At 58.2% G+C, this 56,969-nt stretch carries 51 protein-coding genes and 5 pseudogenes (2 of these 56 only partly in view); 39 read left to right on the forward strand and 17 right to left on the reverse strand.

Annotation, left to right across the window (positions count from 1 at the left end):
• The 9 genes from HZ99_RS27350 to HZ99_RS03100 form a co-directional block, all read left to right on the forward strand.
• Positions 1 to 598 carry the 3' portion of a TniB family NTP-binding protein gene (locus tag HZ99_RS27350; protein WP_024075431.1) on the forward strand. It extends 263 nt beyond the left edge of the window, so the window shows 598 of its 861 coding nt (coding positions 264-861); the start codon falls outside the window, past its left edge; its stop codon occupies positions 596 to 598.
• Between the two features lie 1,462 nt (positions 599 to 2,060).
• Entirely contained in the window at positions 2,061 to 2,219 is a 159-nt protein-coding gene (locus HZ99_RS27545) for a TonB-dependent receptor (protein ID WP_023628987.1), read from the forward strand.
• Positions 2,220 to 2,497: 278 nt separating this feature from the next.
• A complete protein-coding gene (locus HZ99_RS28305; protein ID WP_090515957.1) occupies positions 2,498 to 2,887 on the forward strand; it encodes a PepSY-associated TM helix domain-containing protein in 390 nt (129 codons plus the stop codon).
• Positions 2,874 to 3,014 (forward strand): PepSY domain-containing protein, encoded by a 141-nt coding sequence (locus tag HZ99_RS29365; RefSeq protein ID WP_196448528.1) that lies wholly within the window; start codon positions 2,874 to 2,876, stop codon positions 3,012 to 3,014. Before HZ99_RS28305 ends, HZ99_RS29365 begins: the two co-directional genes overlap by 14 nt.
• Positions 3,011 to 3,856 carry a PepSY-associated TM helix domain-containing protein gene (locus tag HZ99_RS28940; RefSeq protein WP_200876628.1) on the forward strand — a complete coding sequence of 282 codons (846 nt, stop codon included), beginning with the start codon at positions 3,011 to 3,013 and terminating at the stop codon, positions 3,854 to 3,856. Before HZ99_RS29365 ends, HZ99_RS28940 begins: the two co-directional genes overlap by 4 nt.
• 163 nt (positions 3,857 to 4,019) lie before the next feature.
• Entirely contained in the window at positions 4,020 to 4,340 is a 321-nt protein-coding gene (gene tnpA, locus HZ99_RS28945; RefSeq protein WP_071576116.1) for an IS66-like element accessory protein TnpA, read from the forward strand.
• Positions 4,337 to 4,672, forward strand: a complete 336-nt coding sequence (gene tnpB / locus HZ99_RS29115) for an IS66 family insertion sequence element accessory protein TnpB (RefSeq protein ID WP_033902865.1) — start codon at positions 4,337 to 4,339, stop codon at positions 4,670 to 4,672. Before tnpA ends, tnpB begins: the two co-directional genes overlap by 4 nt.
• A gap of 63 nt (positions 4,673 to 4,735) precedes the next feature.
• Positions 4,736 to 6,271 carry an IS66 family transposase gene (gene tnpC, locus HZ99_RS03095; protein ID WP_033902866.1) on the forward strand — a complete coding sequence of 512 codons (1,536 nt, stop codon included), beginning with the start codon at positions 4,736 to 4,738 and terminating at the stop codon, positions 6,269 to 6,271.
• Positions 6,272 to 6,343: 72 nt separating this feature from the next.
• Entirely contained in the window at positions 6,344 to 6,661 is a 318-nt protein-coding gene (locus HZ99_RS03100; protein WP_024075430.1) for a DUF3325 family protein, read from the forward strand.
• A gap of 897 nt (positions 6,662 to 7,558) precedes the next feature.
• Here the strand turns inward: HZ99_RS03100 and HZ99_RS03105 are convergent.
• Positions 7,559 to 7,849, reverse strand: a complete 291-nt coding sequence (locus HZ99_RS03105; protein WP_023628984.1) for a helix-turn-helix domain-containing protein — start codon at positions 7,847 to 7,849, stop codon at positions 7,559 to 7,561.
• An 82-nt stretch (positions 7,850 to 7,931) separates the two neighbouring features.
• Between HZ99_RS03105 and HZ99_RS28955 the strand changes: the two genes are divergently transcribed.
• The 4 genes from HZ99_RS28955 (at position 7,932) to HZ99_RS03125 (ending at position 10,922) form a co-directional block, all read left to right on the forward strand.
• Positions 7,932 to 8,369, forward strand: coding sequence for a hypothetical protein (locus tag HZ99_RS28955; RefSeq protein ID WP_023628983.1), 438 nt, complete (start codon positions 7,932 to 7,934; stop codon positions 8,367 to 8,369).
• A 401-nt stretch (positions 8,370 to 8,770) separates the two neighbouring features.
• Positions 8,771 to 8,971: a hypothetical protein gene (locus HZ99_RS03115; protein ID WP_370694611.1), complete on the forward strand. Its 201-nt coding sequence runs from the start codon at positions 8,771 to 8,773 to the stop codon at positions 8,969 to 8,971.
• A gap of 240 nt (positions 8,972 to 9,211) precedes the next feature.
• Positions 9,212 to 10,456 carry an ATP-binding protein gene (locus tag HZ99_RS03120; RefSeq protein ID WP_023628980.1) on the forward strand — a complete coding sequence of 415 codons (1,245 nt, stop codon included), beginning with the start codon at positions 9,212 to 9,214 and terminating at the stop codon, positions 10,454 to 10,456.
• Between the two features lie 232 nt (positions 10,457 to 10,688).
• The gene (locus HZ99_RS03125; RefSeq protein WP_023048074.1) at positions 10,689 to 10,922 is read left to right on the forward strand and encodes a hypothetical protein; all 234 of its coding nucleotides are present in this window, start codon (positions 10,689 to 10,691) and stop codon (positions 10,920 to 10,922) included.
• A gap of 329 nt (positions 10,923 to 11,251) precedes the next feature.
• Here HZ99_RS03125 and HZ99_RS03130 read toward each other — a convergent pair whose 3' ends face one another.
• Positions 11,252 to 12,370, reverse strand: a complete 1,119-nt coding sequence (locus tag HZ99_RS03130; protein WP_028688847.1) for a site-specific integrase — start codon at positions 12,368 to 12,370, stop codon at positions 11,252 to 11,254.
• Positions 12,371 to 12,487: 117 nt separating this feature from the next.
• Here HZ99_RS03130 and HZ99_RS03135 point away from each other — a divergent pair, with 117 nt between their 5' ends.
• Positions 12,488 to 13,477 (forward strand): site-specific integrase, encoded by a 990-nt coding sequence (locus tag HZ99_RS03135; protein ID WP_023628979.1) that lies wholly within the window; start codon positions 12,488 to 12,490, stop codon positions 13,475 to 13,477.
• A gap of 298 nt (positions 13,478 to 13,775) precedes the next feature.
• On the opposite strand, the gene HZ99_RS27555 is transcribed toward HZ99_RS03135, so the two are convergent.
• The 5 genes from HZ99_RS27555 to HZ99_RS03155 form a co-directional block, all read right to left on the reverse strand.
• Positions 13,776 to 14,060 carry a LysR family transcriptional regulator gene (locus HZ99_RS27555; protein ID WP_071576115.1) on the reverse strand — a complete coding sequence of 95 codons (285 nt, stop codon included), beginning with the start codon at positions 14,058 to 14,060 and terminating at the stop codon, positions 13,776 to 13,778.
• Positions 14,061 to 14,070: 10 nt separating this feature from the next.
• Positions 14,071 to 14,403 (reverse strand): ArsR/SmtB family transcription factor, encoded by a 333-nt coding sequence (locus HZ99_RS29475; protein ID WP_223194054.1) that lies wholly within the window; start codon positions 14,401 to 14,403, stop codon positions 14,071 to 14,073.
• Positions 14,404 to 14,412: 9 nt separating this feature from the next.
• Positions 14,413 to 15,084: an alpha/beta hydrolase gene (locus HZ99_RS03145; protein ID WP_023048077.1), complete on the reverse strand. Its 672-nt coding sequence runs from the start codon at positions 15,082 to 15,084 to the stop codon at positions 14,413 to 14,415.
• Entirely contained in the window at positions 15,081 to 15,896 is an 816-nt protein-coding gene (locus tag HZ99_RS03150) for a DODA-type extradiol aromatic ring-opening family dioxygenase (protein WP_023048078.1), read from the reverse strand. The genes HZ99_RS03145 and HZ99_RS03150 overlap by 4 nt, the downstream gene beginning before the upstream one ends.
• A gap of 462 nt (positions 15,897 to 16,358) precedes the next feature.
• A complete protein-coding gene (locus tag HZ99_RS03155) occupies positions 16,359 to 17,258 on the reverse strand; it encodes a LysR substrate-binding domain-containing protein (protein WP_023048079.1) in 900 nt (299 codons plus the stop codon).
• A gap of 162 nt (positions 17,259 to 17,420) precedes the next feature.
• Between HZ99_RS03155 and HZ99_RS03160 the strand changes: the two genes are divergently transcribed.
• Both HZ99_RS03160 and HZ99_RS03165 read left to right on the forward strand, forming a co-directional pair.
• Entirely contained in the window at positions 17,421 to 17,777 is a 357-nt protein-coding gene (locus HZ99_RS03160) for a putative quinol monooxygenase (protein ID WP_023048080.1), read from the forward strand.
• 94 nt (positions 17,778 to 17,871) lie between these two features.
• The gene (locus tag HZ99_RS03165; protein ID WP_023628975.1) at positions 17,872 to 18,666 is read left to right on the forward strand and encodes an SDR family NAD(P)-dependent oxidoreductase; all 795 of its coding nucleotides are present in this window, start codon (positions 17,872 to 17,874) and stop codon (positions 18,664 to 18,666) included.
• A gap of 308 nt (positions 18,667 to 18,974) precedes the next feature.
• Here the strand turns inward: HZ99_RS03165 and HZ99_RS03170 are convergent.
• The 3 genes and pseudogenes from HZ99_RS03170 to HZ99_RS03180 form a co-directional block, all read right to left on the reverse strand.
• Positions 18,975 to 19,149 (reverse strand): annotated as a pseudogene (locus HZ99_RS03170) (transposase); the annotation flags it as partial.
• Positions 19,150 to 19,440: 291 nt separating this feature from the next.
• Entirely contained in the window at positions 19,441 to 19,845 is a 405-nt protein-coding gene (locus tag HZ99_RS03175; RefSeq protein WP_023048084.1) for a DoxX family protein, read from the reverse strand.
• A gap of 83 nt (positions 19,846 to 19,928) precedes the next feature.
• A pseudogene (locus tag HZ99_RS03180) lies at positions 19,929 to 20,573 on the reverse strand (NADPH-dependent F420 reductase); the annotation flags it as partial.
• A gap of 88 nt (positions 20,574 to 20,661) precedes the next feature.
• Between HZ99_RS03180 and HZ99_RS03185 the strand changes: the two are divergent.
• The gene (locus tag HZ99_RS03185; protein WP_023048086.1) at positions 20,662 to 21,606 is read left to right on the forward strand and encodes a LysR family transcriptional regulator; all 945 of its coding nucleotides are present in this window, start codon (positions 20,662 to 20,664) and stop codon (positions 21,604 to 21,606) included.
• A gap of 39 nt (positions 21,607 to 21,645) precedes the next feature.
• Here the strand turns inward: HZ99_RS03185 and HZ99_RS03190 are convergent, their stop codons facing one another.
• From HZ99_RS03190 to HZ99_RS03205, 4 genes and pseudogenes are all read right to left on the reverse strand, one after another.
• Positions 21,646 to 21,843, reverse strand: a complete 198-nt coding sequence (locus tag HZ99_RS03190) for a tautomerase family protein (RefSeq protein ID WP_023048087.1) — start codon at positions 21,841 to 21,843, stop codon at positions 21,646 to 21,648.
• Between the two features lie 233 nt (positions 21,844 to 22,076).
• A pseudogene (locus tag HZ99_RS03195) lies at positions 22,077 to 22,532 on the reverse strand (IS5 family transposase); the annotation flags it as partial.
• A gap of 214 nt (positions 22,533 to 22,746) precedes the next feature.
• Positions 22,747 to 23,901 (reverse strand): acyl-CoA dehydrogenase family protein, encoded by a 1,155-nt coding sequence (locus HZ99_RS03200; protein ID WP_023048089.1) that lies wholly within the window; start codon positions 23,899 to 23,901, stop codon positions 22,747 to 22,749.
• Positions 23,902 to 23,962: 61 nt separating this feature from the next.
• Positions 23,963 to 24,829: an IclR family transcriptional regulator gene (locus HZ99_RS03205; protein ID WP_023048090.1), complete on the reverse strand. Its 867-nt coding sequence runs from the start codon at positions 24,827 to 24,829 to the stop codon at positions 23,963 to 23,965.
• 236 nt (positions 24,830 to 25,065) lie between these two features.
• On the opposite strand from HZ99_RS03205, the gene HZ99_RS03210 reads away from it, so the two are divergent.
• From HZ99_RS03210 to HZ99_RS03265, 12 genes are all read left to right on the forward strand, one after another.
• Entirely contained in the window at positions 25,066 to 25,851 is a 786-nt protein-coding gene (locus tag HZ99_RS03210) for an enoyl-CoA hydratase (RefSeq protein WP_023628973.1), read from the forward strand.
• A gap of 3 nt (positions 25,852 to 25,854) precedes the next feature.
• Positions 25,855 to 27,396 (forward strand): 3-hydroxyacyl-CoA dehydrogenase, encoded by a 1,542-nt coding sequence (locus tag HZ99_RS03215; protein ID WP_023048092.1) that lies wholly within the window; start codon positions 25,855 to 25,857, stop codon positions 27,394 to 27,396.
• A 9-nt stretch (positions 27,397 to 27,405) separates the two neighbouring features.
• Positions 27,406 to 28,608 (forward strand): 3-oxoadipyl-CoA thiolase, encoded by a 1,203-nt coding sequence (locus HZ99_RS03220; RefSeq protein ID WP_023048093.1) that lies wholly within the window; start codon positions 27,406 to 27,408, stop codon positions 28,606 to 28,608.
• 26 nt (positions 28,609 to 28,634) lie between these two features.
• A complete protein-coding gene (locus HZ99_RS03225) occupies positions 28,635 to 29,873 on the forward strand; it encodes a CaiB/BaiF CoA transferase family protein (RefSeq protein ID WP_023048094.1) in 1,239 nt (412 codons plus the stop codon).
• Between the two features lie 56 nt (positions 29,874 to 29,929).
• A complete protein-coding gene (locus tag HZ99_RS03230; protein WP_023048095.1) occupies positions 29,930 to 30,694 on the forward strand; it encodes an electron transfer flavoprotein subunit beta/FixA family protein in 765 nt (254 codons plus the stop codon).
• Complete coding sequence (locus HZ99_RS03235) at positions 30,695 to 31,639, forward strand: electron transfer flavoprotein subunit alpha/FixB family protein (RefSeq protein ID WP_023662939.1); 945 nt, start codon at positions 30,695 to 30,697, stop codon at positions 31,637 to 31,639.
• 646 nt (positions 31,640 to 32,285) lie between these two features.
• Positions 32,286 to 33,647, forward strand: coding sequence for a purine-cytosine permease family protein (locus HZ99_RS03240; RefSeq protein WP_033902867.1), 1,362 nt, complete (start codon positions 32,286 to 32,288; stop codon positions 33,645 to 33,647).
• A gap of 153 nt (positions 33,648 to 33,800) precedes the next feature.
• Positions 33,801 to 34,973 carry a porin gene (locus HZ99_RS03245; RefSeq protein ID WP_031637015.1) on the forward strand — a complete coding sequence of 391 codons (1,173 nt, stop codon included), beginning with the start codon at positions 33,801 to 33,803 and terminating at the stop codon, positions 34,971 to 34,973.
• A gap of 499 nt (positions 34,974 to 35,472) precedes the next feature.
• Positions 35,473 to 36,846, forward strand: a complete 1,374-nt coding sequence (gene ltrA, locus HZ99_RS03250) for a group II intron reverse transcriptase/maturase (RefSeq protein WP_049950174.1) — start codon at positions 35,473 to 35,475, stop codon at positions 36,844 to 36,846.
• A gap of 300 nt (positions 36,847 to 37,146) precedes the next feature.
• Positions 37,147 to 38,892, forward strand: coding sequence for a hydantoinase B/oxoprolinase family protein (locus HZ99_RS03255; RefSeq protein WP_033902868.1), 1,746 nt, complete (start codon positions 37,147 to 37,149; stop codon positions 38,890 to 38,892).
• 35 nt (positions 38,893 to 38,927) lie between these two features.
• Complete coding sequence (locus HZ99_RS03260; protein ID WP_033902869.1) at positions 38,928 to 41,018, forward strand: hydantoinase/oxoprolinase family protein; 2,091 nt, start codon at positions 38,928 to 38,930, stop codon at positions 41,016 to 41,018.
• 97 nt (positions 41,019 to 41,115) lie between these two features.
• Positions 41,116 to 42,075, forward strand: coding sequence for a helix-turn-helix domain-containing protein (locus tag HZ99_RS03265; RefSeq protein ID WP_033902870.1), 960 nt, complete (start codon positions 41,116 to 41,118; stop codon positions 42,073 to 42,075).
• 377 nt (positions 42,076 to 42,452) lie between these two features.
• On the opposite strand, the gene csiR is transcribed toward HZ99_RS03265, so the two are convergent.
• Entirely contained in the window at positions 42,453 to 43,172 is a 720-nt protein-coding gene (csiR, locus tag HZ99_RS03270) for a DNA-binding transcriptional regulator CsiR (RefSeq protein ID WP_023048102.1), read from the reverse strand.
• 192 nt (positions 43,173 to 43,364) lie between these two features.
• Between csiR and glaH the strand changes: the two genes are divergently transcribed.
• From glaH to HZ99_RS03315, 10 genes and pseudogenes are all read left to right on the forward strand, one after another.
• Complete coding sequence (gene glaH, locus HZ99_RS03275) at positions 43,365 to 44,342, forward strand: glutarate dioxygenase GlaH (protein WP_023628647.1); 978 nt, start codon at positions 43,365 to 43,367, stop codon at positions 44,340 to 44,342.
• 84 nt (positions 44,343 to 44,426) lie between these two features.
• Positions 44,427 to 45,656, forward strand: a complete 1,230-nt coding sequence (gene lhgO / locus HZ99_RS03280; RefSeq protein ID WP_023048104.1) for an L-2-hydroxyglutarate oxidase — start codon at positions 44,427 to 44,429, stop codon at positions 45,654 to 45,656.
• A 238-nt stretch (positions 45,657 to 45,894) separates the two neighbouring features.
• Complete coding sequence (locus HZ99_RS03285) at positions 45,895 to 47,262, forward strand: aspartate aminotransferase family protein (RefSeq protein ID WP_023048105.1); 1,368 nt, start codon at positions 45,895 to 45,897, stop codon at positions 47,260 to 47,262.
• A gap of 109 nt (positions 47,263 to 47,371) precedes the next feature.
• Positions 47,372 to 48,823 (forward strand): NADP-dependent succinate-semialdehyde dehydrogenase, encoded by a 1,452-nt coding sequence (gene gabD, locus HZ99_RS03290; protein ID WP_024075423.1) that lies wholly within the window; start codon positions 47,372 to 47,374, stop codon positions 48,821 to 48,823.
• Between the two features lie 786 nt (positions 48,824 to 49,609).
• Positions 49,610 to 49,921 (forward strand): annotated as a pseudogene (locus HZ99_RS29125) (endonuclease); the annotation flags it as partial.
• Positions 49,903 to 50,856 carry a branched-chain amino acid ABC transporter permease gene (locus tag HZ99_RS03295; protein ID WP_024075422.1) on the forward strand — a complete coding sequence of 318 codons (954 nt, stop codon included), beginning with the start codon at positions 49,903 to 49,905 and terminating at the stop codon, positions 50,854 to 50,856. The pseudogene HZ99_RS29125 and the gene HZ99_RS03295, both read left to right, overlap by 19 nt.
• The gene (locus tag HZ99_RS03300) at positions 50,853 to 51,611 is read left to right on the forward strand and encodes an ABC transporter ATP-binding protein (protein WP_023048108.1); all 759 of its coding nucleotides are present in this window, start codon (positions 50,853 to 50,855) and stop codon (positions 51,609 to 51,611) included. The genes HZ99_RS03295 and HZ99_RS03300 overlap by 4 nt, the downstream gene beginning before the upstream one ends.
• Positions 51,611 to 52,327, forward strand: coding sequence for an ABC transporter ATP-binding protein (locus HZ99_RS03305; protein WP_024075421.1), 717 nt, complete (start codon positions 51,611 to 51,613; stop codon positions 52,325 to 52,327). The genes HZ99_RS03300 and HZ99_RS03305 overlap by 1 nt, the downstream gene beginning before the upstream one ends.
• A gap of 539 nt (positions 52,328 to 52,866) precedes the next feature.
• A pseudogene (locus HZ99_RS29480) lies at positions 52,867 to 53,259 on the forward strand (methyl-accepting chemotaxis protein); the annotation flags it as partial.
• A 368-nt stretch (positions 53,260 to 53,627) separates the two neighbouring features.
• Positions 53,628 to 55,079, forward strand: a complete 1,452-nt coding sequence (locus HZ99_RS03315; protein ID WP_023630205.1) for an aldehyde dehydrogenase — start codon at positions 53,628 to 53,630, stop codon at positions 55,077 to 55,079.
• A 222-nt stretch (positions 55,080 to 55,301) separates the two neighbouring features.
• Here the strand turns inward: HZ99_RS03315 and HZ99_RS03320 are convergent, their stop codons facing one another.
• Positions 55,302 to 56,378, reverse strand: coding sequence for a DUF2955 domain-containing protein (locus tag HZ99_RS03320; RefSeq protein WP_078451698.1), 1,077 nt, complete (start codon positions 56,376 to 56,378; stop codon positions 55,302 to 55,304).
• Positions 56,368 to 56,969 carry the 3' portion of an HlyD family secretion protein gene (locus tag HZ99_RS03325; protein ID WP_023663266.1) on the reverse strand. 460 nt of this gene lie beyond the right edge of the window, so 602 of the gene's 1,062 nt are visible here — the last part of the coding sequence; its start codon lies beyond the right edge, outside the window — the gene reads right to left on this strand; its stop codon occupies positions 56,368 to 56,370. Before HZ99_RS03325 ends, HZ99_RS03320 begins: the two co-directional genes overlap by 11 nt.

The following is a 56,969-nucleotide window of genomic DNA, read 5'->3' on the forward strand; positions in this document are numbered from 1 at the left end:
CTCCTTGGCTGCATCCCCAGAAATAGATACCAAAAAAAGCCTTAAAGATGAGATAGCTTTAGCGCTCGGAATACCAGTTGGCTCTGGCTCAAGTCGCCGAAGTAGCTCTGACCTGCCAAGCGAGATTAGAGAGGTTATTAGGCTGAGGCAAATTTGGGGGCTGGTGATCGACGAGTTTCATGATGCACTGCTACGCTCGAAGCAAGAGCAGCGTTTTAACATGTCTATTCTTAAAAAGCTGCTCGGCCCTGAATATGGATTGAAACTATTTTGCTTTGGCACTGCTAGTGCGCGCAACGCACTTAAATCCAATTATGAATTTAAGAGACGTTTTCACGAAGTTGCTCTTGATGACTGGATAGAGAGTGAGGAGTTCAGGTCATTCCTCTTGGAGGTAGAGGAGTCCCTACCGCTAAAACAGCCATCACATTTGTACTCTGAGGAGATGGTAGGCACTATTTTATCTATGTCGAATGGGCGCATGGACAAAACACTCGAATTGATAAGGGCGGCTGCCTGTTATGCCATAAAAATGGGGGGGGAGAAGGTGGATGTTGATATGCTGCGGCGAGCAAACAAGAATCCTTGGGGCTATTAGTAGTGAGTTTCTCTGGCTTGCCAACACCAAGTTCTGAAGAAACACTTTCATCTTGGTTGTTTCGATGCAGCATTAATCCAAACGCCGCTGGCTTCCCTCGATTATCATCAACAGAACGCCCAGCGTATTGGTGGGAGGGTGTGGAGATCAAATATTCGGACCCAGACTCAGAATTCTTATCCGCCAGCCAGCGATTAAGTTGTGTAGCCGGGGACATTACCCCTGAACTATTACGAAATTTTTTTTGCCTTCGAGGCGATAAATTAGTCGAATGGAGGTATCGCCGTTTTTTTTGCCCTGATTGCTTACGCGATGATGTGGCGAATGGTCGTTTGCCTATATGGCGGAAGGACTGGTGTTACATTTATTCTTGTGTCTGCGCTGCCCATGATCGAGAGTTGGTGAGACTAGTTGATACACCGCGTTACTCAAGGGCATGGGATGCGTTTGTCCAAAGCTGCAATTCGATATCAAACAATGCCTCCATAGAGGAAACTCTATTCTTTCGTTTTTGCTCAAGTACCTTCACAAAGATTGAGCATGCTCTGATCAGTAGAGACAATCAACAACCTACATTGCACGATTTATTTTATAGGCTATTCAATATTTTCCTTCAATGTCCCTTTCGTGGTAGTAGAGGCGGAATCGCTAGAATCCACTTGCAAACGAGGAAAGATGCACGAGCACCCGACGCAAGCTCTTTTGAGCAGAGTATATTATTGGGGGCGTCCACGGCCGATCCATCAAGTAGATTTGGTAGTTTGGTCTTAACCGCATCACTACTGGAGATTATCCCCTACTCAAGGTTTTTGATATTTACTAAACTGTGTGAGAAAAGAAGGGGCGGGATGCTGATCCCAAGAGACCTGCATAAGGCAGCGATTTTTCCATATATCAACAGGGCAGGCTATGAAACCTTGTACCGTTTTTTAGGGGGTTTCCCTAGGAAAGATTTTCCGTTGCTAGATCGCCATCTTCAACTTCAAGAACATTCGTATGTTCAAGATGGTGTCCTTGGCAAGCGTCTATTCGGATACTCACAATGAGCTATTAAATGCGCATGCCTATCGTTGCCGGCTGGCTGCAAGGAGAAAAACTCCACATGCTAGATGCACGCAGGGCTTTTAACATTTAATTTCCTGCTAGTTAATGTAAGGATTATGCCGAGATTAAGGAAAATCAGGACATAAGACCTGTATATTATTGATATAAAGCAGTTTATATATTTGCGCCTTGCCCCTCCTGCGTCATACCTGCGAGCGTCTATGCTGATCTTTTTGCATGCTTGGGTGCTAAGCGATGGCTGCTTTGGAGAGAACGGCATACCCACGACTCCGCAGCTATTCGTTTCCTCAGAAGAGCTTGGCTGGATTTCCAGAACAGCGCAATCCTGCTCTTTCGCTTGGGCTGACGGTTCAGTTCAAGGTATTTCAATGACACCGGCGAGAGCGAGGCGACGACCTTGTTTGATGCAGCCTTCAATTACCAGATTGCCAAGGACACGGATCTGGCGGTCAATGTCAGTAATCTTTTGGATGAGCAGCATGTCGTGGGCTCCGGAACTGCGGATTACTACAATCCGGGCCGAGAACTCACCGCCAAGCTGAGCTACAGCTGGTGAGCCTGTCAGTAATGGCTCCTGTTGTGGTGGTATCTCGTGTTCTGGCCGCGATCTTCGGCTGCTATGCATTCGTCTAGGGCGTGGCGGCGCTGAATGGGGTTGGGGTCGATTACCATGCCGCCGAGCAGGCGATGATGATGCTGGCCTTCGTCCTGTATCTCGCGCTGTTTCCGCAGCCAGTCTGTGGCGGGTCTCGATGGTACTGGCGCTCGGCAGCGTCTTGATGCTGGCTGTTGCCTGGCAGCTGCAGCGCATGATCATCGGATAGGAGCAGAGCCATGCTGAACAACTTTCGCCAATCCATGGCCTGGGTACACACCTGGTTCGGTTTGGTGCTGGGCTTCGTGCTGATGGTCGTCTTCTTTTTCGGTGCACTGTCGGTGTTCGACCGCGAGATCGATCGTTGGGCGATCCCCGATACGCGCTTCGAGCCGCAGCCTATGCCGTCCTACAACAACCTGCTGAAACAGGTATTTGCCGATCTCAAACCGCATCCGGTGGATATGGCGGCAACCAAAGGGCGGGTAATCGGCGACCTGCCGGCGCCGGAAACCATGCCCATGGTCTCGCTCTATGCCTACACCACCCACCGAGATCCCGTGCTGAGCATTGGTGGCGAGTTTGGTATCCCCAACCAGCCAAAGGACCCAGCGGATGATCAATCGTAAGATCTTCAAGGAGTTTTTCACCTTCCGTCCGCGCAAGCGGACCCAGCGCAGCGCGCTGGACCTGCATAACATGACTGGCGTGGTGGCGTTGCCGTTCCACTTCTTTTTTGCCTTCACCGGTTGGTGATCTTCGCGTCGATGTACTACTTCCCGGTCTCCGGGACCTTGCTCAAACCGCTGCATAATCGGCATGAGGTGATCGAGGCGGCGCATACCGGCTTGCCCCATGATGAGGCCGGTGTGCCCGCGAAGATGGCCTCCGCCAATGCCATGGTGGCCGAGGCCAAGCGCATCTGGGCTACGCGCGATATGCCGGGAGAGGTCGGGCTGCTGACTATCGAGCATCTAAATGACGCCAACGGCTACGTCAGCATCTACCGCGCCGGCAGTGATCGTGTGGCGCTGGTCGGGGAGGGCATTCACTTCAAGGCCAGTACCGGCGAGCTACTGCGCAACGACCCGCCGAGTGACCCGGTTGGTTCCGTCAATCAATTTCTCACCGGCTTGCACCTGCAGCACTTCGAACACTGGGCGCTGCGCTGGCTGTACGTGGCGGGCGGTCTGCTCGGCTGTGTGTGCATCGCCAGCGGTTTTGTGTTCTTCGTCGAGATACGCAAGCAGGAGCACGCCCGACTCGGGCTGCAGGGCTGTCGGTTGGTTGACGCCATGGCAGTCACCACGGTTACCGGCATGCTGCTGGCAGCGGTCGCCATGCTGGCGGCCAACCGGCTGCTGCCTGAGCCCATGCCTGGCCGTGGCGAATGGGAAAAGTGGGTGTTCTGGGGTGCCTGGCTGCTGAGTTTGCTGCATGCGCTGTTGCGTAGTGCACCAGTGGCCCAGGCGCGGCACAATCCGGCCTGGCGCTGCTCTGCGTCGCTGCGGTGCTGCTCAACTGGATCACCACGGGGGACCACCTGGTCAAAAGGATGCTGCTTGAACCCTACTGGGCCGTGGCCGGCGTCGATCTGAGCCTGTTGGCCTGCGCGCTGATAGCGCTACTCACCGCGCGTCGTCTGGCAAGGCCGGTTGAGGGTAAGCGTCCGGCGAACTCACCTTCCGAACTCCAGCATTAAGGGCGATGGTGTCCGCGTATTTTTAAGCGGACGCGATCACCCTTATCGCCAGGATTTCCATGCGCCAACGAAGCTCTTATCCCAAACCATTCAAAGCCCAGGTCGTTCAGGAATGCCTGCAACCTGGCGCAACCGTGTCCAGTGTCGCCATCAGCCACGGCATCAATGCCAACGTCATCCGCAAATGGCTGCCGCTCTATCGAGATCAGCCCGCAGCGGCTTCACTACCGGCTTTCGTCCCGCTAAAAGCCCCACCTAAACGGTCAGTCGAAACGTCAGTGATCATCGAGTTGCCCGTGGCCGGGCAAGTGATTACGGTGAAATGGCCAGCCTCGGATCCCGAGGGTTGTGCGCAATTTATTCGGGCTGTCGCTCAATGATCCGCATCGATGCCATCTGGCTGGCCACCGAGCCGATGGACATGCGCGCTGGCACCGAGACGGCATTAGCCCGGGTGATTGCGGTGTTCGGTGCGGCGAAGCCGCACTGCGCTTATCTGTTCGCCAATCGCCGGGCTAATCGAATGAAAGTGCTGGTGCACGATGGCGTCGGCGTCTGGCTCGCAGCGAGACGACTGAACCAAGGCAAGTTCCATTGGCCCGGCATTCGCCACGGCGGCGAGGTCGAACTCGACAGCGAACAACTCCAGGCATTGGTGCTGGGCCTGCCGTGGCAGCGCGTCGGTGCAGGCGGTGTGATTAGCGTGCTGTAAACGCCGGCCATTTGGCCGGTCTGCTTGTCGTCGCCCCGTGCCTGCTCTGGCACAATTGGCGGCATGACTTTCTCGCCCAGCCTCGACCAGATGACCCCGGAACAGCTTCGTGCCTTGGCGGCACAGGCGTTGCAGTTGCAGTCCCAGGTCGAGGCGATGAGCAGGAAGATTCAGAACGATGAAATCCTCATCGAACAGTTCATGTTCGAAATCGCCCTGCTCAAACGGCACAAGTTCGCCAAGCGCAGCGAACAAATCAGCCCGGCGCAAAGCAGCTTGCTGGATGACCTGCTCGACACCGACCTTGAGGCTATCGAGGCCGAGCTGAAACAGCTTCTTCCCGCTGCGCCACAGGTCGAACCACGGCAATCGCCGAAACGTGCGCCATTGCCGCCACAGTTTCCACGCACGGTGATTCGTCACGAACCCGAAAACACCCAGTGCGCCTGTGGCTGTCAACTTCAACGCATCGGCGAAGACGTCAGCGAGAAGCTGGATTACACGCCGGGCGTGTTTACCGTCGAGCAACATGTGCGGGGCAAATGGGCCTGTCGCCAGTGCGAAACCCTGATCCAGGCGCCGGTGCCGGCGCAGGTTATCGACAAAGGTATACCGACCGCAGGCCTACTGGCCCACGTGATGGTGGCCAAGTTTGCCGATCACTTGCCGCTGTACCGGCAGGAGAAAATCTTTGGTCGCGCCGGACTGGCAATTGCGCGCTCGACCTTGGCGCAATGGGTCGGAGAAACTGGCGTGAGACTTCAACCGCTAGTTGATGCTCTGCGTGAGGCGGTGTTGAACCAGCGTGTGATTCACGCCGATGAAACACCGGTGCAAATGCTTGCGCCAGGCGAGAAGAAAACCCACCGGGCCTACGTCTGGGCCTACAGCACGACGCCGTTTTCGGCGCTCAACGCGGTGGTTTACGACTTCAGCCCAAGCCGTGCCGGACAACATGCACGCAACTTCCTGGGCGACTGGAACGGTAAGCTGGTTTGCGATGACTTCGCTGGCTACAAGGCCGGATTTGAGCAAGGCATCACTGAAATCGGCTGCATGGCTCACGCCCGTCGCAAGTTTTTCGATCTGCACGTGGCGAACAAAAGTCAGCTGGCCGAACAAGCGCTGCACTCGATCAGCGGCTTGTACGAAGTCGAACGCCAAGCGCGGGAAATGAGTGATGAAGATCGGTGGCGAATACGTCAGGAACTGGCGGTACCGATCCTCAAAAAACTGCATGACTGGATGTTGGCCCAGCGCGACCTGGTGCCCAACGGATCAGCCACGGCCAAAGCCCTCGACTACAGCCTGAAACGCTGGGTAGCGCTGACGCGCTACCTGGACGATGGAGCTGTGCCGATCGACAACAATCAAGTCGAGAACCAGATACGGCCCTGGGCACTCGGGCGCTCGAACTGGCTGTTTGCCGGGTCGCTACGCAGTGGTAAACGGGCTGCGGCAATCATGAGCCTGATCCAGTCGGCGCGTATGAATGGGCATGATCCGTATGCCTATCTCAAAGATGTGCTGACTCGGTTGCCAACACAGAGGGCCAGTGAGATCGGGCAGCTGCTGCCACATCAGTGGGTGCCTGCCTAACTTACGCAAGGTGAGTTGGGCGGACGCTTACGGTTGAGGTCGCGGACCGGACTCGCATCGGTGGGGTGGCCTATGAGTAATGCAGGTCTGTGGTTGCTGGGTGCCGCCGCCAGCATGGGCTTGGCGACCAGTTGGTTGGCGTTGTCCCTGCCGGCGCACTGGCGCCAGGTGTTCAGCGCCGACGAGGTTGCGCCGGACTATCTACGCAGCCTGGGCTGGCTGGCGCTGATGGTATCGGCTGTGTGCTGCTTCAAGGCTGACCATCCGTCGATGGCGGTGCTGGTCTGGCTCACCCTGTTGCCGGTCGCCGCCGTAGCAACGGCCATAACGCTGAGCTACCGGCTGGGGCTGCTGCGCCTGTTTTGCCCGTTATTTCTGCGCACTCGATAAGAGTGCGCGGCTTCTGTATCTGCAACATTGTGGTTGATCCGATCGTACTGCTCACCTCAAACCGGGCGAGCTTGTTCACACTGGATACGCCGACCATCCCATGTCACCTCGTTGTGGGATGCTTGCAGGATCGAGCGACGCGAACTCTTACCAACGTATTTGCGCTCTAGCGTCGGCAACAGTTGGCTGACCTCGGTTCGTTTCCGGCTAACACCCGCCCCCAACGTTTAAAGGCGCTAGACGCGATGCAGGTCGAGCCGAACGACATTCTGGCAGGAACTGTGTTGAAGTCGCAATCCGGGTTGTACCGTCCGCTTCTGGCCGTTTGCGGAAGCTAGAGGTATTTAGCCCGACAGTAGGATCACTGTTACGGTGAAAAGTGTTCGTAGGCGTCAGAGCGTCCCTTGGGCAGATCTGCCTGCTGGAGCACCCGCCGCAATCGGGAAAGAATGTTCCGTTCAATACCCTGTTCCCTGCGGCAAAATGGCCGACATCACACCTTACCATTCAGAACGGCGGTACCGAACACTTCCCATATCAAGAGCAGATGGTCGGCGTGTCGCTATCTCAGGCGCCCTCGAAGGGTTAGACATCGCATGTGCACAGGCCCTCCGGAACAGCATGGAACGCCTGCCGAAGGTCCCTTGGGGAGTAGCCTTGCCGGATCAGTGGAGGCGTGACTCTTCAAGGCTTGCGTCACGCTAAGCACGTGTCATCGATGTTTGTTGCGATGGGCGAGGTCTATCACTCGAATTCATGCAGTGGCTATTCGCGACTGAATTCATGCTCGCTGTTGATTGCGAGCAAGAAAGCCCGCGCGCCGGGCAGCAGAGCAACTGGCGACGTTGCGATCAAATGCTTTTTGGGATCGGTTGCCGATTCGATTCCATGTCGAACCTACTCAAGTCTCAGGCAACCCTTCAAGCTCGTGATTTCTCGATGGATTTTTTTCAGTAAGTCTTCGGGTTTTAGTTCGGGTGTTTGCCTTTGATAAGCCAGGAACAGAAGCGTTAGGGGATGAATGCCAATGATCTCAGCAATCTGCTCAACCTTTTCAATCGATGGTTTCCATTTGCCGCGCTCGATCGCACTGATATAGCTCTGACTAGGCCCAAGCCCTTCCTGAGGCATATCCTTCGAAATACGTAGATTCCTGATCACCAAACCAAGCGCTTCATTCAGTTCCATTTGCTGTCTCGCAAAAGGAACGATGAAGCCTTTTTAGTGCTTCTGGAGCTATGCTATATACAGCTTAAAAGAGGGTGTGCTGATGTTTATTACGTACAAGCGCGCTGAAATCATGTATCCAGCGCTGTTTGGAGACGACTCCCAGATGTGGCGATTCGTCGAGCTCGATGATCATCGCCCTTGGTTTTACGTGATGATTAACCGCCGCCAGAAGGCAGCCGCATGGAGGACGATGCTCTTGATTCCAACGGAGGATGAGTTCGAGCAGATGCTAGTGAAACGCGCTGAAGGAACACTGATTGAGGCAGTTCAGGTGGTGTTGCCATCGCGGCTGAATGGATCCGGTAATTGGACGATGGAGATGCTCATAGAGCTCGTTAGGGTCTATGATCAGGACGAGCGAGTCATGGGTTACGACTTTAAGACGGCCTCGGGCCATACCTACTCTCAAAGAGACTGCCGCCACACCTTGGCTGCAGCAAAGCAACAAATTTACTGCTCTTCGATGCGTCTTGTTTGAAGGAGGGGTCGCTGACTGGAGCAAGCCTTGAAGGAGTGCTAAAGACGCCCACGTCAGCGCCATGGCATCAGTGGCGCGCATCGCGCACATGCAATTTGCTAGTTCGTCCAGAACGGATAGCTTGGATCGTCTGTCGCCGATCAGCACTGCCCCAAGTGCGGTCTTATCTGCGCCGCAAATGCTGCACAAAATGGCGTCCGCCATTAACTCGATCTGCCGACCGTACAACAGGCCATGCCGAAAGGTACGCATGGCGAGATAGGGCGGGATCCGGGCTCATTGTGGTCCGCCTGTGCCAGGCGTTGGCGACGCCTGACCGTACAGGCGGTTACCGGAGTGATGCTGGCGGGTCGCAGGCTCGCTGCAGCAAGCTGATTCACTGGACCCAAAGGAGCCTCTCAATGAAAATCACAGCGGCGGAACAGTTCGAATGCGTCAGTGACGTCCTTTGTGATGTTTGCGGCGATAGTACGCGTGTTGAAGGATATGGGTTGCAATTTGGGACCCTTCAGGGCAGTTGGGGATTCGGCTCGGTTCATGATGGTGAGCGTTATGAGGTCCATCTCTGCGAACCCTTTTTTTCAGAACAATGGCCGACCTGAAGAGCGCGCGGATGGTGAATACCATGTTCATCGACGTCGACGAAGACTTAGGCAATTTCGGACGGGTCGCTCGCGATGATTTTTTTCAATGACGGAGGCAGCTTGGCTTGATAGGTAACTCCAGCTGGACCAACATTTGCCGAGTCTCGGGTATGCAGGTGATGGCGGGGTGAAAAGCTTGGATTTAGCTGTTTATCGGCCCATTCCCGCTGTTCGCTATTCCTATTAACGCGGGTGCATATGGACCCCGTCTGCAATCCGTACTCCCCTGGCGCTGGTACGCCTCCACCTGAGCTGGCAGGTCGCGATCAACTGCGCGAGCGGGTCCGTCAGTCGATCGGGGGAATTCGCGTGGGCCGACCTGCCAAAAGCGTAATCCTGGTTGGGGTGCGGGGTGTCGGCAAAACAGTACTGTTGAACCAGATGCTGCGAGATGCCGAAGCCTCGGGCAATCTCGCCGTCTACGTTGAGTCATCCGAGTATCGCTCTCTGCCAGCGATACTCGCGCCACAGCTCCGTCTCGCCTTGCTGCGGCTGAGCTGTATCGTACCTGCCAAGAACGCAGCGATAACTGGACTGCGAGCCTTAGCCGGTTTTGCCAAGGCTTTGGAGCCGAAGTTCAGCGATCTCAAGGTCGGTATTGACTACGAAGCCGAGGCAGCTCTGGCGGGCAAAGGTGATCTCGAGGAGGAATTTACAACCCTGCTGACTAAACTCGGTGAAGCCGCCAAAGCAGCTCACACCGTCCTTGTTATTTTCGTGGATGAGCTGCAAAACGTAGCAGAAGAACAGCTCGCCGCGCTTATCGCAGCGCTGCATCGCGTCTCGCGATTGATCTTGCCGGTTGCCCTCGTCGGTGCAGGCCTCCCACAACTCCGACACCCTGCTGGACATGTGAAAAACCACGCGAAGCGCCTCTTCGACTACCTAGAGGTCGGTTCGCTGGAGCCACACCAGACGCGTCTGGCCTTTGTAAAACCAGCGGAGGCCGAGGGCGTGACTGTAGACTCAGAAGCGGCCGACATGGTTGCTCACCTCACACGCGGCTACCCTTATTTCATTCAAGAGTGGGGCAGTCATGTCTGGGACGCAGGGCAGAATAACCACATCACGCTTGCAGACGTCCAGAAGGCGTCCGGGCACGTTATTGCTGCTCTGGACGAAGGTTTTTTTAGGGTAAGACTCGACCGAATGACCGTGGCAGAACACATTTATTTGCGCGCCATGGCTTCGCTTGGGGAGGGGCCTCATCGTTCGGGCGACATTGCGGCATCCCTGGGCCGTACAAGCCGATCTCTCACCTCAATTCGCAACTCCCTGATTAGCAAAGGGATGATCTGGTCGCCGCCCCACAACGGCGCCGCTTTTACCGCGCCGCTGTTCGATCTGTACATGTGCCGGATCATGCCCGGTGACAGCTGGCGGTCTAGCCTTCCAAGGGCTGACGGCATTTTTTGTCCACCTGAAGAGGGCTCAGATGCTTAGAAGCGAATGCACTCATCTTGCTACGGCTACGATGGTTTGTTCACATCAAGGCTGCTGTCACATCGACTCGAATTTGCACGTACGCTGTGGAGTGCTGAGCGGCTAAGTCGAGGCTTCACTGTGTGCGTCAAAAATGGGATCGACTTACCTGTGATCGGGGCGTAGGGTCGCTCATGGATATCTTTTCTACGGGCAGCATCGACATCAGGCTGGCAGGAGCAGAGAACAGAGCATGAGCGAACTCAGTGATGATGAAATAGACCGACTAGAGGCAATGATTCCTAAGCTGGCCGCCGTCGCCACTAATGCTGCGTATCTGCGTGCGGTTGCCGCAGGGCATTCACTGATAATGGCGAAGGATGGCGTGCTCGTACAAATTCATCCTGACGGTTCGGAAAAAAAGCTTCGCGACTTGTGCAGCAAGCACAGGGTCGAGTCTGGTAAGACTTTCAGTGTGGGTATTTGAAGCGCACCTGCCGACCAGGCGTATTCATAAGGCGAGCGCAGGCCACAGCGACTGGTAAGCACTTGACTATCTTGCCCCTGCGACGGAGCCTTCGCTGTCTAGCGCAGGGCCGCCAGCTGTTTGCTTAACTACCCGAGTAGACGAAGCATGCTGAGATGCTGGCTGCTTGGGCGTCGCCATGCGGTCATGTATTGGTTACACCCGGAGTTGCGAGTGCCCAGCTGGGGTTGCGCATCAATTCCGCTACCGTGCAATGGACTCATAACCAGGAGCTCCACCTCTCAATAGGACACGCGTGCGCGGCATTTTCCGACGCGGTGCGTCGACCGCTAGTCAGGCTGGTTGGTTGGGCCTGATGGGGCGGGCAGGGGTTGAAGCAACATCGAGGCGCGGCTGCTCAGCAGCACTCCGGCTTGGAAGTAGCCCATAACGGTTTCGACACTGCGATGTTCAGTCATGGCCATCACTTCACCCAATGGGGCCCCCTGGCGACCCGCTTCCGTTACAAAGCCCGAGCGTAAGCTGTGCGCGGCCCAGTCGCCGTCGAGGCCAGCCAATTTGGCGCGGCGCTGAACGATCCGTGCTACCTGATCAGACGATAGTCCGAACGGGCTGACTTTGCCGCCCTTGTAGAGGCGCCGAAAAAGCGGACCGGTATCGGCGGGCGCGGCGATGAGCCAAGCCGTCAACGCGTGTGCAGCGCGACCCAGCAGAGGTTTTTCGCGACGGGATCCCGTGGTGTCTGTTTTGGTGACGCCCAGCGTATAGAGCCAAGTGTCTTCATCCAGTTTGCGCACATCGTCGACCTGCAGGCCGGTCACCTCGGATCGACGACGCCCGCCGCCACTCCACGCCATCAGGAGGAGGGCGCTATCACGAGTACCGCGAATGCCATCCGTACAGGTCGCCAACATGGCCTCCAGAGCCTCCACCACAGCTGCCGTCTTTTTGCGGACAACTACCCCCTGGCGCGCCTGGGCTTTTCGCGCATCTCGCAGCAGCGTTTTCACTGCCAGTGCTTCAGTTGGGCTTTCCCAGTTGTTGAAGCGATGCCACCTGCCCAGTGCCGAAAGCCGATGACATACCGTGTTGTAGCTCAGAGGTCCCGGCTTTGCCTTCACACGTGCCGCGACTAACGCGGCATCGATGGTCGGCGGTAGCAGATAGGTCCATGCACCATTTGCCAGTGGGCGCGCCAGGTGATCCACCACGAACTGAATGACTACAGTCGACTGTACAGGCGCATCGCCCATCGCAACGCCGTAGCGCAGGTGCAGCCAAGCCGACCAGTAGGCGAGGGCGCTGCGATAGCTCCGTACCGTGTTTTCGGCGGTGCCGCTGGCAACAAAGCCTGCGGCCGCCTCCTGAGCCTTCAACGCCAATCTACTGGGGTCTAGGGTGGGCTCGTCGATCAACGGCATCTGATCAGTAATATATGATACGTCCAACGTATTATATTTCCACTATCCAATAAATAAGGTCGGATAATCTTTAATTATCCAAGGTGAGGCGATTTTTTCGTCGTTTGGCAGTCGCTCACCAGTACATCAAGGGGATGTGCGTCGATGAGCCACGAGATCGAGCGGTACCTGCAGGCCGGTACCCGCCCCAACACCCGGCGCAGCTACCGGCAAGCGCTCGAGCACTTCGAGGTCGCCTGGGGCGGCTTTCTGCCGGCGACCAGCGATGCCATCGTGCGTTACTTGGTCGATCACGCCGCCACGTTGTCCAGCAACACCCTCAAGCTGCGCCTGGCGGCCTTGGCGCAGTGGCATGTCAGCCAGGGCTTCCCGGATCCGACCAAGACCCCGCTGGTTCGTCAGATCCTCAAGGGCATTCGTACCTTGCACCCGAAGCCGGAGAAGCAGGCCGAACCGCTGCAGCTGCGCGAACTGGAGCAGTGCGTGGCGTGGCTGGAGCGGGCGGGCGAGAAAGCACTGGACGAGGGCGACCTGCCGCAGCTGTTGCGCTGCTGGCGTAATCGCGCATTGCTGCTGATCGGCTTCTGGCGCGCCTTTCGCAGCGACGAACTGTGCCGCCTGCAGGTCGAGCACATCCAGGTACGGCCGGGGGAGGGCATGCAGCTGTTCCTGCCGTGGAGCAAGGGCGACCGTGACAACCAGGGACAGACCTACAGTGCGCCGGCGCTGGCCCGCCTCTGCCCGGTGCAGGCCTACAACGACTGGATCTGTGTCGCCGGCATCGCCCGCGGTCCGGTGTTCCGCGGCATTGACCGCTGGGGTCACCTGCGCGAGCAGGGCCTGCACCCGCACAGCGTCATCCCGCTGCTGCGGGCGGTACTGAAAGCGGCCGGATTGCCCGCCGAGTTGTATAGCAGCCACTCCCTACGCCGTGGCTTTGCCACCTGGGCCACGCGCAGTGGCTGGGACCAGAAGGCGTTGATGGGCTATGTCGGTTGGCGCGATGCCAAGTCGGTACTGCTCTATGTGGACAGCACCGGCTTTTTCCCCGGGCAACTGCGGCCGATGGTGCCAGGCCTGGAGGCGGAGGCTTTGTCGAGTTTGCCTCGTCCAATTGCACTGCCGGGCAGTTGACCGCCTCAAGCCATTCAGCACTTCCGGTGATGGCTGCTTTGTTTCCGCGGAGCAATTACACCCAATGCTGGGCTTTGGCCTTGATGTGGCTGGTGTTATTGATACGTATCGAAAGGGCGACGGTAAACCATGAGAGTTCGCCATCAGATGATTGCTCAATTACAGACAGGAATGTTCAGCTTGCGTCGGCATAACATGATGCCACCAGCGACATAGACTCCAGTCATCTGTCAGTCCACCTGACACCGCCAGTCATGAGAGGTTAGAGCAGGCCAATAGTGCTCTGCTGCAAAGAGGATTATCTAAAGTTCGATGCTAGTGTGGCTGTAATCAGTCTCATCGCTGGACATAATTCAGAAGCAATTTTTTTCGCTTTCGGTGTTGCCACAATACCCCTGCCCGAACGAGTAAAGAGCGGATCATTAAATTTGTCACGTAGCTTGACCAGCGAATTGCTTACGGCTGGCTGTGTTACGCCAAGACTCTTGGCTGCTAACGTTATACTTTGTTCCTTGTAAATACACATAAAAACCACCAATAAATTGAGATCGATGGATGCAAATGTGTCCTCGCGAATAGTCATGGCAGAGCTCTCAAATCCCCTTTACAGCATCGCTTTCAATGTTTTCACCAGCATTTCGATGGTGTATTCGCAGCGTTTGAAAAAAATGGATCGGGCCGAGCTTTTGGCAAGTAATCAATCCTGTGCGATGCAGCGTGCGCAAGTGATCGGACACGGTCGATTGGGCCAACTTGCACTTGCGCTCAATCTGGCCGGCACACACACCGAGCAGGAATGCATGTTCCTGCTGCGGAAAGTGTTTCTCTGGGTCACGGAGCCACTCAAGGATCAACCGGCGCTGGGGGCTGGCTAACGCTTTAAGAAGTAGATCCACTTCCGTAAGTTTACTGCGGGAGTTCACCATCAAGGTCGCTCAGGCGATGTTCAATACAGGCTTCAGCCACTGAATGAAATCTTCCACTTCTTCATTGGTGATTTCGTGGCCCATGTCGTACAGGTATGTTTCATGATGCACGTTCAGTTGGTGCAACCAGGCATCCGCTTTTTGTGCCCAAGACACGGGGAGCTTGTTATCACCATAGCCATGAGCAATAAACGCCGATAGCGAACTCAATGCTTGAGCGCTGGCAATGTGTGGTGCCAGCTCAGGGAGAATTCTGCCGCTGAACAAGCCAAAGCCTAGCACGCAATGAGGGGCGCTAAGCCCGACGCTTGCACTGAGAATACCGCCCTGGCTAAAGCCAGCTATCACTGTAGGCATTTGTGGTAAGGCAGTTACAAGCTCCACTAGTTTCTGGCGGCTGGTTTCCGCTTGCTCTTCAACGATCACCGGGCCTTCGTTGGTGAAATTTACCTGAAACCAGGCAAAGCCCTCAGCTGCGATTTGCAGGCGGCTGCGTACCAGCAATATTTCAATTCCTTCTGGGATAAAGCCGGAAAGGCCTGCCAGATTGGTTTCATTACCGCCTACACCATGCAATAGCAGGAGACGTGCACGAGGGGCAGCAGCACGGATTACCCGACGATAGACAAGGCCGGATTGCGGTTCTTGCTGCAGTTCTGAAATGGCTAGTGGCAGGTTCATGCTTGAGTAATCTCCTGAGTGGCGGTTGGGCTTTTGAACAGGTAGCTGTCCATAGCCAGTACGCCGTCGGCGACACCGCCCTCTAGCACATCCACGGCGTAGTGCTCGCCTGCGGCACCGAGCGCCAGAAATAGCGGCAACAAATGTTCTTCACTGGGGTGCGCACGCTCGGCCTCCGGGGCATTGCGGCGGTAGGCGAGCAGCGCTGGCAGGTCACCGGCTTGCAGGGCGTCACGGATCCAGTCGGAAAAACGCGCTACGTACTCAGCCGGGTCGCCGTAGTTGCTACGGAACTCATAAAGGTTATGGGTCAGACTGCCGGAGCCAATGATCAGCACGCCCTGATCGCGCAGCGGCTTGAGTGCCTGGCCAAGCTGCCAGGCACCCAATGGATTGAGCGGGTGGGGCATGGACACTTGGACCACCGGGATATCCGCAGTGGGCAATAGGTGCAGCAACGGCACCCAGGCGCCGTGGTCCAGGCCTCGATTCGATTCGGTAGTTGCGGCAATCCCATTGCGGGAAAGCAGGTTGCAGATTTGCTCGGCCAATGCAGGATTGCCGGTTGCAGGGTATTGCAGGCGATACAGTGCTTGCGGAAAGCCTCCGAAGTCGTGAATGGTTTCCGGCGCCTTGCTGCTGCCTACACGCACGCTCCCACGGGTCATCCAGTGAGGAGAGACGATTACGATGGCGCTAGGCCGTGGCAGCGCTCGGCCTAGCTCAGCCAGGCGTGCCCCGGCCTGGCCGGGTTCGATGGCAAAGGTTGGTGCTCCGTGGGACACGAACAACACTGGATAGGCCAGACTCATGGTTGAAATCCTGCTTAGATATTGGGGCCGCAGCAGCAAGAGGTGGACTGATCGGCGTTGCAAAGCGTGTGCGCCGCTCACTGACCTGCCTACCCACAGCGCACTGATTGGCTGGGGATGGCTCAAAGTTTATAGATTCGATTTTGGAGATAAACTCAGATATTGGTGAATAACTATCTCGAAAACCGGGATAATTGGCGGTCACTTGTCGACTCTTCAGGCCGCTGCCAGCCGGAGCGCTGAGCTACACATCAAGGTGCCAATATTGCCCCCTGCGCCTGGCCAGAACGCAGGTTGGTGAGTAGATCCCTGGTCGGCGGGCTCTAGTATTTGGGGGCTCCCTGGCTTTGTTACAGATCAGTCCGCGCTCATCGCTATGGCTGCTGAGTGGCACCCTGAGTTAATGGGGCTGGCGTTGATCAACCCCGCGCCAAGGTCGCGCAGTAGCTGTCCGTTCTGCCGTTAGCTGTGGCCATACAGCTTCAATAACTCGTCGACCAGGTAACGAATTTTGGGCCGCAGATGATTGCTCTTCGACCATAGTGCGTGGACCTCGACAGGCGCCGGTTCAAAGGGCTCGAGTACCGTAACAACAACCTGCTGGGCGATGTCCTTTTCAAATAGACAGAGCGGCATCTGGCAAATACCGAGGCCGGCTCGCGTGGCTTCAATCATCGCTTCGGCATCGTCAAACTGATAGGTCGGTGGTGGCGAGAACTTCAAGGATTGCCCGGCCTGGGCCATTTTCCAGGGCATTAGGCTGCCGCGGCGATAGCCGACGATGCTGCGGTGCTGGCCCATGTCCTCGAGCGTCAACGGCGTACCATATTCTTCCAGATAACCCGGCGCTGCACAGGTTACCCAGCGGTGTGACGTCAGGCGTCTGGCCACCAGGCCGGGGACGTTGTCGACGCTGCCAAAACGAATGGCCAGGTCGATACCTTCTTCCGTCAGGTCCACCAGTTGGTCGCTAAAGGTCAAGGTCAGTTGCAACTGCGGGAAGCGTTTGCTCATCTCCAGTAGCACCGGCAGTACCACCTGTTTACCGAACGCGACCGGCATGTCCACCCGCAAGCGCCCTGTGGGCACGCCTAACTTGTTGCCGAGGTTGCTCTCGGTGGCCTTGATCTCCTCCAGCGCATTGGACCACACGGTGAAGTAGGCCTCGCCATCCGGAGACAGGGACAAGCGGCGGGTCGAGCGATAAAACAGGCTGGTACCCACCCGTGCCTCCAGCCGTGCAATCGCCTTACCTACGGCCGACTTGGACAGCCCCAGGCGCTCGGCTGCCTCTGTGAAGGTCGCAGAGCGGGCGGTGGCGAGAAAAATATGGATGCCGCTGAAGGAATCTTCGGAGGTCATTGCCGTTTTCCTAGGCGCAAGAGTTGGTAGCAAATTACGCTACCTATCTGTGATTTCAAGGTTGTTTATCAGCTTGCTGCTCTACCTTAGCATGGCTGCTGACTCAGCAACCCTCTGCATCTATCGCATGGGGTTGGTCATTTACTTCTGTGAGGACGCCCCATGAAAGACGAAGTCATCAGCATTTTTACCCTAAGCCTGGCTCCGGAAGACTTCCCTGAATTTAAAACGCTGGTTGCCAAGATTGTCGCCGCTACGAGCGAAGAGCCTGGCACCTTGATGTACGAATACAGCGTCAACGAGGCTCGCACTGAGGTGCACATTATCGAGCGTTACCGTGCCGATGCTGTCGTTAACCATATTGAAGAAACCTTCGCGCCGTTCGGCGAAAAGTTTCTCGAGCTGGTGAAAATCACCAGCCTGCTAGTTTATGGCAACCCAGACGCGCCGACGCGCAAGCACCTGGATGCCTTTGGCGCGGTGTACATGAATCCGTTTGATGGGTTTACCCGGACCTGACACCGCCAGTCAGTAGCCGGCGGACAAGACCGCTGACTATTCAGCAACCGATCTAACCTGCCGGGTACTACCTGGCGCTAGAGGGTCAATACGCATGCACATCAATCTTGCCGGCAAGACCGCTTTGGTTACTGCCTCCACAGGCGGCATCGGCTTCGCCATTGCCCATGGCCTGGCGCTCACCGGCGCTATCGTGATCATCAACGGGCGGAGTGACAGCTCGGTCGAAAAAGCCCTGGCACGTTTGAGCGAAGCGGTACCGCAGGCCACCTTCAGCGGAGTCGCGGCTGATCTGGGCAATGCCGACGGCGTTGGCGTTCTTACAGCTGCGCTTCCCACCATCGACATTCTGGTCAACAACGCCGGCATCTATGGTTTGGCCGATTTCTTCGAGGCCGATGACGACTGCTGGGAAGACTATTGGCAAACTAACGTAATGTCCGGTGTTCGCCTGAGCCGCGCGTTGGTTCCAGCCATGGTCCAACGAGGTTGGGGTAGGGTGGTGTTTATCTCCTCGGAGTCAGCCCGAAATATCCCGGCCGATATGGTTCATTACGGCGTAACCAAGACGGCGCAACTGGCGTTGTCGCGTGGCTTGGCCAAACGTGTGGCCGGCAGCGGCGTAACCGTTAACAGCGTGCTGCCAGGCCCGACACTGTCTGATGGCTTGGCTGAGCTGCTCAAAGGAGAGTCTGCCCGCTCCGGCAAATCCTTGGAGGCCGTCGCTGCCGAATTCGTCATGACCCACCGTCCCACCTCGTTGATTCAACGTGCGGCCACGGTCGATGAGGTCGCCAATATGGTCGTCTATATCTGCTCCACCCAGGCGTCAGCCACCAGCGGCGCTGCGCTGCGGGTCGATGGCGGCGTGGTGGACGATATCCTCTGAACCCTTGACTACCTGGCACGTGTGTTCCGCACGGGTGACCTGAAGGTCACCGGCGCGCACGCTGTCAGTGAGTGAGCAGATCTCCAATCGATTCCGCTGCCAGTTGATACGAACGGCAACGCGCCGTCGGGTCGTAGATGCGCGCATCAATCATCAGTTCGTCTACGCCGGTGGTAGCACTAAACAACCACCGACTGAAGTCGGTGGGTTAGTGAATTACGGATTGAAAGTCCGGATACGCGTCGGCTGAACGACGCGTCGCATTAGTCCGGCTCCATCTTGAAATTATCGTTCGGGCTCGGCTCTGGCATCAAGTGACCCTCCACGATCCGGCACTCACGCTGCCTCGCCAACTCATGTAGCACCTCCCCCCAGGTGCTTGCGGATCGCTCCGAAGATCGCCTTCTTACGCCTCTTCGGGATGAATACAACGTGGTACTTACAGTCCCACTTCGTGTGAGCAAGGCTTTGGTAATCTCTCATTGGGTACCCCTATCTCTTGGTCGAGATAGAAGGTTCCTGATGACCGCATCACACGGTCAACCTCAAGGAGTCCCTCGGCTAAGCCGGGGGATTACCTTGTTTATTTAAGACTTGAAAGCCAAGCGGATAGATCGTCCAACTGCCTCGATATCCCATGCCCACTCGACCCTTTCATGTGCTGCGTACGCCGGACCGGGGCATGACACCAAGGCTGAAAAGCTTTCTGGATTTTACCCTTGCCAAGTTTGGCGAGAACCCGGCAAAGGCAACCTGGCCGAAAGCAGCGAGCGGTTAGTTACGTGCTGAACGTTTCAAGGCGAAGGCTCCGTCATCCAGCAGCGCCAAGGCCAGTGCAGTGAATGCCAGAAAGACCGGGTATTCCCAGCCACCATTGGCGTTGGTGAAGCTCCAGCCATTACCGAAGTGCACGCTTGCTGCCACCAGCAGTTGCACGGTGGCTAGGGCCGCTACCCAGCGAGCGAGTACACCAAGGATCAGGAACAGGCCGCCGACCACTTCAAAGGCAATGACCGGATAGGCAAGAAAGCCGGAGAAGCCAACGGACTCAAAGAAACCTGCTGTGCCGGCCGGGGTGAACACCAGCAGCTTGGTCAGGCCATGAGCGAGAAACATCACGCCAAGGATTAGGCGTAGTACCAGGGCGGCATAGGGGAGGGTGCGGCTAGCGGCGGTCATGGGTGTTTTCCAATACGGGGAGTGTGGGTTGCCCGGGGCCACAGCTGTTTCGGCCGTGGCGCCAGGCATTGGGTAAGTGGGAATTAACGATTGAGCCAGACCGGCGCGATCTGCGTGCCGAGCCCTGCGCCATAGCCGAGGTAGATGTTCAACCCGGCCAACGCTTCCAGATAACGCGCGTTTACCAAACCGCCGGCATCCACGGTTTTCCAACCCAGGCTTTGCGCAAGAGCAACGGCGGTTTGTTTGGCTCGTGCGCTATCGCTGGCCAGGAACACGCTGCCTTGCTGCTCGTTGGCAAATGTGGGACCGCTGGCCAGCACTTGGGCGAACAGGGTGTTGAAGCCCTTGACCAGCTCCACACCTGGCAGCGCCTTGGCGATTTCCTCCGCTGCACTGGTGCTGTGGCCGATGGTCAGACCCATGTAGTCGGCTGTCAGCGGGTTGGTGATGTCGATGACCACTTTGCCTTCGAGACTGCCCAGACTTTTCAGCGCGGTTAAGGCGTCCTGGTAAGCAGTGGCGACGATCACCACTTCGTTCTGGCCAAGGGCCTGATCAGCGGCGAATGCTTCGACGTTTTGATGCTGCGCGGCGAGGGCGTGCGCCTTGTCCAGATCACGGCCGGTGATACGAACATGGTGTCCAAACTGGGACAACTGTTGAGCGAAAGCCGAGCCCATGTTGCCGGTACCGATAAGGGTAATGTTCATGTCTTTTGCCTCGTGCTGTGTGTGATGGGATCCAGTTTAAAGATTCGATTTACGAGATAAACATGATTTAATGTGACTTATAGTTCCGATAAGTGAGGCAATAATGGATCGCGCGTTGGAGATGCAGGTGTTTTGCGCCGTGGTCGACAAGGGCAGCTTTGTCGGTGCCGTCGATGCGCTGGAAATGTCCAAGGCCGCCGTTTCCAGGCATGTAAATGCGCTGGAGGAACGCCTGGGCGTACGCCTGCTGCAACGCACCACGCGACGCTTATCACTGACCGAAGAAGGACGGGTTTTCTACCAGCAAGCGCGGGAAGTGCTGGCGTTGATGGGGGAGGCGGAAAGCGCTGTTTCTTCGGGCAACCATGAGCCTGCCGGCGTGCTGCGGGTCAATGCGCCGGTGAGTTTTGGTGTGTTGCACCTGGCGCCGCTGTGGACTGCCTTTTTGGAGCAAAACCCGAAGATTGAGCTGGATATCAGCCTGAACGATCGCCAGGTCGATTTGGTGGAGGAGGGGTATGACGTCGCGGTGCGCATCGCCCGGTTGGAAAGCTCTTCACTGGTGGGGCGCCGGTTTGCCAGCACGCGGATGCGCCTGTGTGCAGCCCCGAGCTACATCAAAAGCCATGCACCAGTAGAAGTGCCGCAAGACCTGGCCGAGCACCGGGTGATTGCCTATAGCAACTTTTCCAGTGGGAACGAATGGAGTTTTACCGGGCCCGATGGCGAGCATAAGGTCAACACGCGTTCGGTCATTCGCTGCAATAACGGTGATACATGCCGATCTATTGCGTTGACTGCTGGCGGCATTTTGCTGCAGCCAAGCTTTATGGTAAGTGAGGATCTTCGGCGGGGTGATCTGGTGGAGTTGCTACCGGAGTATCGCTCGGTAGAACTGGGTATTTATGCCGTCTACCCAACCCGCAAACACCTGGCATCCAAGGTGCGGGCATTTATCAATTTTCTGGTCGAACAGTTTGAGCAGGTCGACTGGGAGTCCGGCTACCCAGCACAAAAGAGCCAAGCCCGGGCTGCAAAGAAGATGTAACACTCCTTGCAGCCCACTGGCCATTAACGCCGAATGACCTTAGGTCTTCTTCGGATCGTCGCCGAACAGCTTGCCTGCACCGGCCCAATCCGATGGCGCCACGTCTTCAAAAATGACGTAGATGTAATTGGCATCGGTACCGGTGTTTTTCACGATGCTCTGGGTGATTTCTGCAGCGACAGCTTCCTTCGCGGCGTGGTCTTTTCCTTCGAACCAGCTGACTCGTACAACGGGCATGGAGTGATCCTCTATTCAGGTTGGGTTTAGCGCGATTAGGGCTAACCATGCGGTCAGTCCGGGCTCAGCCAATCAATGCAGCAGAGCAGTCGAGAGAGAATAGGAGAGATACAGAAGGCGATAAACACGCTGTAAATCGCCTATATGTAGAAATTATTTCTCCAATCAGCCCGCCATTTACCGGCGCACCGGCGATCAACAGTTGCTAAGTACCGCTAGGGGCTGTTGCCATTTCACATGGGTAGCCATAGGAAGGCACAGGCCATGGCCACCACGCTCTCGTAATTTCTCTTGAGCTTGTCGAATCGAGATGCCACCGCCCGGTAATGCTTCAGCCGGGCAAAGGCGTTTTCCACCAGGTGCCGATTGCGGTAAAGACCTCTGTCCAGATCCGCGTTGCCTTTCACGGAGTTACGCTTTCTCGGGATCACGGCCTTGGCCCCTTGTAGCTCAACCTGCTCCCGGATTCTCTCGCTGTCATAGCCCTTATCCGCGACGATGGTTTCTGCCGCCGGGAGCTTGGAAATCAACGCGGGTGCCTGAGTGCAGTCATTGATTTGGCCACCTGTGATTTCAAACTCGATGGGCAAGCCGTGGGCGTCCACCGCCAGGTGAATCTTGCTGGTATTGCCAGCTCGACTTTTCCCTATAGCCTCATCGTTGCCGCTGGCAGCGCCTGCACTGTGCTGTGCGACCTACTGTGGCGTAGTTGGAATTCCAGTTTCGTGCAGCTACCCCGCAGTTCATCTGGGGGTAGGTTGACGGGAAGCTCGCAGGCTGAGGCTTTCGGGACCACACCAGTGGAACACGCACTCATGTCGAACAACTACCTTGAAGCCAGGATGTGGCGCTATTGAGTCTCGGCGCGACTGGAGCCCAACTGGTGTCAGAGCAGGTGCCGTGTCACCGCTGCGCTTCGCGGATCATGTTACGGGCGATAACCACCTGCTGAATCTGTGTGGTGCCTTCGTAGATACGGAACAGCCGCACGTCACGGTAGAAGCGCTCAATGGCGTACTCGCTGACGTAGCCGGCGCCACCGTGGATCTGCACGCAGCGGTCGGCGACACGACCGCACATCTCGGTGGAGAACATCTTCGCGCAGGAGGCTTCGGTACTGACGTTCTTGCCCTCGTCGCGCTTGCGCGCGGCATCCAGCACCATGCAGCGGGCCGCGTAGATTTCGGCTTTGCTATCAGCCAGCATCGCCTGGATCAGTTGGAACTCCGCGATGGGCTGGCCGAACTGTTTGCGGTCCAGCGCATAGTGCAGGGCATCGTCCAGCATGCGTTCGGCTGCGCCGACACTCAGTGCAGCGATATGCAGGCGGCCCTTATCCAGCACCTTCATCGCGGTCTTGAAACCAACGCCTTCGACGCCGCCTATCAACTGGCTGGCGGGCACTCGCGCATTTTCAAAGATCACGTCGCAGGTATGGGCGCCTTTGTGGCCCATCTTGTGGTCCGTCTTGCCCAGCGACACGCCGGGTGTGCCGCGCTCAACGATAAAGGCGCTGATACCGGAGGCGCCTTTGATTTCCGGGTTGGTACGGGCCATCACCGTGTAAATGCCCGCGTGTGGCGCGTTGGTGATGTAACGTTTGGTACCGTTGAGGATGTAGCTGTCAGCGTCACGCACAGCATTGGTTTTCAACGAGCCCGCATCGGAGCCGGCATCTGGCTCGGTCAGGCAGAACGAGCTGAGCAGCTCGCCGCTTGCCAGTTGCGGCAGGTACTGGTTGCGCTGCTCCTCTGTACCGTCAAGCAAAATGCCGATTGAGCCAATGCCGTTGTTGGTGCCGATGTAGGAACGGAAAGCCGGTGAGGTGCGACCCAACTCGAAGGCGATGTTTACCTCTTCCTCCATAGTCACGCCCAGGCCGCCATAGGCTTCCGGAATCGTTAACCCGAACAGGCCCATCTCGCGCATCTGATCGACGATGTCCTTAGGGATCGCATCCGTTTCAGCCACCTCGTTTTCCCGAGGAATCAGTACCTCACCGACGAACTGGCGAAGAGAATCCAGCAGAATCTGCAGGGTTTCGGTATCACGGATCATGTGCGCTCCTCTGGGCCCGGAAGTGGGCCGATGTAGTACGGTGCACCGTCACCCTGAAGGGTTACCGAGCGGCGGCGCCGATGTTGTTAACCATGTTGATCAGGCGAGGCCCGATATCGTCAGTGAGCTTGTCCCGTGGAAGCTGGAAGCTCGGTCCACCGCAGTTGAAGGTCAGTAACCCGAACTGCGGGTGTAACAGCGGCACGGCGACTGAGTTGACGTCGCGGTGCCACTCGCCGATCGATAGGCAAAAGCCGTAATCGGTGTAATCGCGAAACGCGCGATCCAGGCCCTTGCGGATCACCGGCCACTGTGCTGCTTCGCGTTGGCGCATGTGGTCGAGGAGAAACTCTCGCTCGCTCTCTGGCATCGCCGCCAGGCATGCGCGTCCCGCCGAGCTTTGCGCCAGTGGCAAGTAGCTGCCGATCTGCCGCCGCATCGTGGTATTGCCTTGGCCCTGAACGACGTCCAGGTAAACCATCTGCAGGCGATCCCGGGCCGCCATTGCCACTGCGGCTTGAGCGTGATTGGCCAGCTCTTCCATCAGCGGGTGCGCCACCGAGCGAATCGACAGATTCGACAGCATGGCGTAGCCGAACCCCAGCACACCGACATCCAGCTGGTACTTGCCCGAGTGCACCTCACGCTTGAGGCAGCCAAGGCGCATCAGGGTGTTGGTCAAGCGCGTCACGGTCGGCTTGGGTAGCCCGGTCATCCGCGCCAGTTCCTGATTGCCCAGCACGTTGTCGCGCGGGGTAAAGCACCGCATCAGCTCCAGCCCACGTGCCAGCGCAGTCACGAACTGGCCGCTGGTTTCGTCCTCACTCGACGCACTGGCCGGGTCGAGCATGCCCATCTTCAGTAAAGCGATTTCATCCGCTCCAGTGCTGCTCTCAGCCTTCTGCTGATCCGCTTTGTTGCGTGCCATGGTAGAACCTCATTTTTGGAAATTGCAAGCAAATAAAAGTACGTTTCGTCAGGCGAAATTATATTTGAGCCGAGATGAAATGCAAAACGCTCATTTTTAGATAGATAATATATTGATTAATAAAGAAATAATAAAATAGTTCAGATTTCTGATTTACATGAATTCGCGACCCTACCTATGATATCTCGTAAATACGAAATGCAATTTCGTATAGCGAAACGTGTTTAGAGGTGGGTATGAGTCACGAACCTGAATCTGTAGTGAACCTGGAAATTCGAGAAGACGGCGTTGCCGTCGTACGCATCGACCGGCCAGAAGCCAAGAACGCGCTCAATAGCGCGGTGCGTGAACAACTCGCCGAGCACTTTCGGGCACTGGCTCGCAATGGGCAGGTGCGGGCGATTGTACTTACCGGCGGTGACACCTGTTTTGTGGCCGGAGCCGATATCCGCGAGTTTGCCCAAGCGCGCCCGATTGAAATGTACCTGCGCCATACCGAGCTGCTGTGGGAAGCCATCTCCCGCTGCCCCAAGCCGGTCATCGCTGCAGTGAATGGTTTCGCCCTTGGCGGCGGCTGTGAGCTGGCCATGCACTGCGACATCATCGTCGCCGGCGAGTCGGCGCGCTTTGGCCAGCCAGAAGTCAAACTCGGCCTGATGCCGGGCGCCGGCGGTACTCAGCGTCTGATCCGCGCGGTCGGCAAGTTCCAGGCAATGCGCATTGCCCTTACCGGGTGCTTGGTCTCGGCCCAGCAAGCCTTGGCCATGGGCATGCTGAGTGAAGTGGTGGGCGACGAGCAGACCATTGTCCGTGCACTAGAGCTGGCCACTGAAATCGCCGCCTTGCCGCCGCTAGCCGTCGCGCAGATCAAAGAAGTGATGCTGGCCGGTGCTGACCTGCCGCTGGAGAGCGCGCTGGTGTTGGAGCGCAAGGCCTTCCAATTGCTATTCGATTCGAGCGACCAGAAAGAGGGCGCTCAAGCCTTCCTGGAAAAACGCAAAGCGATCTTCTCAGGAGAATGAGCGATGACACGTGAAATTAACCGGATGGCGGTTGTTGGCGCCGGAGTCATGGGTACAGGTATTGCTCAGATCGCCGCTCAGGCGGGCATTCGCGTCACGCTGTTTGATAGTCGCGAAGGCGCTGCGCAGGGCGCCCGCGAAAGCTTGAAAGGCACGTTGGACAAGCTGGTCGACAAAGGCAAGATTGCCAACGCCGATGCGCTGGCCACGCTCTCCCGCGTGCAAGTGGCGAGCGCCCTTACGGAACTGAGCGACGTCGACCTGGTAGTGGAAGCCATTATCGAGCGCCTCGACGCCAAGCAGGGCTTGCTCGCCGAGTTGGAAGCCGTGGTTGCCGATGACTGCATTCTGGCTACCAACACCTCATCGCTCTCCGTCACCAGCATTGCTCGCAATTGCCGACTTCCCCAACGCATCGCTGGCTTTCATTTTTTTAACCCTGTGCCGCTGATGAAAGTGGTGGAAGTCATCGATGGTCTGGCGACTGACCCGCAGGTAGGCGACAGCCTCCGAGCCCTGGCTGCCCGCATGGGGCATAGGGGTATTCGGGCGAAGGACACACCAGGGTTCATCATCAATCACGCCGGCCGTGCATATAGCACTGAGGCTTTGCAAATTCTCAAGGAAGGCGTAGCCGAACCCGCCGAGGTAGACCGTATCCTGCGCGAGGGTCTGGGTTTTCGCATGGGGCCCTTGGAGCTGTTTGATCTGACGGCTCTTGATGTTTCCCATCCAGTCATTGAGTCGATCTACAACCAGTTCTACCAGGAACCGCGGTATCGGCCTGCAGCGCTAACACGCCAGATGCTGGATGCCGGCTACGTCGGGCGCAAGGTCGGGCGTGGGTTTTACCGATACGCCGACGGCCAGATGATCGATCCACCCGCCGCACAGGCAGTACCTGCGCTGGAAGCATTTCCGCCGGTTTGGCTTGGCACTGAAAACCCCGAGGATCGTGCACGTTTCACCGAGCTTCTTCAGCAGGTGGGCGCGCGGGTCGAAGAGGGCACGGTCCCAAGCAGCGAGGCCCTGTGTTTGCTGGCACCTTACGGTCTGGATGCCACCGGCGCCGTCGGCCTGTTTGGCACCGATCCTGAGCGCACGGTGTGCATCGACCCGCTGCTGGATATCGCCCGCTACCGCACGCTGATGCTAAATCCCGCTACCCATGCCGACATGCGCGATGCCGCCCATGCGCTGTTGGGCCGCGATGGCGTGGGCGTCAGTGTGATCAATGACAGTGTCGGCTTTGTGGCCCAAAGGGTACTGGCCATGATCGTCAACCTGGCGGGCGATATCGTTCAGCAGCGTATCGCCAGTGTCGATGACCTGGATGAAGGCGTGCGCCGTGGTCTTGGTTATCCGCAAGGTCCGCTGGCCTGGGGCGATAGTGTCGGGCCCAAGCGTTTGCTCACCACTCTTGAACGCATGACCGAACTGACGGGCGATCCCCGTTATCGGCCGGGTCCCTGGCTGCGGCGACGGGCCGCCTTGGGCCTTTCATTGCGTCACAACGAACCACTCCCGACTGAACCTCAACGCTAGGATTTTCCCATGCTCGACGCCTACATCTTCGCGGGACTGCGCACGCCATTTGGCCGCCACGGCGGCGCACTCGCTTCGGTACGCCCAGACGACCTCGCCGCCCATGTGATCCACGAATTGCTCGCTCGCCACGCCATCCCTGGCGAAGCCATCGAGGACGTGATTCTGGGCAATACCAACCAGGCAGGGGAGGACAGCCGCAACATCGCGCGTCACGCCGCACTGCTTGCAGGCTTGCCCGTGACCGTACCTGGGCAGACAGTTAACCGCCTGTGCGCCAGTGGTCTGGCGGCGGTGATCGATGCCGCCCGCGCAGTGACCTGTAACGAAGGCGAACTGTTTGTCGCCGGCGGGGTGGAGAGTATGTCCCGTGCACCCTTTGTCATGGCTAAAGCAGAAGCGGCCTATAGCCGCGAACTGACGGTGTTCGACAGTACCATTGGCGCCCGTTTTCCCAACCCGAAGATCGTCGCCGAGTTTGGCAACGACAGCATGCCGCAAACGGGCGATAACGTGGCTCAGGAGTACGGCATCTCCCGTGCTGAGGCCGACGTCTTTGCTGCCGGCTCTCAGGCCCGTTATGAAGCCGCACGTAGCGCAGGTTTCTTTCAGGAAGAACTGCTCGCGGTCAGCGTGCCCACCGGGCGCAAGACGCCACCCAATGTGGTGGAGCAGGACGAGCACCCGCGCCCGCAATCGGACCTGATCGCTTTGGCTCGCCTGAATCCTCTCTCCGAAGGTGGTGTGGTTACCGCCGGCAACGCATCAGGCGTCAACGATGGCGCGGCGGCATTGCTGATTGGCTCGGCCGCGGCGGGCGAACGGCACGGCTTGGTTCCGATGGCGCGCATTCTGTCGGCCGCCGCCGTGGGTGTGGCCCCGCGCATTATGGGCGTCGGCCCGGTGGAGGCTATTCATAAGGCATTGGCTCGCGCGCAGCTCAGCCTGGCGGATATGGACATTATCGAGATCAACGAAGCGTTCGCCAGCCAGGTGCTGGGCTGCCTGAAAGGTCTGGGTGTTGCGTTCAACGACCCGCGGGTAAACCCACACGGTGGCGCCATCGCCGTCGGCCACCCATTAGGTGCATCCGGTGCGCGCCTGGCCCTGAGCACCGCTCGCGCGCTGCAACAGAGCGGCAAACGCTACGCTGTGGTGAGCCTATGCATCGGCGTGGGCCAAGGCCTCGCCATGGTGATGGAGCGTGTGTAAGTGCGCGCAAGCAAAGGTGAAATGAAATGGGTGCTTTGACTGGGTATCGCGTGCTCGACTTGAGCCGCATTCTGGCTGGTCCCTGGTGCGGCCAAACTCTGGCCGATCTGGGTGCCGAAGTGATCAAAATCGAACGGCCGGGCGCGGGTGATGACACCCGTGGCTGGGGGCCGCCATGGATGAAGGGGCAGAACGCCGAGTCCACCGGCGAGGCTTCTTATTACCAGTCCACCAATCGCGGCAAGTTGTCGGTGGCGCTAAACATCGCCAGCCCCGAGGGGCAGGAAATGGTGCGGGCCCTGGCTACCAGTTGCGACGTACTGATCGAGAACTACAAGGCCGGTTCCTTGGCCAAGTACGGGCTGGATTACGCTAGCCTCGCTGCGCTCAATCCACGCCTGGTGTATTGCTCGGTGACGGGTTTCGGCCAGACCGGGCCGCGCGCCGCAGAACCGGGTTACGACTTCATCATTCAGGGTATGGGTGGAATGATGAGCATCACCGGCGAGCGCGACGATCTGCCCGGTGGCGGCCCGCAAAAGGTAGGCGTTGCCTTCGCGGACCTGATGACCGGCCTGTACTCGACGGTGGCTATCCAAGCTGCGCTGCTCAGCCGAGAAAAGACCGGGCTTGGTCAACATATCGATATGGCGTTGCTGGATGTTCAGGTCGCCACACTGTGCAACCAGAGCCAGAACTATCTGGCTTCCGGCAAGCCGCCCGGGCGTTATGGCAACGCCCACGCCAACATTGTGCCGTACCAGGTGTTTCGCGCCAGTGATCGCGACTTCATCATTGCCTGCGGCAACGACTCACAGTTCGTCGCACTGTGCGACGCCATCGGCCTGCCAGAGCTGCCGAAAGATCCGCGTTTCGCGCGCAACGCCGACCGAGTCAGCAACCGCGAGGAGATCGTTGCCATCCTGTCGCGTCACTTTCTCGGAGGGCTCGCCGATGAGTGGGTAGGGCGCATTCACCCGCAGGGCGTACCGGTAGGGGCCATCAACAGCATTGCCCAGGCGCTGGACGAACCACAGATACTGGCGCGCAACATGCTGGTCAACATTCCCCATCCCTTGAAAGCCGACTTCGTCACGGTCGGCAGTCCGATCAAGTTGTCTCGCACACCGGTCGAGTACCTGCGCCCCGCGCCGATGCTGGGTGAGCATACCGATGAGGTGCTCAAGCGCCAGTTGGGTCTCGATGATGAGCGCCTGGCCGAGTTGAAGGCACAAGGCATCATCGAACAGCTTGGTGAACGCTGAACCTGCCATGCCCCGGCCAGCCAGCTTGCCGGGGCAATTTTTCCCATGGAGCCTTTATGAAAGTCCTCGTAGCGATCAAGCGTGTGGTCGATTACAACGTCAAGGTTCGCGTCAAGGCGGACAACAGCGGCGTCGATCTCGCCAACGTTAAGATGTCGATGAACCCCTTCTGCGAAATCGCCGTGGAAGAAGCCGTACGCCTGAAAGAGAAGGGCGTTGCCAGTGAAATCGTCGTGGTGTCGATCGGCCCGACGGCGGCGCAAGAGCAGCTGCGTACTGCTTTGGCCCTCGGTGCCGACCGCGCCATCCTGGTCGAGGCTGTCAAGGAAGAGGGTGCTGACGAGCTGAACTCCCTGGCCGTGGCCAAGCTGCTCAAGGCCGTGGTCGACAAGGAGCAGCCGCAGCTGGTGATCCTCGGCAAGCAGGCCATCGACAGCGACAACAACCAGACCGGCCAGATGCTCGGCGCGCTGACCGGCTTCGGCCAAGGCACCTTCGCCTCCAAGGTCGAAGTGGCGGGCGACAAGGTCAACGTGACCCGCGAGATCGACGGCGGCCTGCAGACCGTGGCGTTGAACCTGCCGGCGATCGTCACCACCGACCTGCGTCTGAACGAGCCGCGCTACGCCTCCTTGCCGAACATCATGAAGGCCAAGAAGAAGCCGCTGGAGGTGCTCACCCCGGACGCCCTGGGCGTTGCCACCGCGTCCACCGTGAAGACCCTGAAAGTCGAAGCGCCGGCTGCCCGCCAGGCCGGCATCAAGGTCAAGTCGGTGGCGGAACTGGTCGAGAAACTGAAGAACGAGGCGAAGGTAATCTAAATGACTATCCTGGTTATCGCTGAACACACCAATGCCGCCCTGGCGCCGGCCACTCTCAACACCGTGGCCGCTGCGCAGAAGATCGGTGGCGACATCCACCTCCTGGTTGCCGGTGCCGCCTGTGGCGCCGCCGCCGAAGCGGCTGCCAAGCTCGCCGGCGTGGCCAAGGTGCTGGTGGCCGACAACGCCGCCTTCGCCCATCAGCTGCCGGAAAACGTTGCGCCGCTGGTAGCTGCTCTTGTTCAAGAAGCAGGGGGCAAGGGTTACAGCCACATCCTCGCCGCCGCCACCAGCAACGGCAAGAACATCCTGCCGCGCGTCGCCGCCCAGCTGGACGTCGACCAGATCTCCGAAATCATCGCCGTGGAAAGCGCCGACACTTTCAAGCGGCCGATCTACGCCGGTAACGCCATCGCCACCGTGCAGTCTTCGGCGGCGGTGAAGGTGATCACCGTGCGTGCCACCGGTTTCGATCCGGTGGCCGGCGAAGGCGGCAGTGCTGTCGTGGAAGCCGTGGCCGTTGGCGGCGACGCCGGCATCTCGGCCTTCGTCTTTGAGGCGCTGGCCAAGTCCGATCGTCCGGAACTGACCGCGGCCAAGATCGTCGTCTCCGGCGGTCGCGGCATGCAGAACGGCGACAACTTCAAGCACCTGTATGCCCTGGCCGACAAGCTCGGCGCCGCCGTCGGTGCTTCGCGCGCTGCGGTCGACGCCGGTTTCGTGCCCAACGACATGCAGGTTGGCCAGACCGGCAAGATCGTCGCGCCGCAGCTGTACATCGCCGTCGGCATCAGCGGTGCCATCCAGCACCTGGCCGGGATGAAAGACTCCAAGGTCATCGTGGCAATCAACAAGGACGAAGAGGCGCCGATTTTTCAGGTGGCGGATTACGGTCTAGTGGGTGACTTGTTCGAGGTCGTGCCGCAGTTGCAGCAAGTGATCTGAAGCCCTAAAGGAATGTGTTGCAATACCTATAGAATTGTGCTATGCGTGCATACTCAAGTGGCGTGCGGGTTTCAGGGCTAATGCATTTGAAACATAGAGTTGACGTGCGGGAAAGACAATTTTTTGACTTACACGTTATGCGGTAAGTCTGATGCTTGAGCGTTTGAGCTTAGGCATTCTGGTTGTTTTCGTTATTCTTTGTACCCGGTTTTGTACCCGGTTTTGACTTCTTGTAGCATGTAGTGCTGGTTGCTGGCTTAGGGTGGTTGTGCCGAGATTGAATCGGCCTCGAGCCCGTCATTGAGTGCTTTGCTTGTAGTCCTACTGGCTTGAAACGTTTAAGCGCTATGTTGTCTGTCTGGCTATCACGCTGAGTGTAGGTGTTGTTAGGTGACTCGCTCGCTAATAACGCTCTCTCGGAAAGAGATGTAAGCCATAGCGTCATTGAGGTCTTTTATTCTGACTTGGACAGCCTGAGAGATTTTCTCATCGCTTTCCGCTGGAGGAGTTTCGTCTGGGTGGGCCATCTTCCAGAGAGCAAGAAGCTTCAGGTATGACAAAAGAGAGTGCGCTCAGCAGCAAGTGGTCGCCCGCCTGAAGTACTTATGATCATGACTCCACTCATTACAAAAACAAGAGAAGAGCCATGGCCGGAAACATCAAAAAACAGGTCGATAGTATCGACTACAGCACCGTCGCGGTTCCGGAAGAACACCGCATGAGCAAAGGCTCACTGACGATGGCTTGGTGGGCCATCTGCAGTGCTATGTTTTGGCTGGTGGTGTCCGCCACCCTGGCAATGAGCTTTGGTACGATGAATGCCATAATCGGCTTACTCTTGTCGGTCGTAACTTATGCGGCCATCAACGGGGTCATTGCCCGCTACGCCATTAAGACCGGATTATCGGTCGCACTCTTCTCCCGGGTGCTATTCGGACGCGCCGGCGCAGCACTGGCCACCCTGATTTTCTTCGCCACGGCGATCTACTACAGCGTGTTTGAAGGCTCGGTGATCGCCATTGCTATCCAACACTACGTGTCCGACATCACGCTCAATCAAGCCTACCTAATAGTGGTGCTATACAGCGTGCCACTGGTGTTCGGTAGCGTGCAGACCTGGCTGGATAAGTTCAATGGCGTGCTGCTGCCGCTCTACCTGATTGGTCTGATTGCCGTAGTAGCGATGGCCGTCGGTGAATACGGCTACAGTTCTGCCTGGTTGGAAATGGGGCCTGAGAGCGGGCCAGTAAGTAATGGCTGGTGGGACTGTTTCACCTATTTCATGGGAGTGTGGATTCTCATGATGTACACCTGGGACTACGCACGCTTCGGTCGTAAGCAGGACGCCAGCTACCACGCTAAATTTAACTTCGGCCTACCATTCTATATCTTCACCTTTCTTATTAACGGTCTGGTCGGCATCTTTCTCGCCGCCACCATTCCCGCAGAGGGCGGCCTGTCTGAGGTCTCGGTGGTGCTGGCCATTGTCGAGCTGATGGGTATCTGGGGGTTGTTGTTCGTTTGGGTCAGCCAGACCCGTATCAATACCGCAAATTTCTTCATGGCCGCTAGCAACATGCATGCGTTCTTCGGCCGTTTTGGCTTGGCGGCTGTGCCTTATATGGCATGGGCCGTAGTAGTTGGCATCGTGGTCTACACAATGATGTTGCTCAATGTGTTCAGCTACATTCTGCAAGCCCTGGCATACCAGAGCATCTTTGTAGTGGCTTGGGTAGCGATCGCTTTGGCGCATATTTTCTCGCCGAAATATACCCAGCTGTTCGAGGGCAATATTGAATTCGCTCTCGAACGAGTCAACGCCTTCAACCCGTGCGGCTTGATCGCCTGGTTCTTTGCCGCTGGCCTGGGGATAGTGCTGCTGAATTTCGGCGGAGCAACGCTGGCGACCTTCTCAGCGCCGGTGACCTTTGTCTGCGCGTTCGCCAGCTACTGGCTGCTACTCAACAGCGCCAAACGCAGCTGGTTTGTCCGCACCAGCTGCAGCTGAAACCAATATCGGCGCCCACCGGGCCGATGTATTCGGCTCCGGCAACTTGCTGCAGCTACCAAACCCGATCCAAAACTAAGCCGCAACACCGCAGCGGCTTAGTGCTGCGTAGCTGAAAAAAAGACTAACAATGCTAAGAGCCAATTCATGAAAATGATCAACCTGCACCCACAAGCAACTCTCATATTACTTCCATTGTTGGCATCGCTCGCGCTACCCGCAGGTGCGGTGGCTATCAATGACAACTTGGACATTGGCGGCGCCGTGCGTGCGCGTATCGACTACGACCCCGACCGGGATATCGAGAAGCTGAGTTTCGATACTGCCTTTCTCACCGCTACCTACAACTCCGATAGTTGGATCGGCGCGGCTAAATACCGTTTCTATGGCGACGCTTACCCTTTCGACTATACCGACAAGATCGGTGACATCGCCTTCGCCGAATATGCATGGATCGGCTACAAGTTCGATGAGTCGCGTCAGATTCAGGTGGGACTAAACAAGATTCCGTTCGGCCTGCTGCCCTATGCCGGCAGCACTTTCTTCTTGACCTTGGGCAGCGTGATCGGCCTGGAAGACATTGCGAACCTTGGTGTTAAATACATCCAGCAGCAGGATGACTGGAACTTCCAACTCGCTTACTACCTAAGCCCGGCTGATCAGGGTCAAGGTACAAGCCGCGGCGGGCGGACCTATGCAACCAGTGTTGCTACGGCAGATGACTACGTCGTCGACGGCAGCGATAACCACGAGCGCGACATCTTAGTCGGGCGTCTGGCCCGCAACCTAAAGCTTGGGAGCTGGCAGTCGGAGATCGGCGCCTCGGCATTGACCTCGACGCTGCAGAACCAGGACAGTCGTGATAGCGGCCGCCGAAATGCCCTAGCAGTCCACTACTCGGGCAAGAATGGCCCCTGGGGCGTGCAACTGCAAGCCACTCGCCAGGACATGAGCCCGGAGAATCCCGGCAGAGACAAGCTGGTTAGCTTCGGCAGCTTCGACGGCACCTTTAACGTTGCCGCCAAGGGTAACCTCTATGTAGCCGACCTCAGCTATGACATTCCTGGCTCACTCGGGTGGCTCTCTGGTGTCAAGGTTTACGGTAACTACAGCCTGTTCGACAAGGATGAGTCCAGCTTCGAGGATTCCCAGCGCTTCATCCTTGGCACATCTTTCTCGCTGAAAGACCTATGGATCGCCGTCGAGTGGTTGCACGGCAAGCACGATCCCTACATCGGTGGCGGTAGCTACACCCAGAGCCTGGGCGCCGGCGGTAGCGAACGCTGGGAAAACCAGTTGTATACCAATATCGGTTACTACTTCTGAGGCAATAAGCGCCCCTAGCAACCACTCACGCTCCTATTTTCGCCAGCCATGTGCTGGCGTTTTTTTATGGTGCGCCAGGCATGGCGCGTAGCGCCGTGACTGGCGCTGTCGGGTTCACTGTGGTGGTGAGCCTGGCGACTTGGAGGTGAAAGTCCTCTACACACCCGGCAAGGGGAAGTGTTAGCTGAAGGCAAGGGTGTCGCGGGCGACTGCGAATCTGAAGGAAGCCCGAGACAAAATGCTGGCCTGACGAACAGGAAGCGGATGAGGCGGCGCAGCGGGGTGAGGTGGCCATAATCGCCAAAGCCCGATACTTGCACGGAACGCTGCGACGTAGATCCGACAGGCATAAGCAGGAAGGTCGCGCGAATTACCCTGGGAGATCTGTACGCTTGCCATTGTGCTACCGATTGTCGAGAGGCGACGGGATGGGCGTGCAGAAGTCAGCCGAGGCCGTAGTAAGTGGCGGTCAACCACGCCATCAAGGGCCGAACAGGTCATGCCGCCAGTAGGCGTCAGCGTCTCGTCGATAACCGAAATGCAGAAATTTCTCCAAGAGAAGACTGTCACCCCGAGTCCCGGCCAGAGGCCGAGGATGACGCCTGACAGCGCAGAGGTATCGGCGGCGTCGGTGACGTGGATGAACGCGGAGCCGGACACGCTGATGGAGCGGGTGCTTGCGCCGCTCAATCTCAAGCGTGCGTATCAGCGCGTGGTCAGCAACAAGGGGGCGCCGGGTGCCGATGGCATGACGGTCGCCGACTTGGCAGGCTACGTGAAACAGTATTGGCCCATCCTGAAGGTCAGGCTGCTGGCAGGTGAATACCATCCCCAGGCAGTGCGGGCGGTCGAAATTCCCAAACCGCAGGGCGGTATGCGGCAACTGGGCATTCCCAGTGTCGTGGATCGCCTGATCCAGCAAGCCCTGCTGCAACAGCTCACGCCGATCTTCGATCCGCTGTTCTCGGACTATAGCTACGGCTTCCGTCCGGGCAGAAGCGCTCACCAGGCTGTCGAGATGGCCCGCACCCATGTGGCGGCGGGTCATAGGTGTTGCGTGGAACTCGATCTGGAGAAGTTCTTTGATCGGGTCAACCACGACATCCTGATGTTCTGTGTTGAGCGCCATGTCGAAGACAAACAGGTGCTCAGACTCATCCGCCGTTACCTCGAAGCGGGCGTCATGTCGGGCGGGGTTGTCAGCCATCGGCAGGAGGGGGCGCCGCAAGGCGGCCCGCTTTCGCCGCTGCTGTCGAACATCCTGCTCGATGAACTCGACCGTGAGTTGGAGCGGCGAGGCCATCGCTTCGTGCGCTATGCCGATGACGCGAACATTTATGTCCGTAGTCCGCGTGCTGGCGAACGAGTGCTGGCCAGTGTCGAGCGGTTCCTGAATCACCGTCTGAAACTGAGACTGAATCGGGACAAGAGTCGCGTGGCTGGGTCGTGGAAATGCGACTACCTGGGGTATGGGATGAGTTGGCACTCGCAGCCTAGACTGCGAGTGGCAACCATGAGCCTGCGCCGTGTGCGCGACCGTCTCAGGGAACTGCTGCGAGGGGTGCGGGGCCACAAGATGGCGAATGTCATCGAGCGGGTAAACCCGGTGCTGCGAGGCTGGGCAGGCTACTTCAAGCTCAGCCAGAGCAAGCGTCCACTGGAAGAGCTGGATGGCTGGGTCAGGCACAAACTTCGCTGTGTCATCTGGCGGCAATGGAAGCAGCCCTCTACGAGGGCGCGCAACCTGATGCGCCTGGGATTGAGCGAGGAGCGTGCCTGCAAGTCGGCCTTCAATGGCCGAGGCCCGTGGTGGAACTCAGGAGCGCCGCATATGAATCAGGCGCTGCCGAAGAAGCTATGGGACAGACTTTGACTGGTCTCGATACTGGATACGATCAATCGGCTTAACCGCATGGCCTGAACCGCCGTGTACGGAACCGTACGCACGGTGGTGTGGGAGGACGGCGGCCGTGAGGCCGCCTCCTACCCGATCGCAGCGTTCCGGCCTCCCGGCATTAGATCTTGAGTAGATGCACCAGTAGAAACAGTTCACTTCAGGCCAAAAAACGGTGCGCTTGAAGACAAGCCAGCCGCTAGGCCCGCGCGTAGCTTAGCGATGTGGGCAAGACATCCGTCACGCCTCCCCAGACAAAAACAAGATTTGTGGTGACCCATGAACATAGTAGACCCGATCACCCTGGCAGTCGTGCGCGGTGCGCTCGAAACAGCCCAGCGAGAAATGACCCTGACGCTGGAAAAGACCAGTCGCTCGAGCGTGTTCAACCTCGCCCACGACTATTCCAACGCACTCTTCGATCACCTCCCGGAAATGATCCTGCAAGGCCAGGACCTTCCTATTCATCTCGGTTCGCTTATCCCAGCGATGAAATGCGTTGCTGGCTTCTTCGGTGATGAGATTGCCGAGGGCGATGTTATTTATCATAACGATCCAGCCTACATGGGCAGTCATATCCTCGACTGCTGCATGTACAAACCGGTGTTCTATAAGGGCGAGCTGGTGTTCTGGACGGTCTGCAAGGGCCACCTGACCGATATTGGCGGCCCGGTACCGGCCGGCTACAACCCGGACGCAAAAGAAATCTACGCAGAGGGCCTGCGCATCCCGCCTGTCAAGTTGTGGGCCCAGGGCCAGCGCCGGGAAGACGTAATCAACCTGCTGCTGACCAACATGCGCGCCCGCGCCTATCAAGAAGGCGATCTGAATGCCCAGTACGGTGCTTGCAGCGTGGGCGAGCGTCACCTGATCGAGTTGCTCGATCGCTATGGCGTCGACCAGGTCCGAGCGTGCATTACCGAGCTGAAAGATATGGCAGACCGTCATATGCGCGCATTGTTGCGTGATGTGCCAGACGGTTTCTACAGCGGCACTGCCATTCTCGAAGACTCCGGTCATGGTCTGGGAGAATTGTCGATCACTGCCCAGGTGGAAATTCGCGGCGACGAGGCGCACGTTCTGATAGAGAGCCCGCCGCAGGTGCCTTACTTCATCAACTCCTACGCGGGCAATTCGATCTCCGGGGTTTACCTCGGACTGATGATGTTCGCCCAGGTGCCACCGCCCTACAATGAAGGCCTCTATCGCTGCGTGAGTGTAGACCTTGGCCCGTCCGGTACTCTGTGCAACGCCCAGGAGCCGGCACCGCACGTCAACTGCACCACTACTCCGATGGAAACCCTCGCCGATGCCGTGCGTCTGGCCCTTGAACAGGCGGCTCCGGAGCGTGTGACCGCCTCCTGGGGGCATGCCAGCGGGATCAATATCGCTGGGCACGACCCACGCAACAACAACGATGAATATGTGACCATGGTGCTGGCCTCGGTCATCTCCGGCGCTGGCGCTAACAAGGCTATGGATGGTTGGCCTGCTTGCGGCCCGCTGTGCTGCTTCGGCGCGCTGACGTCCGGCGATATCGAACTGCTTGAGTACTCCTATCCGGTACTGATACACCGCTACAGCCTGATGACCGACAGTGGTGGCGCCGGTGAATTCCGCGGTGGCTCTGGTACTCGCCTGGAGCTCGAGCCGCTGAAGCACGCCATGACCGTGGTCGGTTTCGGTGAGGGCCGGCAGCTGCCTACCGCCGGTGCGGCAGGGGCGAAGAATGTTCTGCTCGAGCCCAAGCTCGGCCGCTTGATCCATAGACATGTCGACGGTGAGGAAGACCATTACATCCAGAACACTCTGCTGACCGCACAACCAGGTGAGCGCGTAATCAACGTCAACCCGGGCGGTGGTGGCTATGGCGACCCACTACGTCGTCCGCTGGCCACGGTTCTAGCCGATGTGCGCAACGGCTTGGTCTCGATTGACGGCGCGCGCCTTGAATACGGCGTAGTGATTGACGGCAACGGCCAACTCGATGAAGCCGCAACCCACGCACACCGAGCCGCGCACTGAGCACAGCCCCTTTGAGCAATGCAGAGAATTCGAAAATGAGCAAACAACAATATCGCCTGGGCATCGATGCCGGCGGCACCTTCACTGATTTCATCCTCGCCGACCATCAGGGCAACGTGCAGTTGTTCAAGGCGCCGTCCACCCCACATGACGGCACCCTGGCCATACGCAACGGTCTGGCGCAAATCGCCGATGCCCTCGGCCGTACACCAGCCGAGATCATTGCCGACTGCGATCTGTGCATCAACGGGACGACTGTGGCGCTCAACGCACTGATCGAAAAGACCGGGGTCAAGGTGGGCCTGCTGTGTACCGATGGCCATGAAGACAGCCTGGAAATTCGCCTTGGCCACAAAGAAGATGGCCATCGCTATGACGCCACTTATCCACCGGCGCATATGTTAGTGCCGCGCCACCTGCGCCGTCCAATCGGCGGGCGTATTATCAGTGACGGCAGCGAGTTCAGCCCGCTAGACGAGGCGGCGATTCATGCCGCCATCGACTACTTCCGCGAACAACAGGTGCAGGCGGTGGCGATCTCCTTCGTCTGGTCGGTGCGCAACCCTAGTCACGAGCAGCGCGCTATGGCTATGGTGCGTGCGGCTTTACCTGACGTATTTGTCTGCAGCGGCCACGAGGTGTTCCCGCAGATTCGCGAATACACACGCACCTCGACAACCGTGGTCAACGCCTACCTTAGCCCAGTGATGGGTCGTTATATCGAACGCATCGACGCGCTGTTCGAGGAGCTGGGCGCGCAGCAGCCTACCCGCTATTTCCAGTCCAACGGAGGTCTGGCTCCTGGCGTGGTAATGCGTGAGCGGGCGGTCAACGCGATCAACTCCGGTCCGGCATCTGCCCCGCAAGCCGGCTTGTGCGTGGCCCAGCCATTCGGTATCGACAACGTAATCACCGTCGATATGGGTGGTACCTCGTTCGACATCACTCTTAGCAAAGGCGGTCGCACCAACTTCAGCAAAGACAGCGACTTCCTCCGTTACCGTATCGGCGTGCCAATGATTCAGGTGGAATCCCTTGGCGCCGGCGGTGGCTCGATCGCCCACCTTGACGACTTCGGCATGCTCCAGGTCGGTCCACGCAGTGCCGGGGCTAACCCCGGGCCTGTGTGTTATGGAAAGGGTGGGGTCGAGCCGACTGTAACCGATGCTAACCTGGCGCTCGGTTATCTGGCTGATGGTGCACTGCTCGGTGGCAGCATCCGTCTAAATCGACAAGCCGCGATCGATGCGATCCGCAGTAAAATTGCCGAACCGCTGGGTATCAGTGTCGAGCGCGCGGCCGTCGGTATCATTACCCTGGTTAACCTGAGCATGGTTAGTGGTATCCGCCGCGTGTCCATTGAGCGTGGTTATGATCCCCGTGACTTCGCCCTGATCGGTGCCGGTGGTGCAGCGGGCATGCACGTGATGCGACTAGCTGAGGAAATCGGCAGCAAGGTTGTGCTGATTCCCAAGGTGGCTTCGGGGCTGTGCGCCTTCGGCCAGATTCTCTCTGACATCCGCTATGATCAGCTGACTACTTTGCCGATGCGTTTGGATGACGAGTTCGTCGATTTGGAGCAACTAAACCAGGCCCTGCAGCAGTTACGCGAGCGTGGTATGACGAACCTGCGAGACGATGGTTTCGGTGGTGACAATCGTATTGAATGCCAGTACAGCCTGGAGATTCGTTACCTCGGACAGATCCACGAGTGCAGCGTCGAACTGAGCTGCGACCGGCTCGACCGTAGCAGCCTGGCGGCCCTGCGCGAATCCTTCCACCAGCGGCACAAGGCGCTGTTTTCCTTCAGTGAGCCTAACAGCCCGGTCGAACTAGTTAATCTAGAGTGCTCGGTGATCGCGCGGTTACAGCGTCCACCAATGCCTGAACTTGCAACCCCGCTCAAGGCAACGGCCGCGATTCCGGCTGGTCATCGTCCGATGCTGTTCAATGCGCAAGACGATTGGCAGGACACGCCTGTGTACAACGGCGACCGCATAGAAGTAGGGCAGATTATTCAAGGTCCCTGTGTGATTGAGGAAGCGACCACAAACATCGTTGTTCCACCGGGCTGGCGGGTCAGTCTGGATCCCTCGGCCACATATGAACTGACTCCCGGTCATTGACCGTCAGGGATTTTTAACAAAGGATTGTGTAACAACGGCACCGACGGCATTCACCGTTGGTGCCGCCCTCATAATAACTACAAATTGAGGACCTTTCATGACAGATCAATTGTCTACGCGGTATTGGCCTGAGGGAGAAAGGCAATCGCGTTGGGCCGAAGCCATCGGCAATACATATTTTCCATTGTCGTTGGAGTTCAATTCCAGCGCCATTTTCCAAGGCAGCCTGAAAATTTGGAAAACGGGCAGTACGCCGTTGGCGTTATCGCGCCTGCGCTCCAGTCAGCTAGGCTATTCGCGCAGCGAGAGCCAGGTTAGCGAAGATACTGAACCCTGTTACCTTGTAACAGTGCCGCGCCTTACCGAAGTACACTTCGAGCAAGACGGTCGTGAGCTCCATTGTAAGCCAGGTGGGTTCATCTTCGAGCGAGGCGATGCGCCTTATCGTTTTCACTACTCCTGCGACAACGACCTTTGGGTATTCAAGCTGCCTGAGCGCGCGCTACATGGACAGATACGTGGAGCCGAGCGCTACACCCGTTTCTGTTTCGAGGCTCGGCGTGGATTGGGACGAATTTTTGTTGATCAACTGGCGATGTGTGCCGCGCGCTTCGACGAATGCGATGCGGATGCCCGTCATATGCTGCTGGAACAGGTGCTTTCGACGTTGTTAATGGCTCTGCGCCAAGATGAGCGCGTCCTTAATAGTGAGAGTTCGAGTCTAGCTGCCCTGCATTTGCAGCGTATCGAGCACTACATCGACCGAAACTTGTGTTCAGCTGAACTAAACCCGCAGCATATTGCTCAGGCCTGCGGCTTATCGGTTCGCTATTTGCATAAATTATTTTTCAGTACGCCCTACAGTCTCGGTGAATGGATTCGCCTGAAACGATTGGAGGCTGTATATCAACGCCTACGTGATCCCCACTGCCACCTATCAATCGGTGAGCTGGCATATCGTTGGGGGTTCAGTGATCAGGCACAATTTTCCCGGCATTTTCGCCAGCACTTTAGTTGTACTGCCAGTGAAGCCCGAGCCGTTTCGTTAAAGCCGTAGCCGGTTACTTTATTGTCAATGTGCTCTGGGGGATTAGAAGTCACTCGGCGTAGCTCCCCATAAAGGCTCCACGCCTTTTCACCGTTGCGGGAGTACCAGTTATATATCGGCGTCTGATATTCCATACGGGCGCTAACTTGGGTAAGCCTTTGTCGTCTGCATTGGCAAACTCATGCGTAGCTGGTGTTGCTGATCAAGCCAAGCTTATTGTTTTAGGTTCACGCGAGCGGGCTGAGAGCGGCGCAGGCTTCACAAGCGTAAGACGGAACCATGCTAGGTGCAAAGCTATGGTGTTGGGTAGTAATTGCTTCAGGTCTGTCCTGCAAAAAACATGCTGAAATTCCGCAGGCACCCCCTCTAAGGGCGAGACACGGTAACTATCCCATGATTTCAGGGGCGGACTGGGATGCTCTCAGGTTGCTGTTGCGCATGATCCCTTCGATGATCGGTACTGGTGTCATCAGATGAGCCTGCATCATGGCGCTTGCTCGCGTTGCGTCACGGGCAAGGATAGCTTCTACCAGTTCGCTGTGCTCTTGACGTTTCAGGGACAAGGCCTCCTCGGATAGCACCGTGCGCCGCAGCCACAGCTGGCGATAGCGCTCGGCCTGATCGAACAGATAGGCGCGCGCCTGCAGCAGGTGTCTAGACCCACAGCCGGAGGCTATAGCTGTATGGAAGGCCTTGTGTCGGGCATCCCATATTTCCAGCATCTGCTCCTGGGTCTTGACCTCCATTACCTTGGCCAATGTATGCGAATAGGCCAACACCTGGGCCTCCCAGGCGTCATCGCCGCGTTCGATGGCGAGCTTAAGTACCAGCGCTTCGAGATTGGCCCGTGCGTCATAGATGTCCTGCATTTCGCTCAGCGACATAGGAGCGACGCGGTAGCCACGCTGACTGATAGCTACTACCAGATTTTCCGCAATCAGATGCGATAGCGCTTCACGCAGAGGGCCTACGCCTAGGTCGTAGCGCTCCTTAAGCGCAGTCATTCGCAGTTTTTCTCCGGGCTTGAACATGCCCTGAATTATGTCCCGCTTGAGCCACTCATAGCCGCTGACTGCTGAGTTTTGGCGGGGGGCGAGCGTATCCATAAACCATGCTCCTCAACGGGTTTTATCCATCATACGCAACTGCAGAAATATTTACTAAGTGGAGATGCAGTTGCCGAGTGTCGCTATTTTATAAAAGCGTAGACATTTTTATAAAATAGCTATATTTTTAGTCCGGCTGTTCTGGTAAATCTCGGGGCGGCGTACAGACAATTTTTTCGTCAGGACTCTGCCATGAATGCCTTTACCCAGCTCAAAGATCTTGTGATGCCGCTACCGACCGCCGTTAAGGGGTTTTCTCTTTCACCCTCCGCTCAGTCGCCCCGTTTGTTCGAGCTGACCTTCACTAAGGCGACGATAGAGGCTTTCTGTGTAGCAGTGGCCGAGTGGCCGGTGCAGGCGCTGGAATACAAGTCCTTCTTGCGATTTCGCTTCGCCAAAATTCTTGACGATCTCTGCGGTAACAGCCTGCGCCCGGTGCTACTCAACGCCCTAATGGATCGTGCCACCGGAGGGCTGTTAATCAAGCAGGAGGCCCTGAATGATGTGGCACAAGCTGATGATATGGTCAAATTCTCGACTGCTGTGGCCCACCTGCTGGGGCGGTCGAACTTTGATGCGATGAGCGGCCAGTTCTACGCACGCTTCGTGGTCGAGAACGTCGATAATTCGGACAGCTACCTGCGCCAACCTCACCGGGTAATGGAGTTGCACAACGATGGTACTTTCGTCGATCAGATCACCGACTACGTGCTGATGATGAAGATCGATGAGCAGAATATCGAAGGTGGCAACTCGCTGATCCTGCATCTGGACGACTGGGAGGATCGCCATGCTTTCTTCCATCATCCGCTAGCACGGCGCGTCATGCGCTGGACCGCGCCGCCGAGTAAAAGGGTCGATACGGACGTGTTCCATTCGATCTTTGATGTCGACGCCGAAGGGCGGCCGACTATTCGCTATATCGATCAATTTGTTCAGCCCAAAGACTTCGACGAGGGCAACTGGCTGACCGACCTGTCTATCTCCCTGGAGGGCAGTAAACAGAAGCTTTCCGTGCCGGTGCCAGTTGGCTGCTTCCTGCTGATTAATAACCTGTATTGGCTGCATGGCCGCGATCGTTTCACCCCTCACCCTGGGCTGCGCCGTGAACTGATGCGCCAGCGCGGTTACTTCAGTTACCCCAAACTCGGCCATCAGCAAGGCCAATAATTGCCATTAATTGAACAGGGGCTGCGCGGTTTAGCCCTTGTCGTTTGTCCACGGGGCAAAACAGATCGAGTAGAGGTGATAGCGGTGTACGATTTTGTGATCATCGGGGGCGGCATTATCGGCATGTCGACTGCCATGCAATTAATCAAGGCCTACCCAGAGTCGAAAATCTTGTTGCTCGAGAAAGAGTCCGGGCCAGCTAAGCATCAGACGGGGCACAATAGCGGGGTCATCCACGCCGGCGTCTACTACACGCCGGGTAGCTTGAAGGCGAAGTTCTGCCTGGAAGGCAACCGTGCTACCAAATCGTTCTGTAACGAGCACGGCATTATCTACGATGAGTGCGGTAAGTTGCTGGTCGCCACCAATGAGGTGGAAATGCAGCGCATGCGCGCGCTTTGGGAGCGCACTGCAGCCAATGGTCTGGAGCGCGAGTGGCTGTCTGCGGAGCAACTGAAGGAACGCGAACCGAACATCACCGGAATCGGCGGGATCTTCGTGCCCTCCAGTGGTATCGTTAACTATGCCGAGGTCACCGCTGCCATGGCTCGCGAGTTCCAGAGGCACGGTGGCGAGATTCGCTACGACAGCGAAGTCATCGGCCTGGAAGAGCGCGCCACGGAGATGCGGGTTAAAACCCAGCATGAAGAAGTCATTGCACGCTTTTTGGTGACCTGCTCGGGTCTGATGGCCGACCGCATTGTATGTCTACTGGGCTTAGATCCTGGCTTTAGCATTTGCCCGTTCCGTGGCGAATACTATTTGCTGCCTGAGCAGCACAACCGGATCGTCAATCACCTGATCTACCCGATTCCCGATCCCTCCATGCCGTTCCTCGGCGTGCACCTGACGCGAATGATCGACGGCAGTGTGACAGTCGGTCCCAATGCTGTGCTGGCACTCAAGCGTGAGGGCTATCGCAAGCGTGACATATCTTTGTCCGACACGTTCGCAATGCTCACCAATCCGGGCATTCTTAAAGTGCTCAAGGACAATCTGCGGCCCGGCCTGATCGAGATGAAAAACTCGCTGTTCAAGCGTGGTTATCTACAGCAAGTACGCAAGTACTGCCCCAGCTTAACGCTGCAGGATCTCAAGCCTTACCCGGCCGGCGTCCGCGCCCAAGCGGTTTCAGCGGACGGCAAGTTGATCGAGGACTTCCTGTTCCGCAATACCCGCCGTAGCGTCAACGTCTGCAATGCACCATCGCCGGCGGCTACCTCTGCAATTCCCATAGGCGCCTACATCATCAAGCAGATTGATGCACAGCTGCAGGGGCTACCCAGGTTTGTAAAAAACCAACATCCCGCATGAGGCAGTGCGGGGCGAATTCGGCAGTGCACTGGAACGAACAAGACTGTGCGCAAGACGACAAGCCCCGCACCGGCTCAGTCTAATAGGCTATCGGCTAGTGCACTTAACGTCCCCGAGCCAAGTCATCGTTACTGAACTCGTTACCGAATTGAAGTGTGTGATTGTGATCAAAAGCCGGATGCCTACTTATAAGGCTACTCCCAGAAACCATGCTTGTTAGTCATATTGAGAGCGCCCCATGAACCAGTCAGTATCCTCGCTGCCAGAAAAAGACATTCAGTATCAACTGCACCCCTACACCAATGCTCGCCTTCATCAGGAGCTTGGCCCGCTGATCATCGAGCGCGGGGAGGGTATCTATGTTTATGACGATCAGGGCAAGGGTTATATCGAGGCGATGGCTGGGTTGTGGAGCGCCGCGCTTGGCTTTAGCAATCAACGTCTGATCAAGGCAGCTGAGCAGCAATTCAACACCCTGCCGTTTTATCACCTGTTCAGTCACAAATCGCATCGCCCGAGTATCGAGTTAGCCGAAAAGCTGATCGAGATGGCGCCGGTGCCTATGAGTAAGGTGTTCTTCACCAACTCCGGTTCCGAGGCTAACGATACTGTAGTGAAGATGGTCTGGTACCTCAATAACGCTCTAGGCAAACCAGCCAAGAAGAAGTTCATCAGTCGGGTCAACGGCTACCACGGCATCACCGTCGCCAGCGCAAGCTTGACTGGCCTTCCAGGCAACCAGCGCGGTTTCGACCTGCCGCTTCCAGGCTTCCTGCATGTCGGCTGCCCGCACCATTATCGTTTCGCCCTTGCCGGTGAAAGTGAAGAGCATTTCGCTGACCGCCTTGCCGTCGAGCTCGAGCAGAAGATTCTCGCCGAAGGCCCGGAGACTATCGCAGCGTTCATTGGCGAGCCATTGATGGGCGCTGGCGGTGTCATAGTGCCGCCTCGTACCTACTGGGAGAAGATCCAGAAAGTTTGCCGTAAGTACGACATCCTGGTTATCGCCGATGAGGTAATCTGTGGATTTGGGCGTACCGGGCAGATGTTTGGCAGCCAGACCTTTGGTATCCAGCCGGACATCATGGTGTTATCCAAGCAACTGTCATCTTCTTATCAGCCGATAGCGGCGATTCTGATCAATGCCCCAGTATTTGAGGGCATCGCTGATCAGAGCCAAGCGCTTGGCGCGCTTGGGCATGGGTTCACCGGCAGCGGTCATCCGGTAGCTACTGCCGTGGCCTTGGAGAACCTGAAGATTATTGAAGAGGAGAGCCTGGTCGAGCATGCGGCGCAAATGGGCCAGTTGTTGCGCAGCGGCCTACAGCATTTCATCGATCATCCCTTGGTGGGCGAAATTCGCGGTTGTGGACTGATCGCTGCGGTAGAACTAGTTGGCGATCGCGTGAGCAAGGCGCCGTATCAGGCGCTAGGCACCCTCGGACGCTACATGGCCGGCAGAGCCCAGGAACACGGCATGATTACTCGCGCCATGGGTGATGCCGTGGCCTTCTGCCCGCCGTTAATCGTCAACGAACAGGAAGTCGGAATGATTGTAGAGCGCTTTGCCAGGGCGCTGGACGACACCACTCAGTGGGTTGGTTAGATCAATCCGGGGGAGGAGAGAATTGCTTTTATGTGGCTCTCCTCGGCTTAAATTCATAGCTTGGAAAATAGCTGAGCAGCACTGAATGCAGTCTGCGAAGGAGCACGCCATGCAACTCAAAGATACCCAATTGTTCCGCCAACAGGCTTATATCGACGGAACCTGGTTGGACGCGGACAGCGGCCAGACCATTCAGGTCACCAATCCGGCCACCAACGAAGTTATGGGTAGTGTGCCGAAGATGGGGGCAGCGGAAACCCGTCGAGCCATCGAAGCAGCAGATCATGCCCTGCCAGCCTGGCGTGCACTGACAGCTAAAGACCGCGCCAACAAACTGCGCCGCTGGTTTGAACTGATGATTGAAAACCAGGACGACCTGGGTCGTCTCATGACCATGGAGCAAGGTAAGCCACTTGCCGAAGCCAAGGGCGAAATTGCTTTCGCGGCGTCCTTCCTTGAGTGGTTCGCCGAAGAAGCCAAGCGCGTGTATGGCGACGTAATTCCCGGCCACCAACCGGACAAACGCCTGATCGTGATCAAACAGCCCATCGGCGTAACGGCAGCGATTACACCCTGGAACTTCCCGGCAGCCATGATCACCCGTAAAGCCGGCCCGGCCCTGGCCGCCGGTTGTACCATGGTGCTCAAGCCAGCGTCGCAAACGCCTTATTCGGCGCTGGCGTTGGCAGTGCTGGCCGAGCGTGCCGGGATCCCCAAAGGCGTGTTCAGTGTAATCACTGGCAGTGCTGGCGAAGTCGGCAGCGAACTGACTAGCAACCCGATCGTGCGCAAGTTGAGCTTTACTGGCTCCACCGAAATTGGTCGCCAGCTAATGGCCGAATGTGCCAAGGACATTAAAAAGGTGTCGCTAGAACTGGGCGGAAACGCGCCGTTCATCGTATTCGATGATGCCGACCTTGATAAGGCAGTGGAAGGCGCACTGATCTCCAAATACCGCAACAATGGCCAGACCTGCGTGTGCGCCAACCGCCTGTATATCCAAGACGGCGTATACGATGCCTTCGCCGAGAAGCTGAAAATCGCGGTAGCTAAGTTGCAGATTGGTAACGGTTTGGACGAAGGTATCACCACCGGCCCTCTGATCGATGCCAAGGCGGTGGCCAAGGTCCAGGAGCACATTGCCGACGCCATTAGCAAGGGTGCCAAGCTACTCGCTGGTGGTAAGCCGCACGCCCTCGGTGGCACTTTCTTCGAGCCGAGCATCCTCATTGACGTACCGAATAACGCCGCCGTAGCCAAGGAAGAAACCTTCGGTCCGCTGGCGCCGCTGTTCCGTTTTAAGGACGAGGCCGACGTGATCGCGATGTCCAATGACACCGAGTTCGGCCTGGCCTCGTACTTCTATGCCCGCGATATGGGGCGCGTGTTCCGTGTGGCCGAAGCCCTAGAATACGGTATGGTCGGCGTCAATACTGGGCTGATCTCCAATGAAGTTGCGCCTTTCGGTGGTATCAAGGCATCCGGCCTGGGTCGCGAAGGATCCAAGTACGGCATTGAGGATTACCTGGAGATCAAGTACCTCTGCCTGGGTGGTATCTAAGAGCCCGGCGAATAGGCACGTGATTCTCGCTCAGGCCCCACTTGGCGAGCATCATTAATCTTGGCCCGGTCTATAAAACCCGGGCATGCTACATCGGTTGTGGCGCAGACAAAGATTGACGCGGGCTATTTCTACGTCACCGTCTACTTCTCACGGCTGTTGCCGCGCAACCAGAGTCTGGAGGCCTGTATCCGCGTCGACAGCGCCCCCTGTTCGAGCTAGGTGCCTAACATTTCTAACGATTGAGCGTTGCGCGGAGTCCTACACCTAGGCTCTGCGCCTTTTTAATCCCGCCGCGCTAGATTAGGCGAAGTAATGCTGCCTTCACAGCCAGTCCTGCTGGTATGGATAAAGGTGATATCCATCACCTATGCCATGTTAGGGGCGACGGTGAACTCTCTCTAAGATGGTTTGGTGCGATGATTTAAGGCGCCCCAGCGACCGTTGATTGCATCCAATGTGCTCATTAGCTTTTCTGTTCGAGCTGGCTGTTCCTGTGCGAATAGATCCTGTGTGTACTCATCACGCTTACACAGGTCTAGCAGCAACACTTGGGCTTTGGCATAGCTGAAACCCTCTCGTTACAGCCTTTTGATTCCCTCCTGTGCCGCTGCAATGATCAAACGCGTGTCATCGGTCGGGTAGGGCAGTTGGCAAAGCAGGCCGTTGGCGTACTTACCATCATTGAATTCGCTCGGTCGCAATCAGGCGAGCATTCGGGGCTTGGATCACGATCCCTCCAGTCGTAATAGCCACTGGCAGAAATCTTCAAGCAGAGGCACATAAGGTCGTAAGAACTGCGTAGCTGGTGACCCCGTCTTCCGTGCCATGAAAGTTGACCTGACCAACCGCTATCCGTCAGTCGGTGAGGCGAAGCAACTTCCTTTATGGCATGGTGCCACAGTCCCTTATTACGGAACGTGTAGTACCCGCATTGATTTCGTAGGGCGAGCAGCAGTGCCGCGTGATGAAGTGAAAGGCTTGGTCGCTTGCCCGACCTTCTACACGTAGGATCGCTATGGCATGTCCATGTCCTGTCAGCAACAGCAACAGCAACAGCAACAGCAATTGCTTATGGCTTGGGATCGACAGTATCCTTCCACCTGCAGCAACTGACCCACATCATGATTCTCGCCCTGGTCGCTCTCAGCCTCGACCTGTTGGTGGGCGTGACCGGCATGGTCAGCCTGGCCCAGGCGGCCTTCTTCGGCATCGCCGGCTACAGCCTGGTGTTGTTCGCCCCGGAGTTCGAGGCGGTGAACTTCTGGCTGGCGCTGCTGCTGTGCCTGGGCGTCAGCGCCGCAGCTGCGCTGCTGATGGGCCTGCTGATCATCCGCACCTCGGGCATCTTCTTCATCATGGCGACCATCGCCTTCTCGCAGATGCTCTATTACCTGTTCCACGACTCGGCCTTCGCCGGCGGCTCGGACGGCATCTACCTGTTCCTCAAGCCCGAGGTGGCCATCGCCGGGGTGCATCTGCTCGACCTGGAGAACCCGCGCAGCCTGTTCTACCTGGTGCTCGGCTCCCTGGTGCTGGTCTATCTGCTGCTGCGCACCTTCCTGCGCGCGCCGTTCGGCCGGGTGCTGCTGGGCATCAAGCACAACGAGGAACGGGTCCGTTCCATGGGCTACAACCCGCTGTTCTACAAGCTGGCGGCCTTCGTCATTGCCGGCACCATCGCCGGCTACGCCGGCATGCTCTCGGCCACCCAATACGGTTTCGTCAGCCCCGACCAGGTCGGCTGGCAGCTCTCGGCCCACGCCCTGGTGATGGTCATCCTCGGTGGCATGGGCAGCCTGTTCGGCGCCATCTTCGGCGCCTTCGCCTTCGAGGGCCTGCACCATCTGTTCGCCGGCCTGACCCCGCACTGGGAGCTGCCCATGGGGCTGGTGGTCATCGCCATGGTTCTGTTGCTGCCGCGCGGTCTCGCCGGGTTGCTGCTGCAGCTCTGCGACCGGCGCACAGCCACGGCCTGCGACGCAAGTACGGTATCCACCCCCGACGCGATGAAGAAGGAGGCCGGCGTATGACCGCCCATGTTCTAGAAACCCGCGGACTGAGCAAGGCCTTCGGCGGCCTGCGTGCGGTCAACGACATTTCCCTGAGCGTGGCGCCCTGCGAGGTACACGCGATCATCGGCCCCAACGGCGCCGGCAAGAGCACCATGGTCAATCTGCTGTCCGGCCATCTTCAGCCCAGCGCCGGGCAGATCCTCTTTCACGGCCGCGACATCACCGGCTTGGCGCCCAACCGGGTGTCGCACCTGGGCATCGGCCGCAGCTTCCAGCGCACCAACATCTTTCCCAGCTTCACCTGCCTGGAAAACTGCTGGCTGGCGGCGCAGTCGCGGCTGAAGAACTCCTTTCGTTTCTTCCGCCGCTGCGAGGCCTATGTCGAGGTACGCGAGCGCGCCGAACGGGCGCTGGAGCTTTGCGGCCTGGCCGCCCACCGCGACACCCTGGCCGATGCCCTGAGTTATGGCGAGCAACGCCAACTGGAGATCGGCATGGTACTGGCCACCGAGCCGAGCTTCCTGCTGCTCGACGAACCCATGGCCGGCATGGGCAAGGACGAATCGGCGCGGGTGGTCGAACTGCTCGCCAGACTGTCGCAGCAGTACGCCATGGTCCTGGTCGAGCACGACATGGATGCGGTGTTCAGCATCGCCCACCGTCTCACCGTGATGGTCAACGGCGAGCTGCTGGCCAGTGGCCCGCTGGACCAGGTGCGCAACGATCCGGCGGTACAGCAGGCCTATCTGGGCGACGGCGAGGAGCAATTCTGATGAGCGCACAAGCCCTGGTGCAGGCCACCGGCCTGCACACCTATTACGGCAACAGTCATGTGCTGCATGGCGTCGACCTGCAGATCCAGCCGGGCGAGACCCTGGCGCTGATGGGCCGCAACGGCATGGGCAAGAGCACCACCATTCGCTCGTTGCTCGGCCTGACGCCGGCGCGCCGCGGCGAGGTGCTGATCCGCGGCGAGCGCTGCAGCGGCCGCGCCACCCACCAGATCATCCGCCGCGGTATCGGCTATGTGCCAGAGGGCCGCGGCATGTTCCCCAACCTGAGCGTGCGCGAGAGCCTGATCATGGCCGCCCGCCCGGGCCTGGACGGGCGCCGCGACTGGAACCTGGAGCGGGTGCTGGCGACCTTCCCGCGCCTGGCCGAGCGCTTCTCCCACCTGAGCGGCAACCTTTCCGGCGGCGAGCAGCAGATGGTCGCCATCGGCCGCGCGTTGCTGACCAACCCCGAACTGATGATCCTCGACGAGGCCACCGAGGGCCTGGCGCCCTTGATCCGCAAGGAGATCTGGGACGTGATCCGCCTGATCAAGGCCAGCGGTATCGCCACTCTGGTGGTGGACAAGAACGTCAACGTGCTGCTCGACCTGACCGACCGCAGCATGATCATGGTCAAGGGACGGGTGGTGTTCGACGGGCCCAGCGTCGAGCTGAAGTGCCAGCCGCAGATCCTCCAGGAACATATTGGCCTGTGACGCCGGGGAGACTGACGATGAACGAGAAGACCGACGCCCCTGCCCGAAACTGGCAGAAGCCGCTGGCGGCGTTGCTGCAAGCGACGGCGGCGCTGGCCGCAGCCGGCCTGCTGCTGTTGGACAGCGGCCTGCACGGCCCACTGGCGGCCCTGGCGCTGGCCGGCGTCGCCCTGGCCGGCCTGCTCTACCACAGGTTGCCGCCGATCCTGGTCGAGTTGCCGCCACCAGCGCCAGCGCCAGCGCCGCCACCGGCGCCTGAGCCTGAACCGCCGGTGCTGCTGGCGGCGCCTGCTCCCGAGCCGCCTTCCGACCCTGGCCTGCCGCTACGCGCACCCCTGGCGAAGTTGCTCGAGAGCATCCTGCGCACCGAGCAGGACATGCTCTTCGCCACTGAACTGGCGCGCGCGGGCGGAGAAAAGGTGCAGTTCAGCGCCGCCAGCATCCAGGCCTGCGAGGCGGCGATCCGCGAGCTGGCCGGCTACATGGGCACCATCGATCAGGTATTCGACGAACTGTCGCAACAGTCGATGCGCATCGGCGCCATCGTCGGCAGCATCCAGGACATCGCCAAGCAGACCAACCTGCTGGCGCTCAACGCGGCCATCGAGGCGGCCCGCGCCGGTGAGCATGGCCGCGGCTTCGCCGTAGTCGCCGACGAAGTGCGTCACCTGGCCCAGCGCGCCAACGAGTCCAGCGGCGAGATCCAGCAGATCGCCGGCAGCCTGCAGAAGTCGGCGCAGGAGGCGCGGACGGGAGTCGAACACATCGGCCAGTCCACCAGCACCGGCCTGGAGAAGTCCGCCGCGGCCCTGGGCGCCATGGCAGAGATGCGTGCCGGCGCCGCGGTGCGGCTGGAGACGGTCGAGCGCATCGTTCGGCGCCTGAATGAGCAGCGCACCTTGACCCAGGACATGGTCGAGCTGCTGGGTTAGCGGGCTATCGCTGAAGTGGGCACCTTGCGACCCCATCGTTGTGACGCAGTCTTCGTCAGCCGATTCGACTGGCTGTGGAATCACGATCTGCAGCAAGACCTGAACTTGGCCTACAGCCGTTTAGGCTGGAAAGCGGCCCTGGCCGCATGACTCCGCCATTGCCGTGGACGTGATGCCTTCTCGCCTGGAGTTGGCTCGCAGGGTGGGCACAACGCCCATCTTCAATAGCCGGGTAGCAGATCCGGCTACGCGTAGTCGCGCAATCACTGACGCAGCTGCGCAGCGCAGTCCCATTCTGCGTATGCCCGGAGCTGCCGACTGAATGCGGTCGCGTCACACAATTTTCCTACTGTCTAAAAGGTCTAGAAATGAGTGCACAACTGGTAATCGACAATATCAAGCTGGACGCTACCGGAGGCAAGACGATCCAACGGCTTGACCCTGTGTCCGCCAAACTGGTCAGCACTGCGGCTGCCTGCACCCTGGAAGACGCAAAACGGCTCGCGGCCTCATCCGAGCGAGCATTCCGCAAATGGTCCAAGACCGGACCGACCGAGCGGCGTCGTCTCCTGCTCGCAGCAGCGGATGTCCTCGAGGCCAAGATGTCGGAATTCTGCCGGATCATGGCTGAGGAAATTGGCGCATCGCAGCTCTGGGCGCAGTTCAACGTAGGTGCATCGGCGAATCTGCTGCGCGAGGCTGCAGCGCTCACTACTCAAATCAAGGGTGAGACGATTCCAACCGATAAGCTTGGCGCTTTCTCGTTGACGCTTCGCCAGCCGGTGGGCACCGTGCTGAGCATTGTGCCGTGGAATGGGCCGGTGATCCTGGGGGCTCGCGCTATCGCGTATCCGCTGGCGTGCGGCAATACCGTGATCTTCAAAGGCTCGGAAAACAGTCCTCGCACTCATGCCCTTGTGGCCGATGCCTTCATTGAGGCAGGCCTGCCGGCGGGTGTGCTCAATTTCCTGATTACCGCGCCCGAAGACGCATCGGCTGTCACCGAAGCGTTGGTGGCCCACGATACCGTGCGCCGGGTCAACTTCACGGGCTCCACCAAGGTCGGCCGCATGATCGCCGAAACCTGTGCGTCCCATCTCAAGCGCTGTTTGTTGGAGTTGGGTGGCAAGGCTCCTTTCGTAGTGCTGGAGGATGCCGATATCGACGGCGCAGTGAATGCCGCAGTATTCGGCTCGTTCCTGTATCAAGGGCAAATCTGCATGTCGACCGAGCGTTTCGTGGTCGATCAGCGTGTTGCCGACGAATTCGTGAGTAAGTTTTCCGAGCGAATCGGCAAACTGGAGCTTGGCGACCCCACCGCATCTCCGACCTGCGTAGTCGGACCGGTCATCGCCCAGGGCTCGGTAAAGCGGATCAACCATCTGATCGAAGATGCGCTCGGCAAAGGGGCTGTCATCGCCGCGGGCGGTATCGCCGACAGTGCCTTGATGCAGCCCACGCTAGTCGACCGCGTGACCAAGGACATGGAAATCTACGACGAGGAAACCTTTGGTCCTATTACCACGATCGTTCGTGTCGACGGGGCAGAGGAGGCGTTGGAAGTGGCCAATGACACGGCTTATGGCCTCTCATCTGCAATTTTCAGCGCCAATGTCTCCAAAGCGCTTGAGCTGGCAAGTCGGTTGGATGCAGGTTGTGTCCACATCAACGGCGCCACCGTACAAAACGAAGCGCAGGCCCCCTATGGTGGTATGAAGCAGAGTGGATACGGCCGTTTCGATGGAAGCGCTGTGATTGACGAGTTCACAGAAATCAAGTGGGTCACTGTTGAGCCATCTGATCAGCCTTATCCCTTCTGATGTTTCGGGGCCGGCGGAGCAAGTGGATTCGCCGGTTCACGCGCGTTCGCATCATTTCTCCCAGATGATCGTAAAACGCTCGGATCCACGGCCAAGCGCGTCTTGCCGCGAAAGTGTTGCACGCGTGATAACAAATTGTAGCGGTGCGCGGTCGCCGGCTTTGTGTACGAGCAGGAAAAACGCGCGCTGATCTGACAATCGCCGTGGCCGCAGCTGTTGGCTTCAATGGCTGCTGTGGCGAGTAGTGACAAAGCGGTTGAGCAAGCGGTGCACCATGAACACGACGAACAGGGTCAACAGCACCGAGACACACACCGAACTCAGCCGGTAGAGGGTCGCAAATATGATGTCGTGGCTGGGCGTAAGCGACTGGCCGAACAGGATGGCCAGGGTGGTCAAAGCGCCGAAGCCGACGCCGGGCACCCCCTTTTCCAGCATGTGCCAGCGCGCGCAGACCATGGCGGCGATCCATAGCAGCAGGGCGACCAGCGGCAGTAGGTCGTGGTGATCATAGAGCAGCAGCATGATCAGCAGGGCAATCACGCAGCCGAGCAGGGTGCCATGCGCACGGGTACGGCCGGCGAAGCGTGAGCCGTTCCAGTGCATGGGAAACAACAGCAGGATGCTGGCGACCTGAGCCGACAGCGAGTCCTGCAGATCCAGGCACTGGAATACGCTGAACGACAGCGTCGCCACCGTTGCCCCGAGCAGTGCCTCGTGGCGCCGACTGGCGCGGTCTTTGGGCGGCGGCGTGCGTGCGGGGCGCGGCTCGCAGTCGGGAAACAGGTAGAACATCAGCACGGCGATCGCTGCGGCCAGCACGATGGCCAGGCCATTGCTCCCAAGCATGGCGATGACGTCGGTGTGCGGGTAGCTGGCGAAGTTCAGCTGGATCGACAGAAATACTGCGCCGAGGGCGCCGAACAGGAAGTTCGGGCCGCTGGCCATCAGCGCGAAACGGTAGAGAAACAGCAAGAACACCAGCGGAATCATCAGCAGCGGTCGGCCGCCGAACAGACCGTAGAGCAACGCGACCTCCAGGCTGACGACCAGTCCCTGGGTGAAGAACTGGCGCATCAGGTGGGCAGTCAGGCGCGGCACCAGGCCGAGCAGTAGCATCGGATAGACGCAGAAGAAGGCACCGTACTGCAGGTCGAACAGCTTGCACAGGACAAAGGCCAGACTGCCGCCAGTGGCGATGCGCAGACACTGGCGCAGGTCGTTCTTGCCCAGTGACAAACGGGGCGCTGTGGCCCTTTCGGCAAGTGTGTGTGCCGCCGCGGAGGGTTCAGTAGACATAGTGCAACCAACTGATCAGGCGGATCTGCAGCGTAGCGGCGAGGTTCACCAGCGGGTTGTCGAAGGGCTTCAGCTGAACCGTGGCCTTAGCCCCGGTGGGCAGCAGGAACGGCAGCTCTTCATCGAGTGCCAGGTGCACGCGTTGTCGTTGCGCGTCGCGAACCCAGCGCTCGGATTGCGCGGGCGTTGCCAGCTCGCCGTTGGCATCGATCTGGCCTTCCCGGACTCCGGCGTCGAAATGACTGACCCGGGCGCTGAACAGCTCGCCTGGACGGGCGTCGAATACGACCACGGCTGGGGTGTCGACGCCGATGTAGCGCAGGGACTTCTCGCGGAAGTCGGCGATGATGTCCAGGCGGTCCTCGACCAGAGCGGCCACCGGCGTTCCTGCCGCGACGAAGGTGCCGGGGGTGAGCTGCAGGTTGCTGAGCACGCCGCCACGTTCGGCGCGAACCTCGCTGTAGTCCCGCTGCAGGTGCGCCCGGAGCAGTGCATTGCGGGCTTGGCGTAGCCGTAGATTGGCACCGTCGGCGCCGCCGCGACGGGCCTGCAGTTCACGGACTCTGGCCTGCGCCGTACGCAGTTGGGCCT

This window comes from Pseudomonas fluorescens, assembly GCF_000730425.1.
GTDB lineage: Bacteria > Pseudomonadota > Gammaproteobacteria > Pseudomonadales > Pseudomonadaceae > Aquipseudomonas > Aquipseudomonas fluorescens_X.

Bases quoted from the DNA above. Each gene is read 5' to 3' on its own strand.
- HZ99_RS03145 (WP_023048077.1), bottom strand. From the start codon at position 15,084: ATGAACCTGCCACTAGCCATTTCAGAACTGCAGCAAGAACCGCAATCC.
- HZ99_RS03120 (WP_023628980.1), top strand. From the start codon at position 9,212: ATGGACCCCGTCTGCAATCCGTACTCCCCTGGCGCTGGTACGCCTCCA.
- HZ99_RS03210 (WP_023628973.1), top strand. From the start codon at position 25,066: ATGAGTCACGAACCTGAATCTGTAGTGAACCTGGAAATTCGAGAAGAC.
- HZ99_RS27555 (WP_071576115.1), bottom strand. From the start codon at position 14,060: ATGACTATTCGCGAGGACACATTTGCATCCATCGATCTCAATTTATTG.
- HZ99_RS03150 (WP_023048078.1), bottom strand. From the start codon at position 15,896: ATGAGTCTGGCCTATCCAGTGTTGTTCGTGTCCCACGGAGCACCAACC.
- HZ99_RS03260 (WP_033902869.1), top strand. From the start codon at position 38,928: ATGAGCAAACAACAATATCGCCTGGGCATCGATGCCGGCGGCACCTTC.
- HZ99_RS03125 (WP_023048074.1), top strand. From the start codon at position 10,689: ATGAGCGAACTCAGTGATGATGAAATAGACCGACTAGAGGCAATGATT.
- tnpA (WP_071576116.1), top strand. From the start codon at position 4,020: ATGCGCCAACGAAGCTCTTATCCCAAACCATTCAAAGCCCAGGTCGTT.
- HZ99_RS03230 (WP_023048095.1), top strand. From the start codon at position 29,930: ATGAAAGTCCTCGTAGCGATCAAGCGTGTGGTCGATTACAACGTCAAG.
- HZ99_RS03160 (WP_023048080.1), top strand. From the start codon at position 17,421: ATGAAAGACGAAGTCATCAGCATTTTTACCCTAAGCCTGGCTCCGGAA.
- HZ99_RS03315 (WP_023630205.1), top strand. From the start codon at position 53,628: ATGAGTGCACAACTGGTAATCGACAATATCAAGCTGGACGCTACCGGA.
- HZ99_RS03215 (WP_023048092.1), top strand. From the start codon at position 25,855: ATGACACGTGAAATTAACCGGATGGCGGTTGTTGGCGCCGGAGTCATG.
- HZ99_RS03320 (WP_078451698.1), bottom strand. From the start codon at position 56,378: ATGTCTACTGAACCCTCCGCGGCGGCACACACACTTGCCGAAAGGGCC.
- HZ99_RS03190 (WP_023048087.1), bottom strand. From the start codon at position 21,843: ATGCCCGTTGTACGAGTCAGCTGGTTCGAAGGAAAAGACCACGCCGCG.
- HZ99_RS03300 (WP_023048108.1), top strand. From the start codon at position 50,853: ATGACCGCCCATGTTCTAGAAACCCGCGGACTGAGCAAGGCCTTCGGC.
- HZ99_RS03225 (WP_023048094.1), top strand. From the start codon at position 28,635: ATGGGTGCTTTGACTGGGTATCGCGTGCTCGACTTGAGCCGCATTCTG.
- HZ99_RS28305 (WP_090515957.1), top strand. From the start codon at position 2,498: ATGCTGAACAACTTTCGCCAATCCATGGCCTGGGTACACACCTGGTTC.
- HZ99_RS28955 (WP_023628983.1), top strand. From the start codon at position 7,932: ATGTTTATTACGTACAAGCGCGCTGAAATCATGTATCCAGCGCTGTTT.
- glaH (WP_023628647.1), top strand. From the start codon at position 43,365: ATGAATGCCTTTACCCAGCTCAAAGATCTTGTGATGCCGCTACCGACC.
- HZ99_RS29365 (WP_196448528.1), top strand. From the start codon at position 2,874: ATGATCAATCGTAAGATCTTCAAGGAGTTTTTCACCTTCCGTCCGCGC.
- HZ99_RS03105 (WP_023628984.1), bottom strand. From the start codon at position 7,849: ATGGAACTGAATGAAGCGCTTGGTTTGGTGATCAGGAATCTACGTATT.
- HZ99_RS03115 (WP_370694611.1), top strand. From the start codon at position 8,771: ATGAAAATCACAGCGGCGGAACAGTTCGAATGCGTCAGTGACGTCCTT.
- tnpC (WP_033902866.1), top strand. From the start codon at position 4,736: ATGACTTTCTCGCCCAGCCTCGACCAGATGACCCCGGAACAGCTTCGT.
- HZ99_RS03135 (WP_023628979.1), top strand. From the start codon at position 12,488: ATGAGCCACGAGATCGAGCGGTACCTGCAGGCCGGTACCCGCCCCAAC.
- tnpB (WP_033902865.1), top strand. From the start codon at position 4,337: ATGATCCGCATCGATGCCATCTGGCTGGCCACCGAGCCGATGGACATG.
- HZ99_RS03265 (WP_033902870.1), top strand. From the start codon at position 41,116: ATGACAGATCAATTGTCTACGCGGTATTGGCCTGAGGGAGAAAGGCAA.
- HZ99_RS03100 (WP_024075430.1), top strand. From the start codon at position 6,344: ATGAGTAATGCAGGTCTGTGGTTGCTGGGTGCCGCCGCCAGCATGGGC.
- HZ99_RS03235 (WP_023662939.1), top strand. From the start codon at position 30,695: ATGACTATCCTGGTTATCGCTGAACACACCAATGCCGCCCTGGCGCCG.
- HZ99_RS03200 (WP_023048089.1), bottom strand. From the start codon at position 23,901: ATGATCCGTGATACCGAAACCCTGCAGATTCTGCTGGATTCTCTTCGC.
- HZ99_RS03220 (WP_023048093.1), top strand. From the start codon at position 27,406: ATGCTCGACGCCTACATCTTCGCGGGACTGCGCACGCCATTTGGCCGC.
- csiR (WP_023048102.1), bottom strand. From the start codon at position 43,172: ATGGATACGCTCGCCCCCCGCCAAAACTCAGCAGTCAGCGGCTATGAG.
- HZ99_RS03245 (WP_031637015.1), top strand. From the start codon at position 33,801: ATGATCAACCTGCACCCACAAGCAACTCTCATATTACTTCCATTGTTG.
- HZ99_RS03155 (WP_023048079.1), bottom strand. From the start codon at position 17,258: ATGACCTCCGAAGATTCCTTCAGCGGCATCCATATTTTTCTCGCCACC.
- ltrA (WP_049950174.1), top strand. From the start codon at position 35,473: ATGCCGCCAGTAGGCGTCAGCGTCTCGTCGATAACCGAAATGCAGAAA.
- HZ99_RS03240 (WP_033902867.1), top strand. From the start codon at position 32,286: ATGGCCGGAAACATCAAAAAACAGGTCGATAGTATCGACTACAGCACC.
- HZ99_RS03175 (WP_023048084.1), bottom strand. From the start codon at position 19,845: ATGACCGCCGCTAGCCGCACCCTCCCCTATGCCGCCCTGGTACTACGC.
- HZ99_RS03285 (WP_023048105.1), top strand. From the start codon at position 45,895: ATGAACCAGTCAGTATCCTCGCTGCCAGAAAAAGACATTCAGTATCAA.
- HZ99_RS03305 (WP_024075421.1), top strand. From the start codon at position 51,611: ATGAGCGCACAAGCCCTGGTGCAGGCCACCGGCCTGCACACCTATTAC.
- HZ99_RS03255 (WP_033902868.1), top strand. From the start codon at position 37,147: ATGAACATAGTAGACCCGATCACCCTGGCAGTCGTGCGCGGTGCGCTC.
- HZ99_RS29475 (WP_223194054.1), bottom strand. From the start codon at position 14,403: ATGGTGAACTCCCGCAGTAAACTTACGGAAGTGGATCTACTTCTTAAA.
- HZ99_RS03165 (WP_023628975.1), top strand. From the start codon at position 17,872: ATGCACATCAATCTTGCCGGCAAGACCGCTTTGGTTACTGCCTCCACA.
- HZ99_RS03205 (WP_023048090.1), bottom strand. From the start codon at position 24,829: ATGGCACGCAACAAAGCGGATCAGCAGAAGGCTGAGAGCAGCACTGGA.
- gabD (WP_024075423.1), top strand. From the start codon at position 47,372: ATGCAACTCAAAGATACCCAATTGTTCCGCCAACAGGCTTATATCGAC.
- HZ99_RS03185 (WP_023048086.1), top strand. From the start codon at position 20,662: ATGGATCGCGCGTTGGAGATGCAGGTGTTTTGCGCCGTGGTCGACAAG.